Genomic DNA, 40,444 nt, shown 5'->3' with positions numbered 1-40,444 from the left:
GTCCAGAACCCTACCCACGATCAATACCCCTGCCGCGGGGTGGAGCAGCCCGGTAGCTCGTCAGGCTCATAACCTGAAGGTCACAGGTTCAAATCCTGTCCCCGCACCCAAAACTACGACGAATGGCCCTCGCTCACGCGGGGGCCATTCGTCGTTTCAGGATCAGCTCATGACCGACCGCTATCTGGATGATCTCGTCGTCGGCGAGACCTGGACGGGCCAGCCGTTCGTGCTCGGCGAAGCCGAAATCCTCGACTTCGCCCGCCTCTACGACCCCCAGCCGATGCACATCGACCTGGCGGCTGCGAGCGCCGGCCGGTTCGGCAGGATCATCGCCAGCGGCTGGCACGTGGCTTCGCGGGTGATGCGCGAATATGTCGACACCGCGCCGTTTGGGGCCACGCCGATGCTGGGCATCCGCATCGACGAGCTTTGCTGGCTGAAACCCGTGCGTCCCGGCGACGCCCTGAGCGTCCACCGCGAGATCGTCGAGGTGACGCGATCGCGCTCCAAGCCCGACCGCGGCACGATCCGCACCTTCACCCGGGTGAGCAACCAGCACGGCGAGCCGGTGCTGACCTTCTTCAACCTGATCCAGATGCCGGCCCACGCGGGCGTCGTGCTGTAAGGCCGCTTGCCTTCCCGTCCGGCTGGCCTTCAGTCTGCGAGCCTTGCGACGGGGGCATCGAATGCGGCGACGGACGGTTCTGGCGGGCGGCGCCCTGGCGTTGGCCTTCGTTATGGGCGGGGTTCTTCCCGTGCTCGCCGCGCCCCTGCCGGCCGACAAGGCCCGCGAGATCGACGCGATCGCCGCCGAGGTGCTGGCCGCCACCGGCGCGCCCTCGGCCTCGGTCGCCGTCATCGAGGACGGCGAGCCGGTCTACGCCAAGGCCTACGGCCTGGCCCGGCTGTCACCGGCGATCCCGGCCACGACCTCCACCCGCTACGGGATCGCCTCGGTCAGCAAGCAGTTCACCGCCGCGGCCGTGCTGCTGCTGGTCGAGGACGGCAAGGTCTCGCTGGACGATCCGGTCAGCAAGTACGTCTCCGGCCTGACCAACGGCGATCGGATCACCCTGCGCCAGGTGCTGTCGCATACCGCCGGCTATCGCGACTACTGGCCGCAGGACTTCGTGTTCGAGACCATGCGGGCCCCGACCACTCAGCAGAAGATTCTCGACGGCTGGGCGCGGATCCCGCTGGATTACCCGCCCGGGGAGCAGTGGCGCTATTCCAACACCGGCTTCGTCATCGCCGGCCTGGTGGTCGAGAAGGTGGCCGGCGAGCCGCTGCTGTCGTTCCTCCGACGCCGGATCTTCGATCCCCTGGGCATGGCCGGGGTCACTGAGGACGACACCAAGGCCCTGTCGCCGCCGGACGCCGGCCACTACACCCGCTATGGCCTGGGACCCGTGGTCCCGGCCGACAAGGAGGGACCCGGCTGGCTGTTCGGCGCGGCCGAACTGGCCATGTCGCCATCGGACCTGGCGCGCTGGAACCGGGCCATGATCCGCCGCGAGCTGCTGAAGCCGGCGTCGTGGACGGCGATGACCACCTCGGTGGACCTGTCGAACGGAACCCCGGCTGGCTATGGCCTGGGCGTCTCGGTGCGGGTGCGCGACGGGGTCACGACGATCAGCCACGGCGGCATGCTGTCGGGCGTGCTGACCAGCAACACCGTCTGGCCGGCCGAGAAAAGGGCCGTGACCGTGGTGGCCAACGCCGATTTCGGCGATCCCCAGACGGCCATCTCCCAGCGGATCGCCTTCCTGCTGCGGTCCTCGACCGGGGCGGCGGCGACGGCGCGGACCCTGATGGCGCAGCTGCAAGCAGGGACGATCGATCAGGCATTGCTGACCGCCAACGGCAAGGCCTGGTTCACGCCCGCGCGCCTGGCCGATTTCAAGGCCAGCCTGGCTCCGCTTGGACCTTTGCGCATGCTCGAGGGCCAGGGCGTCCAAGTGCGCGGCGGCATGACCTGGCATGGTTTCGACGCGGCGTTCGGAACGCGGACGCTGTCGGTGTCGATGCGGCTGACGCCGGACGGCAAGGTCGAGCAGTTCCTGGTCGGGCCGAAGGCGAGCTGAGGTTTCGAGGGACGGAGGGGGCGGCGATGAGCGACGCGTTCGAGGGCTTTTCCCGGTTCGAGTTCGACTACGGCCGCTGGAGCCGGTCGGTGTGGCGAATGGGGGCGGGGCCGGCAGTGATCGTCGTCCACGAGATCCCCGGCCTGCATCCCGGCGTGCTGGACTTTGCCCGCGAGGTGGCGGCGGCTGGCATGACCGTCTTCTGTCCCAGCCTGTTCGGCGAGCCGGGGCGGCCGGTCAGCCGCGGCTATGGCGCGGCCTCGTCGCTGCAGATCGCCTGCGTGCGGCGCGAGTTCAATCTGTGGCGCGGCGGCAGGTCCAGCCCGATCGTCGACTGGCTGCGGGCGCTGGCCCGGCAGGTTCACGCCGAGTGCGGCGGCAGGGGCGTCGGTGCGGTGGGCATGTGCGTCACCGGCGGCTTCGCCCTGGCGATGATGACCGAGCCCTGCGTGGTGGCGCCGGTGCTGTCGCAGCCCTCCCTGCCGGTGACGGCCAAGGGCGACCTTGATCTGTCGGCCGAGGAGCTGGCCTGCGCCAAGCGGCGGTTCGAGGCCGAGGACCTGTCGCTGATCGCGCTGCGCTACAAGACCGACTGGCATGTTCAGGACGGCCGCTTCAAGCGGCTGAAGGCCGAGTTCGGCGAGCGGGCCGAGCTGATCGAGCTGGAAGACGCGGACGCCAACGGCTACCGCGTGATCCCGCCCCATTCGGTCCTGACCCTGCACCTGGACCGGGATCGGCCGGACGGGGCGGGCATGGTCGCGGCGAGGCGGGTGGTGGAATTTTTCAGGGAACGGACGGGGGCGTAACCCCTTCCGGTCCTCCAGGCCACCTCCGCCAGAGGGGGAAGATCTAGAAGCGCTAAGATGCTCCTCCGGTGGGCGAGCTGTCGCGGAGCGACTGAAGGGGCGGGCTGGACTTTTCCACCTCACGCGCCTAGACACCGCGCCTTCGATTTTTCTCCCCGCGCTACCGGCGTTCGATCCGCCGGCCGGGCAGCAAAGGCTATCTGCGCCATGAAGCGCCATTCCGACAAACCCCACTCCGGCAAGTCCGGGGGCGGGCCTACCGGCCCGTCGCAACGCCAGCTCCGCGCCGGCGAACTGATCCGCCACGCCCTGGTCGACATCCTCCGCGAGGAGGAGTTGCAGGACGAGGCCCTGACCGGCGTCACCATCACCGTTTCCGAGGTGCGGATGAGCCCCGACCTGCGGCACGCCGTCTGTTTCGTCGAGCCGCTGGGCGCGGGCCTGGCCGGGCAGGCCGCCGGCCAGAACGTCGACGAGATCATCAAGGGCCTCAACCGTGTCTCGAAGTTCCTGCGCGGACGCCTGGGCCGGTCGATCGACATGAAGTTCACGCCCGACCTGAAGTTCCTCCACGACGAGAGCTTCGGCACGGCCGCCTACATGGACAAGCTGTTCCTCGATCCGCGCGTGCGCCAGGACACCGAGCGCCGCCTGTCCGACGTGGCCGACGAAGACGAGGACTGAACCATGGCGCGCCGCAAGAAGGGCGACGCCGTTTCGGGCTGGGTGTGCCTGGACAAGCCCTACGACCTGACCTCGACCAGCGCGGTTTCCCGCGTGCGCCGGGCGTTCAACGCCCAGAAGGCCGGCCACGCCGGCACGCTGGATCCGCTGGCCACCGGGATCCTGCCGCTGGCGCTGGGCGAGGCGACCAAGACCGTCCCGTTCCTGATGGACGCCGACAAGGCCTATCGCTTCACCATCGCCTGGGGACGCTCGACCACCACCCTCGACCGCGAGGGCGAGACTACCGGCGAGAGCGATGTGCGTCCGGCGATCGAGGCGATCGAGGCCGCCCTGCCGGCCTTCGTCGGCGAGGTCGACCAGGTGCCGCCGAACTTCTCGGCCATCAAGGTGGACGGCGAGCGCGCCTACGACCTGGCCCGCGACGGGGTCGAGTTCGAACTGGCCACCCGAAAGGTGACCATCCACGCCCTGCGCGTGCTGTCGGTTCCCGACGCCGATCACGTGGAGCTGGAGATGGAATGCGGCAAGGGCACCTATGTGCGCGCCGTGGTCCGGGATCTGGCGGCCGCGCTCGGCGCCTGTGGACATGTCAGCCAGCTTCGCCGCACGCGGGTCGGCCAGTTCTCCGAGGACACGGCGATAAGTCTGGAAACTCTAGAGAATTTGAGCTATGAGGCCCGACTGTCGGAGGCATTGCTTCCGGTCGAGACCGCGCTGGACGACATCCCGGCGTTGGCCGTGACCGATGAAGACGCCTTCCGGCTTGCGCAAGGACGCGCCATCGTTCTGCTACCCAGGCAGGTGGAAACGCTGAAAGCCGAGCTCTCGCCCGGTGATCGCACCGTTTCCGCCATGTCCGGAGAACGCCTGGTGGCCTTGTGCGAGATGCGCGCCGGAAAGCTCAATCCGGTGCGGGTCTTCCAACTCACCTGAGCGGAGACAATCCGATGTCGATCACTGCCGAGCGCAAGAGCGCTCTTATCGCCGAGCACGCCCGCACCGAGGGTGACACCGGCAGCGCCGAAGTCCAGGTCGCGATCCTCTCGGAGCGCATCTCGAACCTGACCGAGCACTTCAAGAGCCACAAGAAGGACAACCACAGCCGTCGTGGTCTGCTGAAGCTGGTTTCCCAGCGTCGCCGTCTCCTCGACCACCTGAAGAAGTCCGACGAAGGCCGTTACGCGGCTCTCATCGAGAAGCTGGGTCTGCGCCGCTAAGGCGCATTTCCGCCGCCTTACCCCGGTAAGGCGGCGGAACGCTATTTGGGGTCAGCCATCTCGAGACAGGCCGAGGTGGAGGATCCGAGGGTTTCGCTCCTCACGGGGCGGCGCCCAGTACGTGCGAGGGTTCACGTCCTCAAACCCCCGCCTGTCGCATTAGGATGAGGATCATCGGGCCGGCTCCATTGGCCGTCCGCCCCTGTCCACGCCCGACGGGAATCCGCCCGCGGGAACCGAAAGAAGATAAATGTTCGATATCAAGCGCAAGACGATCGAGTGGGGCGGCAAGACGCTCGTCCTCGAAACCGGTCGCATCGCCCGTCAAGCCGACGGCGCCGTTCTGGCCACCATGGGCGAAACCGTCGTCCTGGCCACCGCCGTGTTCGCCAAGAAGGCGAAGCCCGGCCAAGATTTCTTCCCGCTGACGGTCAACTACCAGGAAAAGACCTTCGCGGCCGGCAAGATCCCCGGCGGCTACTTCAAGCGTGAAGGCCGTCCGTCGGAAAAGGAGACCCTGGTCTCCCGCCTGATCGACCGTCCGATCCGTCCGCTGTTCGTCAAGGGCTTCAAGAACGAAGTCCAGGTCGTCGTCACCGTGCTGCAGCACGACCTCGAGAACGATCCCGACATCATCGGCATGGTCGCCGCCTCGGCCGCCCTGACCCTGTCGGGCGCCCCGTTCATGGGCCCGATCGGCGCGGCTCGCGTCGGCTGGGTGAACGGCGAATACGTGCTGAACCCGACGCTCGACGAGCTGAAGGAAAGCGCGATGGACCTGGTCGTGGCCGGCACCGCCGACGCCGTGATGATGGTCGAAAGCGAAATCAAGGAACTCTCGGAAGAGATCGTCCTGGGCGGCGTCAACTTCGCTCACCAGCAGATGCAGACCGTCATCGACGGCATCATCGACCTGGCCGAGCATGCCGCCAAGGAACCGTTCGACTTCCAGCCGGAAGACACCGACGCCCTGAAGGCCGAAGTGAAGAACGCCGTCGGCAAGGACCTGGCTGACGCCTACAAGATCCGCACCAAGGCCGACCGCGTCGCCGCCCTCGGCGCCGCCAAGACCAAGGCCATCGAGACCTTCGCCAAGAGCGACACGAACCCGGCCGGCATCGATCCGCTGAAGCTGGTTTCGGTGTTCAAGGAACTGGAAGCCGACATCGTCCGTCGCTCGATCCTCGACACCGGGATCCGCATCGACGGCCGCGACGTTCGCACCGTTCGTCCGATCCTGGGCGAAGTCGGCATCCTGCCGCGCACCCACGGCAGCGCCCTGTTCACCCGCGGCGAGACGCAAGCCATCGTCGTGGCCACCCTGGGCACCGGCGATGACGAGCAGTTCATCGACGCCCTGGAAGGCACCTACAAGGAATCCTTCCTGCTGCACTACAACTTCCCCCCCTACTCGGTGGGTGAGACGGGCCGCATGGGCTCGCCGGGCCGCCGCGAAATCGGCCACGGCAAGCTGGCCTGGCGCGCCCTGCGCCCGATGCTGCCGGCCAAGGAAGACTTCCCCTACACCATCCGTCTGGTCTCCGAGATCACCGAGTCGAACGGCTCGTCCTCGATGGCCACGGTCTGCGGTTCGTCGCTGGCCATGATGGACGCCGGCGTGCCGCTGGTCCGTCCGGTGTCGGGCATCGCCATGGGCCTGATCCTCGAAAAGGACGGCTTCGCCGTTCTGTCCGACATCCTGGGTGACGAAGATCACCTGGGCGACATGGACTTCAAGGTCGCCGGCACCAGCGAAGGCCTGACCTCGCTGCAGATGGACATCAAGATCGCCGGCATCACGCCCGCGATCATGGAGCAGGCCCTGGCTCAAGCTAAGGATGGCCGCGCGCACATCCTCGGCGAGATGAACAAGGCCATGGAAGCGCCGCGTGAAGACGTCGGCGAGTTCGCTCCGAAGATCGAGACCATCACCATCCCGACCGACAAGATCCGCGAAGTGATCGGCACCGGCGGCAAGGTGATCCGCGAGATCGTCGCCACCACCGGCGCCAAGGTCGACATCAACGACGAAGGCACCGTGAAGGTCTCGGCCTCGGACGGCGCCAAGATCAAGGCCGCGATCGACTGGATCAAGTCGATCACGCAGGAAGCGGAAGTCGGCGCGATCTACGACGGCAAGGTCGTCAAGGTCGTCGATTTCGGCGCCTTCGTGAACTTCTTCGGCGCCAAGGACGGCCTCGTCCACGTCAGCCAGATCAGCAACGAACGCGTCGCCAAGCCGTCGGACGTGCTGAAGGAAGGCCAGATGGTCAAGGTGAAGCTCCTGGGCTTCGACGACCGCGGCAAGACCAAGCTGTCGATGAAGGTCGTCGACCAGACGACGGGTGAAGACCTGTCGAAGAAGGCCGAAGTGACCCCGGAGGAAGCCGTCAACACCTGATGACGGCTTTCAGGGCGACCTGAACATGCAACGGGCGGCTCCGAAAGGGGCCGCCCGTTTTGCGTTCGGGGGCCTGAGAGGGCATGCATCTGACTCCCTGCTTGCCTTCCTGGGCCTTGCGCCCAGGATCCATCGTTCAGTTGCTCAGGCCTTTCGAGCTTGGCCGGGATCTGGGCGGCGACCGACATGGCCCTCGCCACAGGGGCGAGGGAGGCATGTATGGAACGCTAGGGGTCTCTAGGCCCGCCCGGCCTGGGCCGACAGGTGGTCGGCGGTGATGCCGATCTTGGCCAGGGCCCGGGTCCACTTGCTCTCGTGGTCGTCGCCGAACAGCAGGGCCTCGTCGGCGTCGCAGATGAGCCAGACGTTGTCGCGCAGCTCCTGCTCCAGCTGGCCGGGGCCCCAGCCGGAATAGCCCAGGGCCAGGATCGCCCGGCGCGGGCGGTGGATCCGGCTGCCCAGGGCGTCCAGGGCGTCACGGGTGACGGTCAGGGCCAGGCCGTCGGCCACCGGCGAGGTGGAATCCGGCGAGACATAGTCGTCGGTGTGCAGCACGAAGCCCCGCTCGCGCTCGACCGGACCGCCCAGCATGACCAGATCGCTGGGGGCGCGGACCTCGGGATCCACGCCCAGCTTGTCGAGCAGCTCGTACACCGTCAGGCCCTCGACCGGGCGGTTCACCGCCAGGCCCATGGCCTGCTCGTCGTCGTGCGAGCAGAGATAGACCACGGCGCGCTCGAAGCGCGGGTCCTCGATGCCGGGCATGGCCACCAGGAGCCGGCCGGTCAGGAATTGGCCCTCGCCGTCGAGGGGAGCGGTCTCGGGAGCGTCCATCTGTTGAGGATCGGCACACAACGCGTCCGTTTCAAGTCAAACCACGTTATTGGCGAACCGATCCGGACGCTTTATCTCCGGAACGCCCTTTCAGCACAGGATCACACCATGGCGATCAAGGTTGGCGACACGCTTCCGGCGGCCACGTTCATGACCAGCACGGCCGAAGGCCCCGCTCCGGTCACTTCCGACGACCTCTTCAAGGGCAAGACCGTCGCCCTTTTCGCCGTCCCCGGCGCGTTCACCCCGACCTGCTCGGCCAAGCACCTGCCGGGCTTCAAGGAAAAGGCCGCGGAGCTCAAGGCCAAGGGCGTCGACACGATCGCTTGCGTCTCGGTCAACGACGTCTTCGTGATGAAGGCCTGGGGCGCCGATCAGGGCATCAGCGACGAAGTGGTGCTGCTGGCCGACGGCAACGGCGATTTCACCCGCGCCATCGGCCTTGATTTCGACGGCAGCAAGTTCGGCATGGGCGCGCGCTCGCAGCGCTACTCGCTGATCGCCAAGGACGGCGTCGTCACGACCCTGAACGTCGAGGGAGCCGGCGAATTCAAGGTCTCGTCGGCCGACTACATGCTGGGCCAGCTGTAAGCGGCCCTGCCCTGGCCCGTCACTCCGACGCTAGGGTCGGGGTGGCGGGACCTGCCTAGGCCGAGATCGCGTGCAGCTGCGCCGCATGCGCGCGCAGCCAGGCCCGGTGCGGCGCTGGATCGCCGATCAGGGTCTCGCACAGCGCCCAGAAGCGCGGGCCGTGATTGGCCTCGACCAGGTGGGCGCATTCGTGGGCGACGACATAGTCGGCCACCGCCGCCGGCGCCAGCACCAGCCGCCAGCTGTAGCGGATCGCCGCGGGCGCACCCGGTCTGGCCGGCCGGCACGAGCCCCAGCGGGCCTTCGGGTCGGCCACCGCCACCGACGGCATCGGCCGTCCCAGCCGTCCGGCATGATGGGCGGTGCGCTCGGTCAGGATTTCCAGCGCCCGGTGCTTGACCAGCCGCAGGATCTTCAAGGACCAGTTGGCGTCGTCGGGCGCGATCAGCGCGTCCTCGGTCATCCGCGCCCGGCCGGGGCCGACCTCCAGCCGATAGGACCTGCCCCAGATCTTCAGCACGCCGCCGGGCTCGATCACCTGGCGGCCGGGCAGGGCGGCCAGCTGCAGGCTCATCCAGCCGGCCTTCTCGTGGGCGAAGGCCACGGCCTCGGTCAGGCGGCGCTGATTGGGAGCGATGGCGACGATCTCGGACTTGGCGCGGTCGACCCGCAGCGACACCCGACGCGCGCGGCCGTCGACCTTCAGGCGCACGGCGCAGCGCTCGATCTCCAGCCGGTCGCCGTCGGCGAAGCGTCGGGGAGCGGCCTTGGGCTGCGGGCGAAAGAGGTTCATCGCCCTCTAGATCGCGCCCGCCGGCCCTTTAGGCAAGAGTCTGCTTCTCAGGCCTTCTTGCCCGCGAAGTTGGGATCGGTGCGCAGGATGAAGTCGCGGACCTTGGGATAGATCTCCTCGCGGAACCGGCGGCCGTTGAACACCCCGTAGTGACCGACGCCCGGCTGGACGTAGTCTTCCTTCAGCTCGGCGGGAATGTTGACGCACAGGTCGTGGGCGGCCTGGGTCTGGCCGATGCCCGAGATGTCGTCCTTCTCGCCCTCGACGGTCATCAGGCCGATATCGGTGATGGCCGCGGTGTTCACGTGCCGCCCGCGATGCATCAGCTCGCCCTTCGGCAGCAGGTGGCGCTGGAAGACGATATCGATGGTCTGGAGATAGAACTCCTCGGTCAGGTCCAGCACCGACAGATACTCGTCGTAGAACTCCAGGTGCTTGTCGGCGCCGTCGCCGTCGCCCTCGACCAGGCTCTTGAAGTAGCGCTGGTGGGCTTCCTGGTGCTTGTCGGCGTTCATGCTCATGAAGCTGGCCAGCTGCACGAAGCCCGGATAGACGCGCCGTCCCATGCCCGGATAGGGGGCGGGCACGGTGTAGATCATGTTGGACTGGAACCAGGTGAAGGGCTTTTCCTCCGCCAGGTTGTTGGTCACGGTCGGCGACAGGCGCGCGTCGATCGGCGAGCCCATGAAGGTCATGCTGGCCGGACGCGACGGGTCGTTGTCCTCGGCCATCAGCGCGGCGGCGGCCAGCACTGGCGGTCCGGGCTGGCAGACGGCCAGCACGTTGGGACGCGGACCGAGCACCCGCAGCATGTCGCGGATATGGTCGATATAGTCGTGGAAGTCGAAGCGGCCCTGCAGGACGGAGACCTCGCGGGCGTTCTGCCAGTCGACGATGAACACCGCGTGGTTGGGCAGGAAGGCCTCGACGGTGCCGCGCAGCAGGGTGGCGTAGTGGCCCGAAAGCGGCGCGACGATCAGCACGGCGGGATCGAGGTCGAAGCGGCCGGCCCGGCGCATGTCCGACATGTCGCGGTCGAACTGGATCAGCCGCGCCCACGGGCTCTGCCACACGACGGTCGGGCGCACGCGCACGTCGACGTCGTTGATCTTGACGCTGTCGATGCGCCAGTCCGGCTTTCCATAGCGGCGGGTGACGTTGGAGAACAGGTCCGCGCCGGCATAGAGCCGCCGGCCAAGCTCGGTGTTGGCGGCCGGGTTCAGCGGCGAGCCCCAGAAGTCCCGGGCCGCGCGGGCCGCCAGGCGCATGGGGGTCGAGGCGTAGAAGCTCGCTTCGTGCAGGGCGTAGAGCATGCCGTCTCCAGCGATTGTGCGCTGCAGCATAACACGCCGGGCGTTAAGAAGGTACAGCCCTGAGATGACCTAAGGGCGCCGCAACGCAAAAAATGGGCGAAGCTCCCCTGTCGGGGAAGTCCTCAGGCCCCCTTCATCGCCGCCTTCATCTGGCGGGCGATCTCGTCGGGGGGCGAGCCGTAGCCGATGACGCTGTGGAAGCGGCCCTTGGGGTCGATGACGTAGATCATCGTGGAGTGGTCGACGGTGTAGTCGGGCCCGTCGCCGACCTTCTTGGCATAGGCGCGATAGGCCTTCACCGTGGCGTCCACCTGTTCCTGCGCGCCGGTCAGGCCGACGATGTTCTTGGGCAGGTGGCCGGCGGTCAGATAGGTCTTCATCTGGGCCGGGGTGTCGCGGGCCGGATCGATCGAGATCATCACGATCTGCAGGTCCTTGGCCCTGGGGCCCAGCTGGTCGCTGGCGGTCGCCAGGGCCTGCAGGGTGCCGGGGCAGACGTCGGGGCAGTAGGTGAAGCCGAAGAACATCGCGGTCCACTTGCCCTTCAGCACGCTCTCGTCGGTCGGCTTGCCGTCGTAGTCGACCAGCTCGAACGGCCCGCCCACCGCGGCGGGCTTGGGCGCGGAGCGGAAAACGCCGCTTTCCACGATCAGCGCGCCGGCCGCCAGAACGCCCACGATGCAGACGGCCAGGACCATCAGGCGGTTGCGGTTCATGGGGCTTGCATCCTTTGGGGCTCGCCAGATCGAATTTTCTGGCCTTAATGTGGCGTCATGGCCGACGCTTCGTTCAAGGACGCGCCGAAGAAACCATCACCCGACGGGCTCGATAGGCCCGACGGCGCAGGCGCGCAAGACAGCGACGACTGGTCCTGGGCGGGTCCCGGACTGCGTCAGGGGCGCCTGCGGGTGCGAACATTGATCGCCCAACGCTGGCTGACGGTGGCCGGCCAGTCGGTGACTGTGCTGCTTTGCGGGCTGGTGCTCGACCGGCAGATTCCCTACGCCCTGTGCTTCTCGCTGATCGCGCTTTCGGCCTGGCTGAACGTGCTGATCGGCCTGGCCTCGACCGGCCAGCGCCTGGCGCGCGACGTGGAGGCCACCGCCCAGATCGCCTTCGACATCCTGCAGCTGTCGGGGATGCTCTACCTGACCGGCGGGGTCTATAATCCGTTCTCCCTGCTGCTGATCGCGCCCGTGACCCTGGCGGCCGCCACCCTGCCGGCGCGCTATGCGCTCGGCCTCGGCGTGCTGGCGGTGATCGCCACCATCGTGCTGGCCTTCGTCTACATGCCGCTGCCGGTGGCCGTCGGCGTGCCGCCGCCCCGGCCCGAGGCCTCGCTGCTGACCGGCATCGTCGCCGCCAGGATCCTCGGCATCGTCGTCACGGGCCTCTACGCCTGGCAGGCGGCGACGGAGTCGGCCCGCATGGAGCTGGCCCTCAACGTCACCGAGACCGTGCTGGCCCGCGAGCAAAGGCTGTCGGCCCTGGGCGCCCTGGCCGCCGCCGCCGCGCACGAACTGGGCACGCCGCTGGCCACCATCTCGGTCGTCGCCCGCGAGATGGCGCGCGGCGCTCCTGACGAGCAGACCCGCGAGGACGCCGAACTCCTGATCGGCCAGGCGGCGCGCTGCCGGGAAATCCTGCAGCGCCTGACCGAGATGCCCGAGGCCCAGGACGCCGTCCACGAGCGGATGAGCCTGACCCAGCTGGTGCATGAGATCATCGAGCCGCACATGATCCACGGCGTGCGCGTCGAGGCGGTGGTCAACGGCCCCTCCGGCGAATCGGCCCCCGACGTCTGGCGGCGGGCCGAGGTGATCCACGCCCTGACCTCGATCGTCGAGAACGCCGTCGACTTCGCCCGTTCGGAGGTGATCGTCATCGCCCGCTTCGATCCGCGCTCGATCCTGATCGAGGTGCGCGACGACGGGCCGGGCTTCTCGCCCGAGGTGCTGGCCAAGCTGGGCGAGCCCTATGTCACGTCGCGTCCGGGGGCCGAAGGCTCGCGCACCGGCCACATCGGCATGGGCCTGGGCTTCTTCATCGCCAAGACCCTCCTGGAACGGACTGGGGCCGCCGTGGATTTCAGGAACGGTCGTCGCGGCGGCGCCGTGGTCGCGGCCCGTTGGCCACGCCCGGCGATGGAAGCTCCCGGCTTCATCGGGGTTTGAGTACGAAAGACTTGCGAAGTTTTGCAAGTCGTAGACATGATGCGGACACGACACCCGGTTGAGTAATGGCGCGGGGAGGCGCTGAGTTGATGGCGGATATCGGAGAACTGGTCGCGGCCCTGCCCGACAAGTCCTTGCTTCTGCTCGACGACGATGCGCCTTTGCGCACACGTCTTGGTCGAGCTTTGGAACAGCGCGGCTTCGAGGTGACGCTTTGCGCCTCGGTGGCCGAGGCGATCGGCTCGCTGAAGAGCCAGGCCCCGGCCCATGCGGTGCTCGACATGCGGCTGGAGGACGGTTCGGGCCTGAAGGTGGTCGAGGCGGTTCGCGACGCCCGCGCCGACGCCAAGATCATCATGCTGACCGGCTACGGCAACATCGCCACCGCCGTCGCGGCCGTGAAGGCCGGGGTGGTCGACTATCTTTCCAAGCCGGCCGACGCCGACGACGTGGCTCGCGCCCTGCTGGCCGCCAAGGACGCCGCCCCCGCCCCGCCGGAAAACCCGATGAGCGCCGACCGCGTGCGCTGGGAGCACATCCAGCGCGTCTACGAGATGTGCGGCCATAACGTTTCCGAGACGGCCCGCCGGCTGAATATGCACCGTCGCACGCTGCAGCGGATCCTGGCGAAAAGGGCGCCGCGTTAGGCCCCCTCGGTCGCTTCGCGACAGCTTCCCCAAAGGGGGAGCATCCCGGCGCTAAAATCCTCCCCCTCTGGGGGAGGTGGCCCGGAGGGCCGGAGGGGGGCCGTTTTCAGCTTTCAAGACGCTGGACGGCCCAAGTCCCTCCCCTCTCCGTCGGCTGCGCCGACACCTCTCCCACAGGGAGAGGATCTCCGGATCACATCGCCGAAATCCCGCCGTCGAGCTTCAGCTCGGCGCCGGTCATGAACTTGCTCTCGTCGCTGGCCAGGTAGAGCACGGCGTTGGCGATGTCGTCGGGCTCGCCGATGTGGCCCAGCGGGATCTGCCGGCCCAGCTTGGCGTGGGCCTCTTCCTTGCCCAGGCGCTGGCTCAGAGGATCCAGGATCGGGGTGTCGATGAAGGTCGGGTGGATCGAGTTCGAGCGAATGTCGAGCCCGAGCTTGGCGCAGTAGAGCGCGATGTTCTTGGACAGCAGCCAGACCCCGGCCTTGGAGGCGTTGTAGGCCGGCGAGTTGTGGTTGGCGATCAGGCCGGCGATCGAGCTGATGTTGACGATCGAGCCAGGCTGGTGGGCGCGCATGTGGGTCAGGGCATGCTTGGCCCCCAGGAAGACGCTGTCGACATTGATCGACATGATCCTCTTCCAGAGGTCGAACTCCATCTGCTCCAGCGGCTTGTCGCCGGCCACCCCCGCGTTGTTGACCAGCACCGAGAGGCCGCCCATGTCGGCCGCCGCCGCCTCTAGGGCCCCGATCCACTGGTCCTCCTGGGTGACGTCGAGGGCGTAGGCGAAGGCCGTGCCGGCGCCGTGGGCGGCGTTGATCTCGGCAGCCGCGGCCTTGGCCCCGTCGACATTGATGTCGGCCAGGGCGACCTTGGCGCCTTCCGAGGCCAGCTTGCGCGCCGCCGCCGCGCCCAGGCCCTGGGCCGCGCCGGTGATGAAGGCCTTCTTGCCGGCGACCCGGCCCGTGGTCTGCGCCATTCGGCGTCCTCCCTATAATTCAAACGATAGTTTGAACTGGATGCGGGGGGAGGGGAAGGGGGATCAGCCCGAGATCGCGTCCATGAATCTGGCCAGCTGCACGTCGCGCTCGCTGACGCCGTCGCAATCGTGGGTGGTCAGGGTCACCTCGACGCGGTTGTAGACATTGAACCACTCGGGGTGGTGGTCGCGCTTGTCGGCCTCGATGGCCACGCGGGTCATGAAGCCGAAGGCGGCGTTGAAGTCGGCGAAGCGGAAGGTCTTCTCGATGGCGTCCTTGCCGTCGGCGGCGGTCCATCCCTGGAGCTGGGACAGGGCGGCGGCGGCGCCGATCTTGGCGGGGGCGGTCATGGGGGCGACTCCTGAGGCTTCTGCCGCCTTCAGAACGACAATCCGGTGGCGGCCGCAAGCTCCGCCAGCGCCTGGTCCTCGCCGGAGACCTTGATGGCGACCATGCCGAGGGCCGCCGCCGGCTTGCAGTTGATCCCCAGGTCGTCGAGGTAGACGCAACGCTCCGGCGCGACGCCCAGCAGGTCGCACATCATCTGGTAGATGCGCGGATCGGGCTTGCGCACACCGGCCTTGGAGCTTTCGATCAGGGCGTCGAACTGGGCCATGATCTCGGCCACGGCGGCGGCTTTCTCGGCGGAGGCCGCCATGCCCGCGCCATGGCCGGCGCCCGGCACGTTGTTGGTGATGCAACCGACCTTGAACCGCGCCTTGCAGGCCTTCAGCGCCGCGACCATGCGGGGGCGGACCTCGCCCGACAGCAGGGGCAGCACGTCGCGTCCCGGCACGGCGTGGCCAAGTCGCGTGGCCTCCTCTAGGAACAGCGCGTCGAAGGTCGCCGCATCGATCTGCGCCCGTTCGAACCGGGCCCAGGCGTTGGTGTCCGGATCGAGGGCGTTGACCGAACGGATGAAGTCGGTGGGCAGGTCGTTCTTCGCCTCATAGCGCCGGAAGGCCTCGAAGGGCGAGGTGGTGAACACGCCGCCGAAATCCCAGATCACAGCCTCGATCGCCATCGTCCCGTCCATGCCGAACAATTGTTTGAACGCACTCTAGGCGAGGACGGCGATGGGGAAAAGCCACGTCCAACAATGGTTAAGCTCGCCTTCATGGCGAAAAAGCGCGCGCGGCTCGCCGGGCTCTGGTCTATTGGCGGGCCTGGAGTATCCCCCATGCGCCAACTTGTCCTTTTCGTCTTCGCCGCCGGGATCGCCCTGGCTTCGCCGGCTCTCGCCGGAGACCGCTACGGCCTGGCCGGCGGTCCGCCTGACCGCTCGAGCCTGCCGGTTGATCCCGAGATCCTGCCACCCGACACCCGGCCCGGCGAATGCGTCAATCGTCGTGTGACCGGCCCCGGTGGCGCCTATCGCTGGGAGCGGGTGGAGTGCGACGACGGCGAGCGCGGCTGGAGTGACTTCGACCGCTGGAGCTATGGCCGCCCGCCGCTGCGGGTCGACGACCGTGGCGCGCCGCCGCCTCAGGCCTATCCGCCGACGCCGCAACAGGACTATGTGCCCGACCGCTACAGCCGCCGTCACGACGACGGCCCGGCCTATGCCCCGCCGGCCTACGCCCAGGGCGGCTATTCGCGCCAGGAAGAAGGCTACGAATACAGCCGCGAGAGCCGCTACGACAGTGACGCGTACGGCGCCTATCCGCCGCCGCCCCAAGGCGGCTACGGCTATGCGACCTGGACCTCGGCCGGCCGCGACGAGTACGGCTTCCTGGTCTGGCCGGGCAAGCAGCCTTAGGGTGAACTTCCTTGCGTCCCTCAAGGCCCGCTTTGCGGGCGCCTCGGGATGAGGGAGTCAGTGTAACAGCGTTCTCATCCTGAGGTGCGACCCGAAGGGGAGCCCCGGAGGACGCAGAGCGCTCACAGCAGCCGCAGGAACAGCACCCGGGCCGCGCCGTAGTCGCGGGCGTCCAGGGTCTCGAAGCTCTCCAGCACAGGGTCGGGCTCGCCGACTCCGCGCTCGAAGACCACGATCGCGTTCGGCGCCAGCCAGCCGCCGGCGACCAGCTCGGCCAGGGCCTTCTCGCCCAGGCCCTTGGCGTAGGGCGGATCGAGGAAGGCGATGTCGAAGGCCGGACCGGCGCTGGCCGGGCGGGGGCCAAGGTCGGTGGCGTCGCGGCGGTGCACGCGGGTCTGGCCGAACAGGCCGAAGGCGTCGATGTTCTGGCGGATCGCGCCGCGCGCGGCTTCGTTGGTCTCTACGAACAGGCAGTTCTCCGCCCCGCGCGAGATCGCCTCGAGGCCCAGCGCTCCGGAGCCCGCGAACACGTCGATCACCCGCGCGCCATGCAGCTCCGGCGCCCAGGCGGCGTGCTCGAGGATGTTGAACACGGCCTGGCGGGCGCGGTCGGAGGTGGGGCGGGTGGCGTCGCCCGGCGGGGTGGCGATGGCCTTGCCGCGATACTGGCCCGAGACGATGCGCATCAGGCCGCGGCCTCCTCGGCTTGCACTTCGGTTTCGAGTCCGCCGACGGCGGCGCGGCGGCGCATGAACCGGCCGCCGGCTACGAAGGCGGCGATGGCCAGGGCCAGCGGGATCAGGCCCCAGATATGGTTCAGGCTGAACAGGATAAGGCCGCACATCAGGCCGGGCGCGACCGCCGTGCGGGCCAGGGTGAACAGGGCCTCGCCGCGATGCACGCGGCCGGCCAGTTCGCCGGCGAAGGCGGCGTAGCCCCAGACGACCGACATGGCGACGCCGATCGCCGCCACTGGGCCCACATAGACGAAGGCAGCCTCGGGCGAGGCGTGCTCCCACAGGAGCTCGGTGGTCAGGGGCAGCAGGGCGACCAGGCCCAGCACGATGAGGTTCAGCACGTCGAGCACGCCGTTGGCGCCGCGCAGGCGGGCGAAGATCCGCCGGTGGCTGATCCAGTAGACGCCGATGACCGCGAAGCTCACCGCATAGGCCCACAGCTTGTGGCCCATCTGGCCAAACAGGTCGGCGACGCCATGCCAGTGTTCGGGCGGATGGATCTCGATGGCCAGCAGGGTGATGGCGATCGCGAAGACCGCGTCGGAAAACAGCACTAGCCGGTGCAGGTGGCGGTCGGCCGCCTCGTCCACGTCCTGGTTCAGCGACTTGCTCATGAAACCCCCATCGACAACCGCCGATGTGTGCCGTCATTGCCGCGTGACGGCAAGTCGTGGGCCGACTTTGCTCGAAACCTCTTTTCCTTGGCCTCGCCGCCGACTAGCGAAGAGGCGGGTGCTGTATGGGAACGGGCTGTGTTCGAGGACGTGAGACGTTCGGCGTTTCTGGACGACCTGACGCCGGCTGACCGGCGCATCGGGCGGGTCCTGCTGAGCCTGCCGGTCGGGGCGGTCGCCGCGGCCCTGGCGGCCGTGATCGGCGGGGTCTTCGTCATGGCCCTGTTCACCGGCCTCGTCGACGGCGGCTTCGACCAGGCCATGGATCTGCTCAAATCGCTGTCCAATCCCAAGGCCGGCGGCCTGGACCTGATCACCCTGCTGTTCGTGCTGTGCCTGGTGACGGCGACCAACGGCGGCATGGCCGTGGCCTTCGCCGGCGTCGCCGCCCTGCTGCACGAGCGGCGCCTGCGCAGCTACCTGACCAGCGCCCCGGCCTATCGCTGGCGCCTGACCCTGCTGGGCCTGGCCCTGTTCGCCGTGACCGTCGGCCCGCTGCTGGCGGCCAGCGCCCGCCTCGATCCGCACGCGCCGCCCATGCCGATCCTGACCCTGACCTCCAGCCTGGACGGTCGCCTGGTCCACGCCGCCGGCGCGATCGGCCTGCTGCTGCTGGCCGCGGCGGCGGAAGAACTGGTGTTCCGCGGCTGGCTGCTGAAGCTGACGGGCGCCTTCACGCGCCGGGTGTGGCTGATCCTGCTGATCAACGGCGTGGCCTTCTCGACCATCCATTTCGACCCCAATCCCGACGCCTTCCTGGTGCGGGCGGTGCTGGGCGTCGGCCTGGCCTGGGCCACCCTGCGGCTGGGCGGCGTCGAGTTCGCGGTCGGCGCCCACGCGGCCAACAACATCGTCATCGTGCTGTTCCTGCAGCCCATGACCCTGACGCCCGAGCCGCCGCATCCCTTCCGCTGGGAGGTGCTGCCGATCTGCGTGGTGATGCTGGGGATCTATGTCGGCCTGGCCGAGCTGGTGGCCCGCACGCCGCGCCTGTCGCGCTGGGCCGGGGTGGCGACGGCCTAGATTTCCTTGTCGTCGGCCTCGTCCGACCAGCGCAGCGGCGGGGCCTGGGCCTTCAGGGCCAGCATGGCCTCGCGCAGGGCGTCCATGAAGGCCGTCCGCTTGCCGGTCCAGGCCACGGGCTCGCCTACCAGAACCGCGCAGTTCAGCGGCACCGGCACGCTGGCGCCCTTGGGCAGTACGCGGCCCGCGCCCTGGATCCACACCGGGATCACCGGGGCCTCGGGAAAGGCTTCGGCCAGGCGCGCGACACCGCCCTTCAACTGGCCCATAGCGTCGCTGGCGCCGTCGCCGCGCGTGCCCTCGGGGAAGACCAGCACGATCTCGCCCGCCGCCAGGGCGGCGCGGGCGGGGGCCAGCACGTCCTCGCCCTCGCCTTGGCCCAGGCCTTGGGCCGCGCGGCGGCCCGCCTTGCTGCGCGCCACCGGCACGATGCCGATCACGTGGCGCGAGAACCAGCCGATCACCGGATCCCGCAGGAAGTAGTCGGCCGCCGCCGCCGGCCGCAGCTTAGACACCGCCCGCGACGGAAAGATCGACAGCATCAGCAGGGTGTCGACGTGGCTGGCGTGGTTGGCGGCGATGATCGCCGGGCCCTTCAGCGGCAGGCGCTCGCGACCGGAGACGTCGGCGCCGGTCATCAGCACGGCCAGCGGCCGGGCGACGAGGACGAGCAGGAGAAAGCGGAGCAGGCGCACGGCGCGACTAGATCAGAACCGGTCCAGCGCGAACAGCGCCATAAGGTGGAAGTAGAGCGGGGCGGTGAAGGTCAGGCTGTCGGCGCGGTCCAGCACCCCGCCGTGGCCGGGGATGGCGTGCGAGGTGTCCTTGACCCCGATGTCGCGCTTGATGGCGCTCATGGTCACGTCGCCCGCGAAGCCCGCCGCCGGCAGCACCAGGGCGACGACCAGCAGGCCGTGGCCGGTCAGCGGCGTGAACACCGGACCCACGAACCAGATCAGCGCGGCGGTGGTGATCCAGCCGCCCAGGAAGCCTTCCCAGGTCTTGTTGGGGCTGACGCTCGGCAGGATCTTGCGGCGGCCGAAAAGCTTGCCCCAGACGTATTGGGCCACGTCGTTGAACTCGGTGGCCAGCAGCAGGAAGAACACCAGGCCCGCCGCGCCGGCCGGCAGGTGCTCGGTTTCCGGCACGCGCATCAGGAAGGCGACGAAGCCCAGATTGTAGACGCAGGTGACCAGGCCCCAGTGGAAGGTCGCCGCGCTGGCGAGGTAGCCCTTGGTCTGGCCGATCAGGGCCATCAGCGCCGGCAACCCCAGGAACACCCACACCGGGATGAACACCAGGTAGAACATGTAGCGGTCGGCGAAGATGAAGCCGTAGGCGGCCAGCAGGCACAGATAGGCCGCCAGGATCGCCGGCCTGTCCTCGCGCCGGCGTACGGCCAGCGACAGGAACTCGCGCAGGGCCAGGAACGAGATGAAGGCGAAGACGGCGGTGGTCGCCTGCCAGCCCAGCAGCAGGGCGCCGGCCAGCAGGGCCACCATCCCCCACCACGAGACGATGCGCAGCCGCAGCTCCTCGTACGACTGGCCGGGCTTCAGGCGCGGCAGCACCGCGGCGATGGCGCTGGCCACGCCCAGCAGGATCACCACTCCGGCCAGGCCCGCCAGCAGCGGCCGGGGCTGCGCGGCCAGGAAGCGGACCGCATGTCCGGTCAGATCGCCGATCAAGTCCATGGACGCTCCCGTTCGCACTACTCCCGGTATAGCCTAGTTGCCGACGGTTACGAGCCGGGGAGTTCTCGTCGATGTCGCGCATCCTGCGCTCCAGCCTGGTCCATGCGGCGTTCGGCTTCCTGCTGATGGGCGGCTGGACCTTGTGGGCCAACCGCGCCCACGGCCTGGCCTGGGTTCCGGCCCTCGCCCAGGGCCTGCTGTCGGCCGGGCTGACGGCGCTGCTCAAGAAGACGCTGGAGCGGCTGGACGGCCGGTTCTCCGGTTTCGTCGCCCTGGCCCTGCCGCCGGCTATGACCGCCAGCGCCATCCTGACGATCCTGGTCCTCGTCCATCGCCTGATCGGCACGCCGGAACTTCTGGCGACGATCGCCTTTCCCTGGACGATGTCGACGCTCTACGCCATCGCCTACAACGCCCGCCTGGTCGCCGACCGGAGAAAGGCCGCGCCATGACCGACGCTCCCGAGACCGCTTCTACGGAGGCCGGAGCGCCCGACCTCGCCAACCGCCGGCCGCTGAAGACCCGCAGCGCCGCATGGGCCGCTCGCCTGGCCGCCGCCATCGCCGGCAAGGGGGTCTCCGCCGACGTGATCTCGGGCCTGGGTCTCGCCTTCGCGGTGCTGGGCGGCGCGTTGCTGGCGGCCAGCGGCGGGGTCGAGGACGGCTGGCGCTCGCTGTGCCTGGTGCTGGCCGCGACCTGCATCCAGCTGCGCCTGGCCTGCAACCTGCTGGACGGCATGGTGGCGGTGGAGCACGGCCGCGCCAGCCCCTACGGCCCGATCTGGAACGAGCTGCCCGACCGTATCGCCGACGTGCTGTTCCTGGCCGGCGCCGGCTATGGCGCGATGAGCGCGGGTTTCTCCGGCGGGCCGGCCCTGGGCTGGATCTGCGCGGCCCTGGCCATGCTGACGGCCTATGTGCGCGAGCTTGGCCGAGGGCTCGGCTTCGACGCCGACTTCTCCGGACCCATGGCCAAGCCGCATCGCATGGCCGCCCTGACGGCGACCTGCGTCATCGCCGCCTTCGAACCGCTGTGGAGCGGCCGGGGCGAGGCGCTGGCGCTGGGCCTGGCGGTGATCGCCGCCGGGACCCTGGTCACCGTGGTGCGCCGCACCCGCACCCTGGCCGAACGGCTGGCGGATCGGCGCTAGGGGCGAGCGTTCGGCGCCCCACCGCGACAACCACATTGCTTCCCTCGCCCGCGTGGCGAGGGCCCATGCCGGTCGCTGTTCGGACCTTGGTCGTCCGCGAAGGGCCTGAGCGGCCGAACGATGGATCCAGGGCGCAAGGCCCAGGAAGGCCGTTCTTTGGAAACTACCGCTTGGGTCCGCGCGGGGCAGGCTTGGCTCCGGTCGGGCGCGGACCCTTGAAGCCGGCCGGCTTGGTCGGACGCGCCGGAGCGACATTGCCGCGCGGGGCGCCTTGCGGGGCGGCCTTGCCGGCGGGGCGGGCGCCCGGCTTGCCCACCGCGCTCTTGCGTGCCGGACCCTTGGTCGCCGCACCCTTGGCCGCAGCACCCTTGGCCGCAGCACCCTTCGCGCCCGGCTTGCCGCGGCCCGGGGCCTCGGTGACGAACTTGGTGTCGATCGACTTGGGCTTGTGGGTCTTGGACTTGTGGCCATCCGTGCGGATCTTGGCCTTGGCCCAGCCGGCCTTGTAGACCTTCTTGGGCTCCTCGACCTTGGGCGTGGCGATCTGCGGGGCGCGGCCCGTGGGGGCGCGGCGCTGGATCTCGCCGCCGCGCAGGCGCTCGCCGTCCTTGGCCACGCCCGGAGCGTACAGCGGGTCGGCGACGCCGACGAACTGCGGCTTGTCGCCCGTGGGCATGTTCTCGTCGGCTATGACGCCGGCCAGCAGTTCGCGGATCACCCGGGGGCCGACCTCCTCGACCTGGCCGGCCTGCAGCGTGCCCAGGGCGAACGGGCCGTAGGACAGGCGGATCAGGCGGTTGACCTTCAGGCCCACCGACTCCAGCACCTTGCGGACCTCGCGGTTCTTGCCTTCCGACAGGGTGACCGTGATCCAGACGTTGCGGCCGCCGCCGGCCTTGTCCTGCGCCTTGTCGAGGCGCGCCTCGATCGGGCCGTAGCGGACGCCCTCGATGGTCGTGCCGTCCTTCAGCTTGTCCAGGGTCTCCTGGGTGGCGTGGCCGAAGGCGCGGGCGCGATAGCGGCGGGTCCAGGCGTTCTGCGGCATCTCCAGGGCGCGCGACAGCTCGCCGTCGTTGGTCAGCAGCAGCAGGCCCTCGGAGTTGAGGTCGAGGCGGCCCACCGAGATCACCCGCGGCAGGCCGTGGGGCAGGGCGCCGAATACGGTCGGGCGCTCCTTGGGGTCGTTGTGGGTGGTCACCAGGCCGGTGGGCTTGTGATAACGGAACAGGCGGGTGGGCTGGCGATCCTCGACCAGCTTGCCGTCGACGACCAGCAGGTCGCCGGGAAACACGCGCACGGCCGGGGTGGTCAGCACCTGGCCGTTCAGCACGACCTTGCCGGCCTCGATCAGCCGCTCGACCTCGCGCCGCGACGCCACGCCCGCGCGGGCCAGGGCCTTGGCGACGCGCTCGCCGCCCTCGGCGTCGGCGTCATGCTCGACGGCGTCGTGCAGGGCGGGCTGGTACTTGTCGGTCATGGCTTGGTTCCTTCGACGGGAGGGGCGCATCTCACGATGGGCTTCTTGTGGTGATGGCGCCGAACCGCCATAGGATCAAGTCCAGCAGCCGGAGGCCTCTCCCATCACCGACGAAGACGCCATGGCCCTGGCCCTCGACGAGGCCCGCGCGGCCGCCGAGCGGGGCGAGACGCCGGTGGGGGCGGTGATCCTGGATCCGAAGACGGGCGAGGTGATCGCGCGGGCTGGCAACGGCCCGATCGCGGCGCATGATCCCACGGCCCATGCCGAGATCGCGGTCATGCGGCTGGCGGCGGCGAAGCTTGAGAACTATCGGCTGACCGACCTGACCCTGGTGGTGACGCTGGAGCCCTGCGCCATGTGCGCCGGGGCGATCAGCCACGCCCGCATCGGCCGGGTGGTCTGGGGCGCCGACGATCCCAAGGGCGGAGCGGTGGTCCACGGCCCGAAGTTCTTCGCCCAGCCCACCTGCCACTGGCGGCCGGAAACGACGGGCGGGGTGATGGCGCAGGAGAGCGCCGACCTGCTGCGCGGGTTCTTCCGCGCGCGGCGCAAGGGCAAGCCCGCGTCCTAGTTGACCATCGCCGAGCCGAGCAGGACGCGCGCGCCCTTGCGGCCCAGGGTGCGATCGGCGGCTTTCTGCATCTCGGCGCCGATGTAGTCGAGATCGGGGGCGGCCCCGCGGCGCAGGCCCGAGGCATAGGTCATCAGCACCTGGGCGAAGGCCGCGCGCAGGCGCGGGGTCGAGGCCTGGGCGTATTCCATGACCTTGGGGTCCTTGGCCTCGATGCCGGTCTCCAGCGTCATCACGCCCTTGCGGCCGTCGCGGCGGATGGCCGAGGCGGTGATGGTGGGCAGGGCGAAATAGGTGGGCGGCGCCTCCTTCTTGGCTTCGCCGCCGCTGGCCAGGGCGGGCGAGGCGCAAAGACCGGCGAGCGTCAGGACGGCGGCGAGGAGGGCGAGGGTGCGGCGCATGGCCTTCCGCATAACCCGTCGTGGTTGACGTCCTCTTTACGTCTGGCGCCGCACAAACGCGTTAACCTAGATTCCCCGTGCGTCAGATGCGCGCGCGGCGGGTGCGAGGAGGCTGATCTTGGGACGCTTTTCACCGCAATCCCTCGACCTTGACGGCAAGGTGATCCTGGTCACCGGCGGCACCGGCTCGTTCGGACGCCGGTTCATCGAGACGGTGCTCAAGCGGTCGAGCCCGCGCAAGGTCATCATCTATTCGCGCGACGAGCTGAAGCAGAGCGACATGCAGCTGGAACTGCGCGAGCAGTTCGGCGAGGCCGACTTCGCCAAGCTGCGCTTCTTCCTGGGCGACGTGCGCGACCGCGAGCGGCTGACCCTGGCCCTGCGTGGGGTCGACATCGTCATCCACGCTGCAGCGCTGAAGCAGGTGCCGGCGGCCGAGTATAATCCCTCGGAGTGCATCCACACCAACGTGCTGGGCGCCGAGAACGTGGTCTGGGCCAGCCTCAACAACCATGTGAAGCAGGTGGTGGCCCTGTCGACCGACAAGGCCTGCAACCCCACCAACCTCTACGGCGCGACCAAGCTGGCCTCGGACAAGACCTTCGTGGCCGCCAACAACCTGTCGGGCGATATCGGCACGCGGTTCTGCGTCGTGCGCTACGGCAATGTGGTCGGCTCGCGCGGCAGCGTCGTGCCGCTCTATCGCCGCCTGCTGGACCAGGGCGCGACCGAGCTGCCGATCACCGATCCGCGCATGACCCGCTTCTGGATCACGCTGAACGAGGGCGTCGACTTCGTGCTGTCGTCGCTGAACCTGATGCGCGGCGGCGAGATCTTCGTGCCCAAGATCCCGTCGATGGCCATGCCCGACCTGGTCAAGGCCATGTCGCCGAGCGCGGGGGTCAAGGTCATCGGCATCCGTCCCGGCGAGAAGCTGCACGAGATCATGATCAGCGCCGACGACGCGCGCTCGACCGTCGAGTTCGACGACCGCTTCGCCATCGAGCCCAACTTCGCCGAGTTCGGCCGCGAGCCCTATTCCGAGGCCGACGGCGCCAAGCGCGTGGCCGAAGACTTTTCCTACAGCAGCGACAACAACCACGACTGGCTCTCGCCCGAAGGCCTGCTGGCCATGCTGGAGGAGAAGGCCGCGCGATGAGCGGCTTCCTCCCCTACGGTCGGCAGACCATCGAGGACGACGACATCGCGGCTGTCGCGCAGGCCCTGCGCGCCGATTTCCTGACCACGGGCCCGACGGTCGAGGCCTTCGAGACCGCCTTCAAGCAGAAGGTCGGGGCGCAGCACGCCATCGCCGTCTCCAATGGCACGGCGACCCTGCACCTGGCGATGATGGCCCTGGGCGTCGGCGAAGGCGACGTGTGCATCGTCCCGTCGGTGACCTTCCTGGCCACAGCCAACTGCGCCCGCTACGTCGGGGCCGAGGTGGTGTTCGCCGATGTCGATCCCGACAGCGGCCTGATGACGCCCGCTGCCCTGGCCGACGCCCTGGCGCGCGCGGGCGAGCGCCGGGTGCGGGCCGTACTGCCGGTGCACCTGCGCGGCGACGTCTGCGACCTGCCGGCGCTGAAGGCCATGGCCAGCGCGGCTGGTGCGGTGCTGGTCGAGGACGCTCCGCACGCCCTGGGCTCGGCCGGCGCCTTCGGCAACGAGGCCCACCCGGTCGGCGACTGCGCCTATTCCAGCTTCGCCAGCTTCTCGTTCCATCCGGTCAAGACCCTGGCCACCGGCGAGGGCGGCATGCTGACCACCAACGACGCCGCCCTGGCGGCCAAGGCCCGATCCTTGCGCGGCCACGGCATGGTGCGTCCGGCCGGGGCTGAGCCCTGGGTCTACGAGATGCCGGAGCTGGGCTTCAACTACCGCATCCCCGACGTGCTCTGCGCCCTGGGGATCTCGCAACTGGCCAAGCTCGACCGCTTCGTCGAACGCCGGCGGGCGCTGACGGCGCGCTACCAGGCGCTGCTGGAGCCGATGTCGCCGCTGGTGCGGCTGGCCGCCAGCCCGTCATGGTCCGACCCGGCCCTGCACCTGCTGACCGTGCTGATCGACTTCGAAGCCGCCATGACCACCCGCGCGGCGGTGGTCGAAAGCCTGAAGGCGCAGGGGATCGGAACCCAGGTCCACTACATCCCCGTTCACCGCCAGCCCTACTATGTGAACCGGTATGGCCTGGCCGACCTGCCCGGCGCCGACGCCTGGTATGGCCGCTGCCTGACCCTGCCGCTCTATCCCGGCATGGATGACGGGGACCCCGAGCGGGTGGTCGAGGCGCTGGCGCGGACGTTGGGGCTTTAGGCTTGTGTCCTGCTTCTTCCCGCCTTCCTAGGCCTTGTGCCTAGGATCCATGTGTCGGCCTTCTCAGGCCTTCGCGTCTTGCCGCGATCTGAGTAGTTCGGGTCGCGGACACGCTTGGAGATGAGCCTCAGGCCGCCTGTTGCTGCTGCACCAGGCCCTTGAGCAGGTCGAGGGTCTCGGGGCTGGCGGCCAGGGCTTCGCGGGCCTCGGGGGCGCGGGCCAGCTTCAGGGCTTCGAGCCGGGCGCGGTCGGCGACCGGACCGGTGGGGCCGGCCTCGCCCATCGCCAGCTTGGCCAGCAGGCTCAGGCGCTGGGGCAGGGGCGCGGGCGCGCGGACCAGCAGCGACAGCAGGCGGGCGTCAGCCTCGACCATGCCGCCGACCTCGCCCAGCTTGGCGCACAGGGGCTCGTAGTCCTCGACCACGAGGCCAGAACGCGTCAGCGACTTCTGCAGCGCCGCCAGGCCGGCCAGCTTCACCGACGGGGTGTCGGGACCCTGGCGCATCTCCTTCTCGAAGCGCATGGCCTGGATGTTGGCCGACAGCCAGCGGGCGGCGTGGCGCTTGTTGACCGCGCCCATGACGTTCTCGGCCAGGCGGATCAGCATGACGATCTCCTCGCGGGCCGAGCGGTCGCGGCCCAGCAGGGCCTCGATGAAGTCGCCGTTGAGCAGGGTCTTGGAGCGGGTGGTGAAGGCCGCGGTGATGTCCTCGGCCGGCAGGATGCGGCCCGCGGCGGCCGTCAGGCTCATGGCCAGGGCGCGCAGGTGCTCGATCTCGCTCTCTGCGTCGGTCGGCTTGAGGCGGCGCACGCCGTTCAACTCCTTGAGCACCCGGCGGGCGATCGAGGCGCGGACGGTGGGGAAGGTGTCGCCGCACAGCCACTGGCCCAGGCGCCTGGCGGTGCCCGACAGCTCCGGCATGCAGGCGCGGACGCTGGCCTCGACCTTGATCAGCATCTCGACCTGCGAGCCGCCGGCGAGGCGGGTCATGGCGGCCAGGGTCGAGCCCAGGTCGTCGGCGGTGTTGAGCAGGTCGGCCATGCCGGCCTTGGAGCCGATGATCTCGGCGAGCGGAGTTTCGATGGCGGCCAGGGCCGCGGCGCGGGCCTTGGGCTCGGCCGGCGCGGCGTCGGCCAGGTCGAGCAGGCGGGCGATCTTCTCGCTCCAGTCCTTGGCCGGGGCGATCGAGGCGGCGACGCCGGCGCCCAGCAGGAAGGCGCGGTCGGGATCGGCGGTCAGACGTTCGGCGGCCTTGGCGAAGCCTTCCTTGTCGAGGTCCGGCAGCTGGCCTTTCTTGAAGGCCTTCATCAGGTTGGCGACCGAGCGCTCGACCAGGCCCTGGAAGTTGCGGATCAGCTCATGGACCGACATGCCCCGGGCCTCGGCCTCGGGAATGGCGATCTTCTGCAGGGCGTGCTGCAGGTCGGTGCCGGAGGCTTCCAGCTTTTCGACCAGGTCGGGCCGGTGCAGCAGCTCGAAGGGCGTGGCCTTATGGCGCTGCAGCCAGCTTTCCAGCAGGCGGCCGATGCGGTCGCGGGCGTGGGCGGTGTAGAGGTCGGCCGGCTGCACGCACAGCGGCTCCATCTCTTCCACCGGCTTCTTCGGCTTGCCGCCGTCGACCATGCCCTTGGTGAAGATCGAGATGGAGCGATATTCGCGGGTGTCGGGGTCCAGGGTCTCTTTCGAGACCCGCACGGCGACGGCGCGCCCCGAGTTCAGCACTTCCTCGGCCTGGGCCAGGGCGTGGCTGCGAATCTCGGTCGCCATGTCCAGAGTCCATTGCGCGCCGACCTTGCGGCGCACGAATAGCTCGTAATGGACCTGGTCGCTCATGGGCTTTATGGGGCTCCTGGATCGTGACTATGACTTGCGAGACCTTAAGGCGAGGTTGAAGGGCCAAGACTATCGTTCGGCGCAGTTGCCGCAACTGTGTCCAAGCCCGCCACGCCCCGGCCGCAATAGGGTTCGACAACGCCCGATGGAAAGCTTGGCCGCTCCGTGCGTTGTAGCGGGGCGCGGTGGTCGATAGGATCACCGGGAAGGTATTCGGAGGACTAGACGGCTTGGCCGAGATCACGCTCATCGACGACGACGAGAACATCGTCGCTTCGGTCTCCCTGGCCCTGGAGAGCCACGGCCACACGGTGAAGGCCTATTACGACGGCGTCTCGGGTCTCGAGGCGGTGGAGAGCAATCCGCCCGACCTCGTGATCCTCGACGTCAAGATGCCGCGCATGGACGGCATGGAAGTGCTGCGTCGCCTGCGCCAGTCCTCCGAGACGCCGGTCATCATGCTGACCTCGAAGGACGACGAGATCGACGAGATCCTCGGCTTCAACCTCGGGGCCGACGACTACATGCACAAGCCGTTCAGCCAGCGCCTGCTGCTCGAACGCGTGAAGGCCGTCCTGCGCCGGGCCCGTCCCGACGAGGAGGACCCGGCCGCGCCCGGCCCGGCCGGCGCCGCGGGCTCCAAGGTCATGAAGCGCGGCAAGCTGACGCTCGACCCGGCCCGTCACGACAGCCTGTGGGACGGCAAGCCGGTGCGCCTGACGGTCACCGAGTTCCTGCTGCTGCAGTCGCTGGCCCAGCGCCCTGGCTTCGTGAAGAGCCGCGACAACCTGATGGACGCCGCCTACGACGATCAGGTCTATGTCGACGACCGCACGATCGACAGCCATATCAAGCGGATGCGCAAGAAGTTCCGCCAGGTGGACCCCGAGTTCGATTCCATCGAAACCCTGTATGGCGTCGGCTACCGCTACCGCGAAGCCTGAGGTCGGGCCCGAGGCTGGGCCGCGCGACCGGCGTCGGCTGACCTGGCCGCGCGCGTCGCGGCTGGGGCGGCTGATCATCGGCCTGAACCTGCTGGCCCTGGCCATCCTGGTGGTCGGGGCGCTGGTCCTGAACGAACTGCGCAGCGGCCTGATCAACGCCCGCATCGACAGCCTCAGCACCCAGGGCGAGCTGATCGCCAACATCATCGAACGGGCCGCCACCGTGGGCGAGCCCGAGCCGGCGCTCGACGTGGCGGCGGCCAACGACATCCTGCAGTCGTTCTTCAGCGGCCATTCCCAGCGCGCCCGCCTCTATGACGGCGAGGGCCGCCTGCTGGCCGACTCTTACCTGGTCGAGGACCGGGTCGAGTGGAAGGTGCTGCCGCCAGCCCGCAAGTCGGGCGACAACGGCTTCCGCCTGTCGCTGCAGGACAAGGACGCCAAGCCCCGCGCCCTCGAACGCGCCAAGGCCGAGTTCGAGCAGGAGATCGAGCGCGCCCGCATGGGCGAGACGGTCAAGCAGGTGCGCCTGGCCGAGAACGGCGAGCGGGTGGTGTCGGTGTCGATCCCGATCCAGCACGTCCGCGCGGTGCTGGGCGTGCTGACCGTCGAGGCCGGCGACGTCGACGAGATCATCGGCGCCGAGCGCAAGGCCCTGCTGCCCTTCGTGCTGGTGGCCGTGGGCGCGGTGCTGGTGTCGTCCGTGCTGCTGCACCGCCTGGTGGCCCAGCCGGTCCTGCGAATGGCCCGGGCCGCCGACCACGTGCGCCTTGAGGGCGCGCGCGCCATCAGCCTGCCCGACATTTCGCGCCGCAACGACGAGATCGGCGACCTCTCCAGATCGCTGGAGGAGATGACCGAAGCCCTGTCCGAGCGCATGGGGGCCATCGAGCGCTTCGCGGCCGACGTCGCCCACGAGATCAAGAACCCGCTGACCTCGATCCGCTCGGCCATCGAGACGCTCGACCTCGTCACCGAGGCCAAGGCCCGACAGCGCCTGCTGGGCATATTGCAGCAGGACGTCGGGCGCCTCGACCGGCTGGTCACCGACATTTCGAACGCCTCGCGCCTCGACGCCGAGCTGTCGCGCGAGCTGCCCAAGCCGATCGATCTTGGCCGCCTTCTGACCGAGGCGGTGGGCATCTACGAGGCCCAGGTGCGCGGCGAGGAGCCGCCGTTCAGCGTCCGCGTGCGGCTGGTGGGCACGCCGACCGGAGCCTCGCGGGTGATGGCCCGCGAGATCCCGGTCAGCCAGGTGTTCCGCAATCTGATCGACAACGCCCGCTCGTTCAGCGCCGGCGACGGCGAGGTGCGGGTCGGACTGGTGCGCCAGAACGGCCGGCTGGCGGCCACGGTCGAGGACGACGGTCCCGGCATCCCGCCCGACAATCTGGAGACCATCTTCGAGCGCTTCTACACCTCGCGGCCCAAGGGCCGGGCGTTCGGCGGCAATTCGGGCCTTGGCCTGTCGATCGCCCGCCAGATCGTCGAGGCGCATGGCGGCCGGATTCATGCCGAGAATCGCCAGGACCAGGACGGCAAGGTGATCGGCGCGCGGTTCGTGGTCGAGCTGCCCGAGCATCGCGAAGGTCGCGACGGTCATCATCACGGCCATCATGGCCATCACGGCGGCCGCGACGGCCACGGGAGCCGCGAGTGATCCGCCACGCGGGCCTGGTGGCGCGCCGCGTTGGCGGCCTGTGGCGCGGGGTGCTGATCGAGGGCGCGTCGGGTGCGGGCAAGAGCGACCTGGCCCTGCGGGCGCTGGAGGCGGGCTTTCGGCTGGTGGCCGACGACCGGGTGGTGACCTTCGTTTCCGATGGACGGCTCTATGGCCGCGCGCCCGACCCGCTGAGGGGGCTCGTGGAGGTCCGCGGCTTCGGGATCGCGCCGGAACCGGCCCTGCCGCTGGCCGAAATCTGCCTTCTGGTGCGCTGCGTCGACGACCCGGCCAGCGTCGAACGCCTGCCCCAGCCTCGCACCGAACGCCTTCTGGGGTTGGATTTGCCGGCTTTCGAGCTGTGGCCGCTGGAGCCCGCCGCGCCTGCGAAGATCGGCAGGATGCTGGAGCATCTTGGAGTCGCCCCCTAACAAGCGTATCAAGGCGACCCGCGCGGCGCCTCCCTGCCGTATCGGGCGAAGGGGATCCCGTTTGAGAGACCAGGCATGATCGGGCTCGTGATCGTCACGCACGGGCGTTTGGCGGAGGAATTCGTTTCCGCCATGGAGCATGTGGTGGGGCCGCAGACCGCGGTGAAGGCCATCTGCATTGGGCCGGAAGACGACATGGAGCGTCGCCGGTCGGACATTCTGAAGGCCTGCGCCGCCGTCGACGACGGCGCAGGGGTCATCCTGCTGACCGACATGTTCGGCGGCACGCCCAGCAACCTGGCCATCTCGGTCATGGAGCAGACCAAGGCCGAGGTGATCGCCGGCCTGAACCTGCCGATGCTGATCAAGCTGGCCAGCGTGCGCACCCGCGACGACCTGGACGCCTGCGTCGCCCACGCCCAGGAGGCTGGACGCAAATACATCTCCGTGGCCTCCTACGTGCTGGCGGGAGAAAAATGAGTCGAACGGCGACAGCCACGGTCGAGATCATCAACGAGCGCGGGCTGCACGCCCGGGCCTCGGCCAAGTTCGTCAAGCTGGCCTCCGGCTTCGACGCCGAGGTCAAGGTCGCCCGAGAGGGCTCCAGCGTCGACGCCCGCTCGATCATGGGCCTGATGATGCTGGCCGCCGGCATCGGCTCCACCATCGATATCGCCGCCGAAGGCCCCGAGGCCGAAGCCGCCGTCGACGCCCTGGTCGAACTGGTCGGCAACCGCTTCGACGAGGAGCGGTAGGGCTTCAGGCCCTCGCATCCCTCTTTGAACGCCTCCCTCGCGTGTGGCGAGGGTCCATGCCTGCGTCCGCTCAGACCCATGGCGGTCCTGCGAAGTCTGAGCGGCTGAACCATGGATCCTGGGCCAGGGCCCAGGAAAGCAAACTGGGGCGAGCGAGAGCTTGCGCCCTCTCAGCCCGCCTTTTCCACCATCCACCGCGCCGCGAGCTCCAGCCACGACCCTTGCGTGCCCGCCAGTTCGCGCAGGGCGAAGCCGTGCGGGGCCTGGCCGAAGACGTGGGCGTCCAGATCCAGCTTCAGGTCGCGGGCGGTCTTGATGAAGTTCAGCGCGTGCTCGACCGGCACCACCTCGTCCAGCAGGGCGTAGGCCAGGAACACCGGGCAGGCCGGGGCGCCATGCGGCTGCGCGGCGATGCCGATCGGCCAGGCGTCGTAGAAGGCCTGCTTCTCCACGGGCGGATAGTCCGGCTTGCCGGCCGGGGCCTTGTAGTCGCGGTGGTTGGCGTTGATCGGCGCGTAGGTGATCAGCACGCCGGAGAGGTCCGCAGCCTTCTGGCAGGCCAGGGTTCCGGCCAGGTGGCCGCCGGATGAGAGGCCCAGCACGAAGCGCGGCAGGTCGGTCGGGATCGCCGCCAGGGCCGCCATACCGTCGGTCAGGGCGATGTCGAAAGGCCAGACCCCGTCCGGGCTCTCAGCGCCCGGCAGGCGGTGGGCCAGCACATAGGCGTCGTAGCCCAGGCCGTTCAGCCACAGGGCAACCTCGACGCCCTCGCGGTCGTGCATCAATCGCAGATAGCCGCCGCCGGCGCAGACCAGCACCCGGCCCTTGGGGGCCTCGACGCGGAAGGCGTGCAGCTCGGCGCGGGTGACCAGGTCGATCGTGCGGTCGGGCCAGGCGCCCTGGATGACGTTGGCCGGGCCGTCGCTGAGGACGATGATCTCGGTCGGCTGCTGCACGGCGCGTCTCCTGGTCGGGGCTGTCAGGCGGCTTATCGCGGCGCCCGCCCCTCTCGACAAACGAAAAGGGCCGGCAAAGGAAAAGGGCGGCCCGAGAGGACCGCCCTTCGTTTCCGTCGCTTCGACCGGCCCTACTGGACCGGCTTGCCGTCGGCGTCGATCACCTTGATGTCGAGCTTCAGGGCCTTGAGCTTGGGTTCGATCACGGCGCGGTCGCCGACGACCACCCAGACCAGCTCGTCCGGCTTGATCACCTTTTTCGCGGCCGCCGTGGCGCTTTCGACGGTCACCGAGCGCACGTCGGCGGGGTACTCGTCGAAATAGCTGTCGGGCAGGCCGTAATTGACCAGCTCGCCGATGGAATCGGCCACGGCCTCGCCGGTCTCCCAGTTGCCGGGCATCGACAGGGTCAGGCTGTTCTGGGCCTTGGCCAGCTCGGCCGGGGTGACGGGGCGCGGACCGATGATGTCGGTCAGCTCCTTGCGGGCTTCGGAGAACGACTCGGCGGTCTTGTCGGTCTGGACAGGGGCGCGGATCAGGAACAGGCGCGAGCCGCGGGCGTCGCGAACGCCCGAGAAGGCGCCGTAGGACCAGTGCTTGTCCTCGCGCAGGTTCATGTTCAGGCGCGAGACGAAGTCGCCGCCGAACAGGGTGTTGAACGCGTCGATGGCGGCCTGGTCGTTGGGATCGCGCGGCGGCAGCAGGTTGCCGGCGGCGATCACCGACTGCTGGGCGCCGGGCTTGTCGATCAGGTAGACGGCCGCCTTGCTGGGCGGGGCCTCGACCGGGGCCTTGGTCTTGGTCGGGGCGCCCGTCCAGCCGCCCAGCTGGGCTTCCAGCTTCGGCAGCAGCGTTTGCAGGGTGGTGTCGCCCACCACCACCAGGGTCGCGCCTTGCGGCTGCAGCCAGGTGCTCTGGAAGCGCACCAGATCGTCGCGCGTGATCGAGGCCACCGAGGCCTCGGTGGTCAGCTGGCCGTAGGGCGAGCCGGCGCCATAGGTCAGCACCGGCAGGATGCGGCTCGACATGGCCTGCGGGTTCTGCTTGGCCTGCTGCACCCCGGCGATGGCCTGCTTCTTCAGCCTGTCGAGGTCCTCGGCCTTGAAGGCCGGGTTCTTGAGCACGTCGGCATAGATGGCCAGGGCCGGGTCCAGGGTCGTGGTCAGGGTGTTGAGCGACACCTGGGTGAAGTCCTGGCCGCTGCCCGAGCCGATGCCCGCGCCCAGCTGGGCCAGTTCGCGGCTGATGGTCAGGCCGTCGCGGTTCCTGGTGCCCTCGGTCAGCATGCTGGTGGTGATGCCGGTCAGGCCGGCCTTGTCGCCGGCGCTGGCGGCGACGCCGGCGTCGAACAGCATGCCCATGCGGATCTGCGGGGTCTCATGACGCTCGGCCAGGATCACCTTGATCCCGTTCGAAAGGGTGGCGCGCTCCAGCTTCACGAAGGCCGGGGCCTTGGTCGGGCCGGCCTCGGGCATGGTCTTGCGATCGGCGCCGGCCGTGGTCGAGTAGGTCGGGAACGGCGTCACGGTCAGGGTGAAGTCGCCGTCGGTCAGCCAGGCCTTGCCGGCCGCCTGCAGCTGGGCCGCCGTGGCGGTGCGGACCCGTTCAAGGCTGGTCTTGTAGGCGTCGGGCGAGCCCAGGAACACCTGGCTCTCGGCCAGGATGTCGGACTTGCCGCCGAAGCCGCCGATCCGCTCGACCCCGCGCACGAAGTTCGACAGGGTCAGGGTGCGGACCTTGGCCACTTCCTCGGGCGTGGGGCCGTCACGCAGCAGGCGCTGGAACTCCTCGTCGAAGGCCTTCTCGACGGCGGCCACGTCGCCGCCCGGCTTGACCGTGATCGTCACCATGAACTGGCTGCCGATCTCGCTGTCGTTGACGCCCGCGCCGACATTGGTGGCGACCTGGTCGGTGTAGACCAGACGCTGGTAGAGGCGCGAGGTCTTGTCGGAGACCAGCACGTCGCCCAGCAGGGCCAGGTAGTCGGACTCCGCGGTGCCGTATTGCGGGATGTTCCAGACCTTGTAGATGCGCGACTGAGGCACGCGGTCCTGCATCTCGGCGCGCTGGCTGCCGGTGCGCTTGGCCACCCAGGCCTTCTGACGCATGACCGGCGGGCCCGAGGGGATGTCGCCGAAATACTTTTCGACCTTCGCCTTGGCCTCGGCCGGGGTGATGTCGCCGGCCAGCACCAGCACGGCGTTGGCGGGGCCGTAGTAGTTCTTGAACCAGTCCTTGACGTCGTCCAGCGAGGCGGCGTCCAGGTCGGCCATCTCGCCGATGACCGTGTGGCCGTAGGGGTGATCGGGGTCGTAGGTGCTGGCGGTGATCACGTCCCAGACCTTGCCGTAGGGCTGGTTCTCGCCCTGGCGCTTCTCGTTCTGGACGACGCCGCGCTGCTCATCGAGCTTGGCCTTGTCGATGGCGCCCACGAGGTGGCCCATGCGGTCGCTCTCGAGCCACAGCACCTGGTCCAGCGCCGCGGTCGGCACGTTCTGGAAGTAGTTGGTGCGGTCTTCGTTCGTCGTGCCGTTCATGTCGGTGGCGCCGATTTTCTCCAGCGCCTTGAACCAGTCGTCGTTGAAGTTCTCCGAGCCGTTGAACATCAGGTGTTCGAACAGGTGGGCAAAGCCCGTGCGGCCCTTGGGCTCGTTCTTGGAGCCGACGTGGTACCAGACATTGACCGCGACGATCGGGGCCTTGTGGTCCTCGTGGACGATCACCGTCAGGCCGTTGGCCAGGGTGAACTTGGTGTAGGGGATGTCGACGCTGGGCAGCTGGGCCAGCTGGCCCGTGACCTTGGCGGCGGGCTTGGGCGCGGCTTGGGCGAGCACCGGGTTGGCGAGGAGCAACGCCGCGACTGCGGCGGAGGCGAACAGCTTCATGAAGAGCCCCGAATAGGTTTTCGCGTAAAAGCGAAGATGCCCCGCACCATAGGTTGCGGGGCATCCGGGACAAGCGAGCCTCGGGCCCGCCTTCATTAAATTTCGTCCAGAAACGGGGCGGGGCCGTTCGTGCCCCTTACCCGTAAAATCCCCGCGAAAGCGGCGGGCCAGGTGTTTTATCGTCGAGCGCCGCAGGTTTCGGAAAAAACCTGGACCCCGCTTTCGCGGGGGTTTTATGGGGAACGGATCACTCCGCCGGAACGGCTTCCGGCGCGGCTACCTCGGCCTTCACCATGACCATCGGCTTGAGATCCAGGTCGTGGAACAGGCGGCTGTCGTCGTCCATGTCGGGCAGCGGCGTGGTCAGCAGCTTGCCGCCGACGAAGATCGAGTTGGCGCCGGCCAGGAAGCACAGGGCCTGCAGCTCGCGGTTCATGCCCTCGCGGCCGGCTGACAGGCGGACCATGGCCTTGGGGCAGACGATGCGGGCCACGGCGATGGTGCGCACGAACTCGATGGAGTCGATGGCCTTTTCGCCTTCGGCCAGGATCTGGTCGCCCAGCGGCGTGCCGCTGATCGGCACCAGCCCGTTGATCGGCAGGCTGTCGGGATGGGCGGGCAGGGTGGCCAGCTGGTGCAGCAGGCCGGCGCGGTCGCGGCGGGTCTCGCCCATGCCGACGATGCCGCCGCAGCAGGTGCTCATGCCGGCGTCGCGCACATAGGCCAGGGTGTCGAGGCGCTCCTGGTAGGTGCGGGTCGTCACCACGTCCTTGTAGTAGTCCGGACCGGTGTCGAGGTTGTGGTTGTAGTAGTCCAGGCCCGCGTCCTTCAGCTGCTTGGCCTGTTCGGCCGTCAGCATGCCCAGGGTCGCGCAGGTTTCCATGCCCAGCGCCTTCACGCCGCCGATCATCTGCGCCAGCTTGGGCAGGTCGCGGTCCTTCAGCTCACGCCAGGCAGCTCCCATGCAGAAGCGCTGGGCGCCGCCGTCGCGAGCGGCCTTGGCCTTGGCGATCACCACGGCCGGCTCCATCAGCTTCTCGGCCTTAAGGCCGGTCTTGAAGTGGGCGCTCTGGCTGCAGTAGCCGCAGTTCTCGGCGCAGCCGCCGGTCTTGACCGACAGCAGCTGCGACAGCTGCATCTCGGAGGGGTCGAACCAGGCGCGGTGAACGCGCGCGGCCTCGAACACCAGCTCCATGAACGGCAGGGCGAACAGCGCTTCGACCTCCTGGAGGGTCCAGTCATGGCGGGGCTGTGCGGAGATGTTGATCGGCGTCATGGCGGGGAGGTTTGAACTTGGGCGATCCGAATGGCAAGACGGCCCGCGCATCCGCGCGTTGTTGCGTTGCGGAAGTCAAACGCCTGCAAGGTGGTTATAGTCGGATCATGGATCGCGAAATCGAACTGAAGTTCCTGATCGCCCCGGAGGCTTCCGATGCGATCCTGGACCGCCTGGGGGCGGAAGGCGCGGTGCGCCGGCTCGACGCCACCTATTACGACACCGCCGACCACGCCCTGCGCCGGGCGGGCTTTGGCCTGCGGGTGCGCGACGGCGACGGCGGCCGCAAGCAGACCCTGAAATCGGCCTCGGCCGGCGGCGTCTTCGCCCGTGGAGAGTGGGAGGCGCCTGTCACCGGGCCCGGTCCCGACCGCGACCTGCTGGACCAGACCCCGGCCGGCCGCATCGTCAACGGCGACGTTCTGGCGCCGATCTTCGCCGCCAAGGTCGAGCGCACCCTTCGCATGGTCGAGCACGGCGGGGCGGTGATCGAGGCTGCGCTGGATCGCGGCGAGCTTCAGGCGGGGATCGACCGCGCCGCCGTCAGCGAGCTGGAGCTGGAGCTGAAGACCGGTGATCCCGCGGCCCTGTTCGATCTGGCGCGCGACCTGATGGCCCACGCGCCGCTGCGCCTGTCCTTGGTCAGCAAGGCCGAGCGCGGCTACGCCCTGGCCCTGGGCGAAGCGCCCGGCGCGCGCCGCGAGGCCGCCGTCCTGACCCGCGACATGACCGCCGCCGAGGCCTTCCAGGCCCTGGGCAACACGGCGCTTGGCCGGCTGTGCGTGGCAGCCGAGGCCCTGGCCGACCTGCCCGGCCCCGATGCGGTGCACAATCTGCGCGTGGCGGCCCGCCGCCTGCGCGCCCTTCTGAAGCTGTTTCGTCCCGTCACCGGCAAGCTGGGCGCCACGCCGGCCTCCGAGGCGCTGAAGGCCCTGGCCGACGCCCTGGGTCCGGCCCGCGACCTCGACGTCTATATCGCCGGGACCTGGCGTCCGGCCGCCGAGGCCGATCCGCAGCCGGTCGAGGGGGTGGGGGCGCTGGGCAAGGCGCTGATCGACGCCCAGCAAGCGGCCTACGCCCGCGCCCTGGAAGCCGCTTCGCCCGACCGCTTCGGCCCGCTGGCGCTCGACATCGCCGCCTGGCTGGAGGCCGGCGACTGGCTGGCCGATCCCGAGCGGGTCGAAGATCGCGGAACGCCCGCCAGGGCCTTCGCCGCCGGCCGGCTCAGGAAACTGTCCAAGGACGTGCTGTCGCGCGGAAAGAACCTGGACGCGCTGGACGACCACGAGCGTCATCGCCTGCGCATCCGGGGCAAGGGCCTGCGCTACGCCATCGACGCCCTGGCCCCGCTGTTTCCCGACCATCCCAAGCGCCTGGAGCGATGGTCCGCCGCGACCCGCGACCTGCAGGACGCCCTGGGCGGCCTCAACGACCAGACCCTGGGCGCCAGCCTGGCCCGCGAAGCGGCCCTGGCCGACGGCGACCCCCAGGCCGCCTACGCCGCCGGCGCCCTGTCGGCCGCACAGGCGGCGACCGGCAAGCTGATGGTCGAGGCCAAGGGGGCCATGGCCGAACTGAAAGGCCTCAAGCCGTTCTGGTGACGGCTATTTTTCCTTCTTGGGCTTGGCCTGGGTGGTCTGGCTGGCGCGCACCGCCACGCCCTCGCCTCGGGCGTCGGCCACCAAGCCGGCGCAGTCGGCGTCCTTTTCCAGGCCGGGGGTGACGAAGGGCAGGATCGCCGCCAGCGGGCTGAGCAGCGAGCCCAGAGCCGCGGCCACGCCGCCCTGGGCGATGGCGCCGCCGGGCTGCAGATTGATGTCTGGCTTGCCGAGCGGCCCCTTGATCTCGATCGGGATGAACAGGCGCACCAGGCGCGGCTTCTTGCTGTCGCCCTCAATGCGCAGGTCCAGGCGCTCGGTCTTCAGGTTGATCGTACCCTCGCCCTTGGCGACGACGACGCCGGTGTCGGCGATGATCTTGTCGGCGCGCATGACGCCGTCCTTCACGTCGAAACTGGCCACGGCGCAGCGCAGGCTGGTCTCCTTGTTGTCTTTCGACAGCAGCATCAGCAGGCCCTTGGAGGCGTTGACGCCCAGCAGCTCGGCGAAGGCCTGGCGCACCTGGCCTTTGGGGGCGACCAGGGTCACCGTGCCGTTCGACGAGGCCGCGGCGCGGTGCACCGAGTTGCCGACGCCGCGCAGCTTGGCCCGGGCCACGATGCCGCCCTCGATGGCCGGCTTGCCGCCGGTCTTCAGCGGGATGAAGTCCTCCAGCTTGGCGTTGGTCAGGCGCAAATCAAGGTCGGTGACCGGCACGCTGGGCCGCGCGTCCAGCCGCACCTTGCCGGCCAGGTCGCCGCGCGAGAAGGTGAAGGCGATCGGGTCCATGTTCAGCACGCCCTTGTCGAGCGTCAGGTCCAGCCGGACCTTCTGCAGCGGCAGGTTGGGCGCGTTCACCGCCAGGGCGCGATAGGTGACCTTGGCGTCCATGGCCCGAACGCGGTCGGTCTGCAGGGTGGCGTCGGGCAGGAGGCGGCCGGTGGCCTCGCGCTGGCCGGCTTCGACCTTCTGGCCGGCCGAGGCGGTCTCGCCGCGACCCGTGGCCGGGGCGGCGCCGACCAGGCTGCCCAGGTCGTCGAAGTCCAGGCGCTTCGAACGCAGGTCGGCCTCCAGGTAGGGCCGTTCGCGATCGACCAGCACGAAGAGGTCGCCGCTGACGTCACTGTCGCCGATGCGGCCCGAGAACTTCTGGAAGTCGAACCGCCCGCCCTTGCGCGTCAGGTGGCCGCTGATGCGGTAGGGCGGAGTGTTGGGCAGGGTCAGGCCAGTCAGGCCATAGAGACGGTTGAGGTCGCTGCCGGCCACCGTCAGGTCGCTCTCGAAGCGAGCCAGGTCGAACGGCTTGGTGATCGAACCCTCGGCGCTGACCCTGGTCGTACCGGCGCTGACCTCGGCGTCGAACGGGTAGGGCCGGTTGGGCGAGATGTTCAGTAGCGGGCCGCCGGTCACCCGCGCCAGGAACGGCTGGCGATTATACGTGCCCTTGCCCTCCAGCACGAAGCGGCCCTTGCCGTCGCCGCTGGCGTGCTCGTTGGAACTGACCGTGCCGGTGAACAGCACGTCGCGCTGGCGGTCCTCGACCCGCAAGGCGCCCTCGTTGATGACGAAGTGCTGGATGGCCGGCAGCTTCAGCGGCTTGGTGCGCTTCTTGTTCGGGTCGCCGAAGGTCCAGTTGGCGCGGCCCGAGGCCTCGCGCAGCAGGCGCACGTCCGGACGGTCGACGGCCACCAGCGGCAGGATCACATCGCCCTTCAGCAGCGGCAGCAGCTTGATCTGCACCGCCACGCGATCGACCCTGGCCATGTG

General features: G+C 69.1%; 41 protein-coding genes and 1 tRNA gene (1 of these 42 only partly in view). 24 read left to right on the top strand and 18 right to left on the bottom strand.

Annotated elements, in window-relative coordinates:
* Positions 1-33 precede the first annotated feature (33 nt).
* The 8 genes from DDF67_RS19395 to pnp all read left to right on the top strand — a co-directional run bounded on the left by DDF67_RS19395 (position 34) and on the right by pnp (position 7,201).
* Positions 34-110: transfer RNA gene (locus DDF67_RS19395), tRNA-Met, on the top strand.
* Between the two features lie 59 nt (positions 111-169).
* The gene (locus tag DDF67_RS19390; protein ID WP_109102473.1) at positions 170-628 is read left to right on the top strand and encodes a MaoC family dehydratase; all 459 of its coding nucleotides are present in this window, start codon (positions 170-172) and stop codon (positions 626-628) included.
* A 61-nt stretch (positions 629-689) separates the two neighbouring features.
* Positions 690-2,087 carry a serine hydrolase domain-containing protein gene (locus DDF67_RS19385; RefSeq protein ID WP_199229283.1) on the top strand — a complete coding sequence of 466 codons (1,398 nt, stop codon included), beginning with the start codon at positions 690-692 and terminating at the stop codon, positions 2,085-2,087.
* Between the two features lie 26 nt (positions 2,088-2,113).
* Entirely contained in the window at positions 2,114-2,896 is a 783-nt protein-coding gene (locus tag DDF67_RS19380; RefSeq protein WP_109102472.1) for a dienelactone hydrolase family protein, read from the top strand.
* Between the two features lie 207 nt (positions 2,897-3,103).
* On the top strand, positions 3,104-3,580 hold the full coding sequence (rbfA, locus tag DDF67_RS19375; RefSeq protein ID WP_109102471.1) for a 30S ribosome-binding factor RbfA: 477 nt from the start codon (positions 3,104-3,106) through the stop codon (positions 3,578-3,580).
* Between the two features lie 3 nt (positions 3,581-3,583).
* A complete protein-coding gene (truB, locus tag DDF67_RS19370; protein WP_109102470.1) occupies positions 3,584-4,516 on the top strand; it encodes a tRNA pseudouridine(55) synthase TruB in 933 nt (310 codons plus the stop codon).
* 14 nt (positions 4,517-4,530) lie between these two features.
* The gene (gene rpsO / locus DDF67_RS19365) at positions 4,531-4,800 is read left to right on the top strand and encodes a 30S ribosomal protein S15 (RefSeq protein ID WP_109102469.1); all 270 of its coding nucleotides are present in this window, start codon (positions 4,531-4,533) and stop codon (positions 4,798-4,800) included.
* Positions 4,801-5,050: 250 nt separating this feature from the next.
* Positions 5,051-7,201, top strand: a complete 2,151-nt coding sequence (pnp, locus tag DDF67_RS19360; RefSeq protein WP_109102468.1) for a polyribonucleotide nucleotidyltransferase — start codon at positions 5,051-5,053, stop codon at positions 7,199-7,201.
* Between the two features lie 237 nt (positions 7,202-7,438).
* On the opposite strand, the gene DDF67_RS19355 is transcribed toward pnp, so the two are convergent.
* On the bottom strand, positions 7,439-8,035 hold the full coding sequence (locus DDF67_RS19355) for a YqgE/AlgH family protein (protein WP_058348697.1): 597 nt from the start codon (positions 8,033-8,035) through the stop codon (positions 7,439-7,441).
* A 108-nt stretch (positions 8,036-8,143) separates the two neighbouring features.
* On the opposite strand from DDF67_RS19355, the gene DDF67_RS19350 reads away from it, so the two are divergent.
* Positions 8,144-8,626, top strand: coding sequence for a peroxiredoxin (locus DDF67_RS19350; RefSeq protein ID WP_109102467.1), 483 nt, complete (start codon positions 8,144-8,146; stop codon positions 8,624-8,626).
* Positions 8,627-8,681: 55 nt separating this feature from the next.
* On the opposite strand, the gene DDF67_RS19345 is transcribed toward DDF67_RS19350, so the two are convergent.
* From DDF67_RS19345 to DDF67_RS19335, 3 genes are all read right to left on the bottom strand, one after another.
* Positions 8,682-9,419 carry a M48 family metallopeptidase gene (locus tag DDF67_RS19345; RefSeq protein WP_109102466.1) on the bottom strand — a complete coding sequence of 246 codons (738 nt, stop codon included), beginning with the start codon at positions 9,417-9,419 and terminating at the stop codon, positions 8,682-8,684.
* 47 nt (positions 9,420-9,466) lie between these two features.
* Positions 9,467-10,732: a polyhydroxyalkanoate depolymerase gene (locus DDF67_RS19340; RefSeq protein ID WP_109102465.1), complete on the bottom strand. Its 1,266-nt coding sequence runs from the start codon at positions 10,730-10,732 to the stop codon at positions 9,467-9,469.
* A 122-nt stretch (positions 10,733-10,854) separates the two neighbouring features.
* Positions 10,855-11,448, bottom strand: a complete 594-nt coding sequence (locus DDF67_RS19335; protein ID WP_109102464.1) for an SCO family protein — start codon at positions 11,446-11,448, stop codon at positions 10,855-10,857.
* A 57-nt stretch (positions 11,449-11,505) separates the two neighbouring features.
* Here DDF67_RS19335 and DDF67_RS19330 point away from each other — a divergent pair, with 57 nt between their 5' ends.
* Positions 11,506-12,906: an ActS/PrrB/RegB family redox-sensitive histidine kinase gene (locus DDF67_RS19330; RefSeq protein ID WP_109102463.1), complete on the top strand. Its 1,401-nt coding sequence runs from the start codon at positions 11,506-11,508 to the stop codon at positions 12,904-12,906.
* 89 nt (positions 12,907-12,995) lie between these two features.
* Positions 12,996-13,553 (top strand): stationary phase response regulator transcription factor SpdR, encoded by a 558-nt coding sequence (gene spdR / locus DDF67_RS19325; RefSeq protein ID WP_058348705.1) that lies wholly within the window; start codon positions 12,996-12,998, stop codon positions 13,551-13,553.
* A gap of 193 nt (positions 13,554-13,746) precedes the next feature.
* Here the strand turns inward: spdR and DDF67_RS19320 are convergent, their stop codons facing one another.
* The 3 genes from DDF67_RS19320 to DDF67_RS19310 all read right to left on the bottom strand — a co-directional run bounded on the left by DDF67_RS19320 (position 13,747) and on the right by DDF67_RS19310 (position 15,557).
* Positions 13,747-14,532 carry an SDR family oxidoreductase gene (locus DDF67_RS19320; RefSeq protein WP_109102462.1) on the bottom strand — a complete coding sequence of 262 codons (786 nt, stop codon included), beginning with the start codon at positions 14,530-14,532 and terminating at the stop codon, positions 13,747-13,749.
* A gap of 63 nt (positions 14,533-14,595) precedes the next feature.
* Positions 14,596-14,883: a 4a-hydroxytetrahydrobiopterin dehydratase gene (locus DDF67_RS19315; protein WP_109102461.1), complete on the bottom strand. Its 288-nt coding sequence runs from the start codon at positions 14,881-14,883 to the stop codon at positions 14,596-14,598.
* A 29-nt stretch (positions 14,884-14,912) separates the two neighbouring features.
* The gene (locus DDF67_RS19310; protein WP_109102479.1) at positions 14,913-15,557 is read right to left on the bottom strand and encodes an HAD-IA family hydrolase; all 645 of its coding nucleotides are present in this window, start codon (positions 15,555-15,557) and stop codon (positions 14,913-14,915) included.
* 156 nt (positions 15,558-15,713) lie between these two features.
* On the opposite strand from DDF67_RS19310, the gene DDF67_RS19305 reads away from it, so the two are divergent.
* On the top strand, positions 15,714-16,292 hold the full coding sequence (locus DDF67_RS19305) for a hypothetical protein (RefSeq protein ID WP_199229282.1): 579 nt from the start codon (positions 15,714-15,716) through the stop codon (positions 16,290-16,292).
* A 122-nt stretch (positions 16,293-16,414) separates the two neighbouring features.
* Here the strand turns inward: DDF67_RS19305 and rsmD are convergent, their stop codons facing one another.
* Positions 16,415-16,978, bottom strand: a complete 564-nt coding sequence (rsmD, locus tag DDF67_RS19300; protein WP_109102460.1) for a 16S rRNA (guanine(966)-N(2))-methyltransferase RsmD — start codon at positions 16,976-16,978, stop codon at positions 16,415-16,417.
* On the bottom strand, positions 16,978-17,643 hold the full coding sequence (locus DDF67_RS19295; RefSeq protein ID WP_109102459.1) for a TMEM175 family protein: 666 nt from the start codon (positions 17,641-17,643) through the stop codon (positions 16,978-16,980). Before DDF67_RS19295 ends, rsmD begins: the two co-directional genes overlap by 1 nt.
* 150 nt (positions 17,644-17,793) lie before the next feature.
* On the opposite strand from DDF67_RS19295, the gene DDF67_RS19290 reads away from it, so the two are divergent.
* The gene (locus DDF67_RS19290) at positions 17,794-18,726 is read left to right on the top strand and encodes a CPBP family intramembrane glutamic endopeptidase (RefSeq protein ID WP_233247703.1); all 933 of its coding nucleotides are present in this window, start codon (positions 17,794-17,796) and stop codon (positions 18,724-18,726) included.
* Here the strand turns inward: DDF67_RS19290 and DDF67_RS19285 are convergent.
* Both DDF67_RS19285 and DDF67_RS19280 read right to left on the bottom strand, forming a co-directional pair.
* On the bottom strand, positions 18,723-19,421 hold the full coding sequence (locus DDF67_RS19285; RefSeq protein WP_109102457.1) for a lysophospholipid acyltransferase family protein: 699 nt from the start codon (positions 19,419-19,421) through the stop codon (positions 18,723-18,725). The two genes, DDF67_RS19290 and DDF67_RS19285, sit on opposite strands and share 4 nt — an antisense overlap.
* A 12-nt stretch (positions 19,422-19,433) precedes the next feature.
* Complete coding sequence (locus DDF67_RS19280; protein WP_109102456.1) at positions 19,434-20,420, bottom strand: phosphatidate cytidylyltransferase; 987 nt, start codon at positions 20,418-20,420, stop codon at positions 19,434-19,436.
* A 71-nt stretch (positions 20,421-20,491) separates the two neighbouring features.
* On the opposite strand from DDF67_RS19280, the gene DDF67_RS19275 reads away from it, so the two are divergent.
* Positions 20,492-20,872, top strand: coding sequence for a hypothetical protein (locus DDF67_RS19275; protein ID WP_109102455.1), 381 nt, complete (start codon positions 20,492-20,494; stop codon positions 20,870-20,872).
* A complete protein-coding gene (locus tag DDF67_RS19270) occupies positions 20,869-21,570 on the top strand; it encodes a CDP-alcohol phosphatidyltransferase family protein (RefSeq protein ID WP_109102454.1) in 702 nt (233 codons plus the stop codon). The genes DDF67_RS19275 and DDF67_RS19270 overlap by 4 nt, the downstream gene beginning before the upstream one ends.
* Before the next feature lie 163 nt (positions 21,571-21,733).
* Here the strand turns inward: DDF67_RS19270 and DDF67_RS19265 are convergent, their stop codons facing one another.
* A complete protein-coding gene (locus tag DDF67_RS19265) occupies positions 21,734-23,047 on the bottom strand; it encodes a pseudouridine synthase (protein WP_332888335.1) in 1,314 nt (437 codons plus the stop codon).
* A gap of 103 nt (positions 23,048-23,150) precedes the next feature.
* On the opposite strand from DDF67_RS19265, the gene DDF67_RS19260 reads away from it, so the two are divergent.
* Positions 23,151-23,621 carry a nucleoside deaminase gene (locus DDF67_RS19260; protein WP_269845462.1) on the top strand — a complete coding sequence of 157 codons (471 nt, stop codon included), beginning with the start codon at positions 23,151-23,153 and terminating at the stop codon, positions 23,619-23,621.
* On the opposite strand, the gene DDF67_RS19255 is transcribed toward DDF67_RS19260, so the two are convergent.
* Entirely contained in the window at positions 23,618-24,022 is a 405-nt protein-coding gene (locus DDF67_RS19255) for a hypothetical protein (protein WP_233247702.1), read from the bottom strand. The genes DDF67_RS19260 and DDF67_RS19255 overlap by 4 nt on opposite strands.
* Positions 24,023-24,140: 118 nt before the next feature.
* On the opposite strand from DDF67_RS19255, the gene pseB reads away from it, so the two are divergent.
* Both pseB and pseC read left to right on the top strand, forming a co-directional pair.
* Complete coding sequence (pseB, locus tag DDF67_RS19250) at positions 24,141-25,181, top strand: UDP-N-acetylglucosamine 4,6-dehydratase (inverting) (protein WP_109102450.1); 1,041 nt, start codon at positions 24,141-24,143, stop codon at positions 25,179-25,181.
* Positions 25,178-26,338 carry a UDP-4-amino-4,6-dideoxy-N-acetyl-beta-L-altrosamine transaminase gene (gene pseC / locus DDF67_RS19245; RefSeq protein ID WP_109102449.1) on the top strand — a complete coding sequence of 387 codons (1,161 nt, stop codon included), beginning with the start codon at positions 25,178-25,180 and terminating at the stop codon, positions 26,336-26,338. Before pseB ends, pseC begins: the two co-directional genes overlap by 4 nt.
* A gap of 127 nt (positions 26,339-26,465) precedes the next feature.
* Here the strand turns inward: pseC and DDF67_RS19240 are convergent, their stop codons facing one another.
* A complete protein-coding gene (locus DDF67_RS19240) occupies positions 26,466-28,172 on the bottom strand; it encodes a hypothetical protein (RefSeq protein ID WP_109102448.1) in 1,707 nt (568 codons plus the stop codon).
* Between the two features lie 230 nt (positions 28,173-28,402).
* Between DDF67_RS19240 and DDF67_RS19235 the strand changes: the two genes are divergently transcribed.
* The 5 genes from DDF67_RS19235 to DDF67_RS19215 all read left to right on the top strand — a co-directional run bounded on the left by DDF67_RS19235 (position 28,403) and on the right by DDF67_RS19215 (position 31,962).
* A complete protein-coding gene (locus DDF67_RS19235; RefSeq protein WP_058348723.1) occupies positions 28,403-29,116 on the top strand; it encodes a response regulator transcription factor in 714 nt (237 codons plus the stop codon).
* Complete coding sequence (locus tag DDF67_RS19230; RefSeq protein WP_109102447.1) at positions 29,085-30,776, top strand: ATP-binding protein; 1,692 nt, start codon at positions 29,085-29,087, stop codon at positions 30,774-30,776. The genes DDF67_RS19235 and DDF67_RS19230 overlap by 32 nt, the downstream gene beginning before the upstream one ends.
* Positions 30,773-31,207: an HPr kinase/phosphorylase gene (locus tag DDF67_RS19225; protein ID WP_109102446.1), complete on the top strand. Its 435-nt coding sequence runs from the start codon at positions 30,773-30,775 to the stop codon at positions 31,205-31,207. The genes DDF67_RS19230 and DDF67_RS19225 overlap by 4 nt, the downstream gene beginning before the upstream one ends.
* A 75-nt stretch (positions 31,208-31,282) precedes the next feature.
* Positions 31,283-31,687 (top strand): PTS sugar transporter subunit IIA, encoded by a 405-nt coding sequence (locus tag DDF67_RS19220; RefSeq protein ID WP_058348726.1) that lies wholly within the window; start codon positions 31,283-31,285, stop codon positions 31,685-31,687.
* Positions 31,684-31,962, top strand: a complete 279-nt coding sequence (locus DDF67_RS19215; protein ID WP_058348727.1) for an HPr family phosphocarrier protein — start codon at positions 31,684-31,686, stop codon at positions 31,960-31,962. The genes DDF67_RS19220 and DDF67_RS19215 overlap by 4 nt, the downstream gene beginning before the upstream one ends.
* Before the next feature lie 170 nt (positions 31,963-32,132).
* Here DDF67_RS19215 and DDF67_RS19210 read toward each other — a convergent pair whose 3' ends face one another.
* The 3 genes from DDF67_RS19210 to bioB form a co-directional block, all read right to left on the bottom strand.
* The gene (locus tag DDF67_RS19210) at positions 32,133-32,918 is read right to left on the bottom strand and encodes an alpha/beta hydrolase (protein ID WP_109102445.1); all 786 of its coding nucleotides are present in this window, start codon (positions 32,916-32,918) and stop codon (positions 32,133-32,135) included.
* Between the two features lie 131 nt (positions 32,919-33,049).
* Positions 33,050-35,803 (bottom strand): M16 family metallopeptidase, encoded by a 2,754-nt coding sequence (locus tag DDF67_RS19205; protein ID WP_109102444.1) that lies wholly within the window; start codon positions 35,801-35,803, stop codon positions 33,050-33,052.
* A gap of 247 nt (positions 35,804-36,050) precedes the next feature.
* Complete coding sequence (gene bioB, locus DDF67_RS19200; RefSeq protein WP_109102443.1) at positions 36,051-37,079, bottom strand: biotin synthase BioB; 1,029 nt, start codon at positions 37,077-37,079, stop codon at positions 36,051-36,053.
* A gap of 107 nt (positions 37,080-37,186) precedes the next feature.
* Here bioB and DDF67_RS19195 point away from each other — a divergent pair, with 107 nt between their 5' ends.
* Positions 37,187-38,680, top strand: coding sequence for a CYTH and CHAD domain-containing protein (locus DDF67_RS19195; protein WP_109102442.1), 1,494 nt, complete (start codon positions 37,187-37,189; stop codon positions 38,678-38,680).
* A gap of 3 nt (positions 38,681-38,683) precedes the next feature.
* On the opposite strand, the gene DDF67_RS19190 is transcribed toward DDF67_RS19195, so the two are convergent.
* Positions 38,684-40,444: the 3' portion of an AsmA family protein gene (locus tag DDF67_RS19190; protein WP_109102441.1), read on the bottom strand. Its footprint extends 330 nt past the window's final position; the window shows 1,761 of its 2,091 coding nt (coding positions 331-2,091); its start codon lies off the right edge, out of view; it ends in the stop codon at positions 38,684-38,686.

The organism is Caulobacter endophyticus, from assembly GCF_003116815.1.
GTDB lineage: Bacteria > Pseudomonadota > Alphaproteobacteria > Caulobacterales > Caulobacteraceae > Caulobacter > Caulobacter endophyticus.
Note: the sequence above shows the minus strand (reverse complement) of the source record. Positions and strands in the feature narration are given on the sequence as shown.

Bases quoted from the DNA above. Each gene is read 5' to 3' on its own strand.
- DDF67_RS19390 (WP_109102473.1), top strand. From the start codon at position 170: ATGACCGACCGCTATCTGGATGATCTCGTCGTCGGCGAGACCTGGACG.
- DDF67_RS19385 (WP_199229283.1), top strand. From the start codon at position 690: ATGCGGCGACGGACGGTTCTGGCGGGCGGCGCCCTGGCGTTGGCCTTC.
- DDF67_RS19380 (WP_109102472.1), top strand. From the start codon at position 2,114: ATGAGCGACGCGTTCGAGGGCTTTTCCCGGTTCGAGTTCGACTACGGC.
- rbfA (WP_109102471.1), top strand. From the start codon at position 3,104: ATGAAGCGCCATTCCGACAAACCCCACTCCGGCAAGTCCGGGGGCGGG.
- truB (WP_109102470.1), top strand. From the start codon at position 3,584: ATGGCGCGCCGCAAGAAGGGCGACGCCGTTTCGGGCTGGGTGTGCCTG.
- rpsO (WP_109102469.1), top strand. From the start codon at position 4,531: ATGTCGATCACTGCCGAGCGCAAGAGCGCTCTTATCGCCGAGCACGCC.
- pnp (WP_109102468.1), top strand. From the start codon at position 5,051: ATGTTCGATATCAAGCGCAAGACGATCGAGTGGGGCGGCAAGACGCTC.
- DDF67_RS19355 (WP_058348697.1), bottom strand. From the start codon at position 8,035: ATGGACGCTCCCGAGACCGCTCCCCTCGACGGCGAGGGCCAATTCCTG.
- DDF67_RS19350 (WP_109102467.1), top strand. From the start codon at position 8,144: ATGGCGATCAAGGTTGGCGACACGCTTCCGGCGGCCACGTTCATGACC.
- DDF67_RS19345 (WP_109102466.1), bottom strand. From the start codon at position 9,419: ATGAACCTCTTTCGCCCGCAGCCCAAGGCCGCTCCCCGACGCTTCGCC.
- DDF67_RS19340 (WP_109102465.1), bottom strand. From the start codon at position 10,732: ATGCTCTACGCCCTGCACGAAGCGAGCTTCTACGCCTCGACCCCCATG.
- DDF67_RS19335 (WP_109102464.1), bottom strand. From the start codon at position 11,448: ATGAACCGCAACCGCCTGATGGTCCTGGCCGTCTGCATCGTGGGCGTT.
- DDF67_RS19330 (WP_109102463.1), top strand. From the start codon at position 11,506: ATGGCCGACGCTTCGTTCAAGGACGCGCCGAAGAAACCATCACCCGAC.
- spdR (WP_058348705.1), top strand. From the start codon at position 12,996: ATGGCGGATATCGGAGAACTGGTCGCGGCCCTGCCCGACAAGTCCTTG.
- DDF67_RS19320 (WP_109102462.1), bottom strand. From the start codon at position 14,532: ATGGCGCAGACCACGGGCCGGGTCGCCGGCAAGAAGGCCTTCATCACC.
- DDF67_RS19315 (WP_109102461.1), bottom strand. From the start codon at position 14,883: ATGACCGCCCCCGCCAAGATCGGCGCCGCCGCCGCCCTGTCCCAGCTC.
- DDF67_RS19310 (WP_109102479.1), bottom strand. From the start codon at position 15,557: ATGGCGATCGAGGCTGTGATCTGGGATTTCGGCGGCGTGTTCACCACC.
- DDF67_RS19305 (WP_199229282.1), top strand. From the start codon at position 15,714: ATGCGCCAACTTGTCCTTTTCGTCTTCGCCGCCGGGATCGCCCTGGCT.
- rsmD (WP_109102460.1), bottom strand. From the start codon at position 16,978: ATGCGCATCGTCTCGGGCCAGTATCGCGGCAAGGCCATCGCCACCCCG.
- DDF67_RS19295 (WP_109102459.1), bottom strand. From the start codon at position 17,643: ATGAGCAAGTCGCTGAACCAGGACGTGGACGAGGCGGCCGACCGCCAC.
- DDF67_RS19280 (WP_109102456.1), bottom strand. From the start codon at position 20,420: ATGGACTTGATCGGCGATCTGACCGGACATGCGGTCCGCTTCCTGGCC.
- DDF67_RS19275 (WP_109102455.1), top strand. From the start codon at position 20,492: ATGTCGCGCATCCTGCGCTCCAGCCTGGTCCATGCGGCGTTCGGCTTC.
- DDF67_RS19270 (WP_109102454.1), top strand. From the start codon at position 20,869: ATGACCGACGCTCCCGAGACCGCTTCTACGGAGGCCGGAGCGCCCGAC.
- DDF67_RS19265 (WP_332888335.1), bottom strand. From the start codon at position 23,047: ATGACCGACAAGTACCAGCCCGCCCTGCACGACGCCGTCGAGCATGAC.
- DDF67_RS19255 (WP_233247702.1), bottom strand. From the start codon at position 24,022: ATGCGCCGCACCCTCGCCCTCCTCGCCGCCGTCCTGACGCTCGCCGGT.
- pseC (WP_109102449.1), top strand. From the start codon at position 25,178: ATGAGCGGCTTCCTCCCCTACGGTCGGCAGACCATCGAGGACGACGAC.
- DDF67_RS19240 (WP_109102448.1), bottom strand. From the start codon at position 28,172: ATGAGCGACCAGGTCCATTACGAGCTATTCGTGCGCCGCAAGGTCGGC.
- DDF67_RS19230 (WP_109102447.1), top strand. From the start codon at position 29,085: ATGGCGTCGGCTACCGCTACCGCGAAGCCTGAGGTCGGGCCCGAGGCT.
- DDF67_RS19220 (WP_058348726.1), top strand. From the start codon at position 31,283: ATGATCGGGCTCGTGATCGTCACGCACGGGCGTTTGGCGGAGGAATTC.
- DDF67_RS19215 (WP_058348727.1), top strand. From the start codon at position 31,684: ATGAGTCGAACGGCGACAGCCACGGTCGAGATCATCAACGAGCGCGGG.
- DDF67_RS19205 (WP_109102444.1), bottom strand. From the start codon at position 35,803: ATGAAGCTGTTCGCCTCCGCCGCAGTCGCGGCGTTGCTCCTCGCCAAC.
- bioB (WP_109102443.1), bottom strand. From the start codon at position 37,079: ATGACGCCGATCAACATCTCCGCACAGCCCCGCCATGACTGGACCCTC.
- DDF67_RS19195 (WP_109102442.1), top strand. From the start codon at position 37,187: ATGGATCGCGAAATCGAACTGAAGTTCCTGATCGCCCCGGAGGCTTCC.